This window comes from Limnohabitans sp. G3-2, assembly GCF_002778275.1.
In the GTDB taxonomy this organism is placed as follows: domain Bacteria; phylum Pseudomonadota; class Gammaproteobacteria; order Burkholderiales; family Burkholderiaceae_C; genus Limnohabitans_A.
This window is the reverse complement of sequence record NZ_NESG01000009.1, coordinates 57,250-114,369: the sequence shown is the minus strand read 5'-3', so window position 1 is coordinate 114,369 and position 57,120 is coordinate 57,250. Positions and strand designations below refer to the sequence as shown.

The window sequence follows — 57,120 nt, the reverse complement described above, 5'->3', positions numbered from 1 at the left end:
GGATGTCTTTGATGGTGATGGCACCGAACATGTCGTTCGCAAACAGCTCGGGCTTGAGGGTTTTCAAAACGTCCGAGCGGCCCATGATCTCTTGAATCGGCTTGGCGGTTTTGACGATGATTTGTTCGACCACCGGGTAGGTTTCGGGGTGCACGCCGGTCATGTCCAGCGGGTTGTCCCCGCCGCGGATGCGCAAAAAGCCCGCGCTTTGCTCGAAGGTCTTGGCACCCAGGCCCGTCACTTTGAGCAAATCCTGGCGCGTTTTGAACACACCGTGGGCATCGCGCCAGCGCACCACCGACTTGGCCACGCTGGCCGACAAGCCGGACACGCGGGTGAGCAAGGGGACGCTGGCGGTGTTCAGGTCCACGCCCACCGAGTTCACACAGTCTTCCACCACCGCATCCAGCGTTTTGGCCAGCTCGCTCTGGTTCACGTCGTGCTGGTACTGGCCCACGCCAATCGCTTTGGGGTCGATCTTGACGAGCTCAGACAAGGGGTCTTGCAGGCGGCGGGCAATGGAGGCCGCGCCGCGCAGGCTCACGTCCACCTCGGGCATTTCTTGCGAAGCAAATTCGCTGGCGCTGTAAACCGACGCGCCCGCCTCGCTGACCACGACCTTCTGGATCTCGGCGCCTTCGCGCAGCTTGGCCAATTGCTTGATCAGGTCAGCCGCCAGCTTGTCGGTCTCTCGGCTGGCGGTGCCGTTGCCAATCGCAATCAGATCCACATGGTGCTTTTCGCACAGCTTGGCCAGGGTGAAGAGCGAGCCTTCCCAGTCCTTGCGCGGCTCATGCGGGTACACCGTGGCGGTGTCGACCAGTTTGCCGGTGGCGTCCACCACGGCCACTTTCACACCCGTGCGGATGCCCGGATCCAGCCCCATGACCACACGGGGGCCTGCAGGTGCGGCCAAGAGCAAATCACGCAGGTTGTCACTGAACACCTTGATGGCGACTTTTTCGGCCTCTTCGCGCAGACGGGTGAACAGATCGCGCTCGGTGGACAGGCTCAGTTTCACGCGCCAAGTCCAGGCCACGCATTTGCGGATCAGGTCGTCTGAAGGGCGCGCTGCATGGCTCCAGCCCAGATGGATGGCGATCTTGCCTTCGGCCATGCTGGGTTTGCCGGGTTCAGGTTCGACGGGCAGGACCAATTTGGCGTCCAGCATTTCCAGCGCCCGGCCCCGGAACACCGCCAGTGCCCGGTGGCTGGGCACGCGGCCAATGGGTTCGTCGTAGTCAAAGTAATCGCGGAACTTGGCCACGTCGGGGTGGTTTTCGTCCTTGCCATCGGCCAGCTTGCTTTTGAACAAACCTTCGTTCCACAGCCATTCGCGCAGGCCTTGCACCAGCGATGCGTCTTCGGCCCAGCGTTCGCTCAGGAGGTCGCGCACGCCATCCAAAACAGCGGCCGTGGTGCTGAAGTCGGCGCCTTCGATCGCGCCTGCCGCCAGCACAAAAGCGGCGGCTTCGGCATGCGGCTCCAGCGTGGGGTCGGCAAACAGCTTGTCGGCCAGCGGCTCCAGACCGGCTTCACGGGCGATCATGCCCTTGGTGCGGCGCTTGGGCTTGAAAGGCAGGTACAGGTCTTCCAGTTCTTGCTTGGTGGGCGCGGCATCGATGGCGGCCAGCAAGTCTGGCGTCATCTTGCCCTGCTCGGTGATGCTTTTGATGACGGCAGCACGGCGGTCTTCCAGTTCGCGCAAATAGCCCAGCCGTGCTTCCAGCTCTCGCAGCTGGATGTCGTCCAAGCCATCGGTCACTTCTTTGCGGTAACGGGCGATGAAAGGAACTGTGGCGCCGCCGTCCAGCAGTTCCACAGCGGTTTTGACCTGCTCAGGGCGGATACGGATTTCTGCGGCCAGTTGGGCCAGGATTTTCTGCATGTCTGAGGTCACATATGGGGAGGGAAAGCGGGCGAGTTTGCCACAAGGCGCGCCAGCCACGGCCGCTTGAGCGCAGCCAGGGCGGGCGCCTTCGCTGAGACGTGCGAGAAGATGCGGACAGCGCGGCCTGCGATGTTGCCGCGCATCCATGCGGGGTGATCAAGGCCCACGGCCCTGGGCCAGGGCGCACGGCACGGCACAGCACCGCGCAAAGGCGCGGTTGCTGCCCGTCTTTATGCGTTGGCGTCGCGCAAGGCTTTGCGCAATCCCTCTCCCACTTCGGGTTTGGCCGCAAACGGGTCGGGTGGGTTGTTGCCCATCACAATGGCTTCCATGCGGCTTTGCACATTGCCCAGCGCCTGCGGGTGGCTGTAGATGTAGAACTGGTCACTCGCGACCGCATCAAACACCTTTTGCGCCACATCGGCGGCCGACACTTTGCCGCTGCCCACCGCTTTGTCGCTTTGGGCTTGCCCGATCAACTGGCTGGCCGTGGGCTTGTCAGCGGCCAAGTCGGCTGGACGGTTGCGCTGGCTCTGGCTGATGCCCGTGGGCACAAAGTAGGGGCACAGCACGCTGGCGCTGATCTGGTCTGAGACCAGGTGCAGGTCTTGGTAAAGGGTTTCGGTCAGTGACACCACCGCGTGCTTGCTCACGTTGTAGATGCCCATGTTGGGGGGCGTGAGCAAACCGGCCATGCTGGCGGTGTTGACGATGTGGCCTTGGTAGGCCGGATCGGCCTTGGCGGCTTCCAGCATCATGGGGGTGAACAGGCGTACGCCGTGCACCACGCCCCACAGGTTGACGCCCAGCACCCATTCCCAGTCGGCGACCGAGTTTTCCCAAACCAAGCCCCCTGCCCCCACGCCCGCGTTGTTGAACACCAAGTGCGGCGCACCAAAACGGGCTTTGACCTCAGCGGCCAGTTGTTCCATGGCCTGGGCATTGGACACGTCGACTTGGCGGGCCAGAACCTGTGCACCTTGGGCGCTCATTTCCGCGGCGGCTTTGTCCAAGGCATCTTGTTGCACATCCACCAGCACGAGGTTCATGCCCAGCTTGGCACCGATGCGGGCACATTCCAAGCCGAAGCCGGAGCCTGCGCCAGTCAGGACGGCGGTTTTGCCTTTGAAATTCTCGATCATGGGGAAACCTTTTTCAATGTGAACCCGACACGCGGGAAATGGACATGGACGGTGCCTGCACGTTCATCGGTGCGGCGCAAGGTGTAGCGGGTGCGGGTCGCGGCCACCAGCTCGCCTTCGGTCGGCTCTAGGCCAAAGTTGTCGGCGGCAATCAGCACTTGGCTGCCCAGCGCGATGCCGTGTTCGTCCTGGAACACCTCGTCCTGCAGCCATGTGGGCGTTGAACTGCGTGCGACTTGCAAGGCTTGTTCGCTGTGGCATTGGCCGGGAGCGCCATGACCGATCGCCTTGATGCGCGCCATCCAGGTTTTGACTTCGGGTGTGGCGTCCAAAATGCCCGCCAAAACAGGCGTGCGCTCCTGGGTGAACCAAAGCGGGTGATACGCCGCGAAATCGGCCACGCAAGGCTGCTCACCCAACAAAAAGTCTTGCCCATGCAGCATGTTGGCCAAGCGCCGCAGGTAGCTTTTGTACGTGGCTGCCGCGTCGGTGGACGACATGCGGGCGGCGCCGCTGCGCATGGCGGTGCGATCGGCCACAAAGGCTTGCACGCCTTCAGCAGGCGCGCCGGCAAAGACTTGCGCCACGCCCGCAGGCTGGAAGTTGTAGGCCATGGCCGTGGTGAACAATGCGGTGTCCGCCCATTGCGTCACGATCCGGGCCACACCTTTGACCGCGTCCGGGAAAAGCGGGGGCGTGGGGGCCCATTGCTCCAGCACATCGCAGATCAAAGCGGTGTCGCAGTAAATGTCCGCGCCGATTTGCAGCACGGGGGTTTTGCGGTACCCGCCCGTGAGCGCTGTCAAATCAGGCTTGGGCATGATCATCGGAATGAACACGCTGTCCCAAGCCAATTGCTTGTAGCCCAATATCAAGCGAATTTTTTCAGCAAACGGCGATGTGGGGTAATGGTGCAGGATCAGAGAGGACATGCGCTGAGCCTCAGACCAGCTTGACCAACTGTTTGCCGAAATTCTTGCCCTTGAGCAAACCCAAAAAGGCCTCAGGCGCAGCCGCCAAGCCTTGGGCCACCGATTCGCGGGGGCGCAACTTGCCCGTGCCCACCAGGGTGCCCAGCTCTTGCAAGGCTTCGGGCCACACTTCCATGTGCTCGCTGACGATGAAGCCCTCGATCTTCATGCGGTTGACCAAAATCAGCGCGGGGTTGGCCATGGGCAAGGGTGCGCCGTCGTAGCCGGCGATCATGCCGCACACGGCAATGCGGGCGAAAGCGTTGGTGCGCAGCATCACCGCGTCCAGCACCATGCCGCCCACGTTCTCAAAGTGGCCATCAATGCCGTTGGGGCAGGCTTCGCGCAGGGCCTTGGACAGGCTCAGGTAGTCCTTGTGGTCCTTGTAGTCAATGCAGGCGTCAAAGCCTAACTCCTTGACCACGTAGTCGCATTTGTCTTTGCCGCCTGCAATGCCCACCACGCGGCAACCGCGGGCTTTGGCCAGGGCGCCATAAGCACTGCCCACCGCGCCACTGGCCGCGCTCACCGTGACGGTCTCGCCGGCTTTGGGGTTGATGATTTTGACCAAACCATACCAAGCGGTCACGCCGGGCATGCCCACGGCGCCCAGGTAATGCGAGAGCGGCACATGGGTGGTGTCGACCTTGCGCAGAGCGCCCACCACATTCGCATCGACCACGCTGTATTCTTGCCAGCCGCCCATGCCGACCACCTGGTCACCGGCTTTGAATTTGGGGTGCTGGCTGTCAACCACCTCCCCCACCGTGCCACCGATCATGACTTGGCCCAGGGGCTGCGGGACGGCGTAGCTTTTGCTCTCGTTCATGCGGCCGCGCATGTAGGGGTCCAGGCTCATGAAGTGGTGCTTGACCAACACCTGACCGTCTTGCAATGCGGGGATGGGCGCTTCGATCAACTTGAAGTTGGCCACAGTGGCTTCGCCTTGCGGGCGGTTGTCGAGCACGATTTGGTGGTTCAGTGTCATGAAATATCTCCAGTGGGTGATGTGTGAATGAATCGGGTGGTCTAAGGTTAATCTGTGGACGGGCTTTGCGCCACGCGCCGGGCCACGTATTTGAAGGTGCCCGTGGCCATGGCGCACAGCTGTCCTGCGCTGTCATAGATTCGGCCTTCGGTAAAGGCCATGCTGCGGGTTCGGTGCTGAAGCAGACCACGGCCCACCAGCTTGTCGCCTGGCGCCACTTTGGCGGGCCGCATGAAGCTGGTTTTCATCTCAATGGTGACCACGCCCATGTCCTGCTCGACGCTGCGTGCGGCCGTGGCCATGACCACGTCCAGCAGCGTCATGACCGCGCCACCATGGGTGACATCGAATGAATTGTGATGCTCTGCACGGGGTGCGTACAAGAGCTCGGACTCGCCGCCTTCAAATTTTTCAAGCGTGAACCCCAGGTGATGCACAAAGGGAATGTGGGCGCCAAAAGGAATGCTCATGGACAGCCTGGCTCCGGGGCTCAACCGCCAATGATGGCGCTGACGCCACCATCGACCGCCATCCACTGACCCGTGATGTGCTTGCCCGCGTCCGACGCGAACAACAGCGCCAGTCCCTTGAGGTCTTCATCATCGCCCAGGCGGCGCAAAGGCGCGCCTTGGGCCATCTTGTCGGCACCCAGCTTTTCGAGCAAGCCGTAGGTCATCTTGCTGGGGAAAAAACCTGGGCAAATCGCGTTGACGGTGATGCCGTGCTCGCCCCACTCGCCCGCCAATGCACGCGTGAAGTTGACGACCGCACCTTTGGAGGTGTTGTAGGCGATGGTCTTCATCTCTGAAGGGTTACCCGCCAAGCCCGCGATGGACGCCACGTTCAAGATGCGCCCTTTTCCTCGGGGAATCATGCTGAGCTTGGCGACTTCCTGTGACAGGATGAAGTAGCCACGCACGTTCAGGTTCATCACCTTGTCCCAGGCCTCGACCGGGTGGTCTTCGGCGGGCGCCCCCCAGGTCGCGCCGGCGTTGTTAACCAAAATGTCGATGTGCCCCATGCGCTCCATCGTTTCAGTTGCCAAACGGCGAATGTCTTCTTCCTTGCCGCAGTCGGCAGCGATCCAGCGGGCGTCGATCCCGGCAGCCTGCAGTTCTGCCGCCGCTTGCTCCAGGTCAGCGGCTTTGCGCGAGCTGAGCATGATCTTGGCACCGGCTTCGCCCAGAGCGTGGGCCATTTGCAAACCCAAGCCGCGAGAGCCGCCAGTGACCAAAGCGACCTGACCCGTCAGGTCAAAAAGTTGTTGTGTGGTGCGTGCCATGAAAAAAATCCTTGATCGCTGAATGTTTGGGGATGGCTGAGGGTCAAACCATGAAATCCATGCAGCAGCGCTCTCGCACCACCGCTTTCATGAAGGGCTTGATGGCCACATGTTGCGGGTGATTTTGGTAAGCCGCTAGCACCTGCGCGTCATCGACCAGCATGTGAAGCACCACATCGTGGGTGCAGTCCATGCCGGGCGTCGCGGTGGCCACTTCGAACGCGCGGATACCTGGCACGACGTGTGCGCACGACAGCAACAGGGCTTTGGCTTTTTCGATGTTGACCCCTTTTTCGGCCCCTTCGGCCTGCTCGTGGAATCGCCACATGACGGTATGTCGGAGCATCAAAAAGCGTCCTCTGGCAAATCGGCGCAAGTCGGGTCGCGCGTGCTCACCACTTGGAGCCATGCGCCAATTTTGGGGAGTTCATAGCGGAAAAAGTAGCGGCAAGCGGCGCGCCGCCCTGCCGCTGCCGGACTGGGGTCGTCGCCCAAACTGGCAGCCACGTCCAGCCATATCCAGGCGATCACCGTATGGCCAAAGGCTTGCAAATACGGGACCGCATTGGCCAAAGCTTGTGCCGGCTCGGCACCGGCCCAAGCTTGCTGGGTGGCTTGGCCGATTTGGGTGAGCGCTTCGCGCAAGGCGGCGGCTTCGGGCGCCCAGCCCTTTTCGGCTTGGGCGGCCGTGGCCATCATGCGCTCGCCCAGCAACTGCAGGCCACGGCCGTTTTCCATCAGGACCTTGCGGCCCAACAGGTCCATGGCCTGGATGCCGTGCGTGCCCTCATGGATCATGTTCAAGCGGTTGTCGCGCCAGAACTGCTCGACCGGGAAGTCACGGGTATAGCCATAGCCGCCGTGGATCTGGATGGCCAGGCTGTTGGCCTCCAAACACCACTCGCTGGGAAAGCTCTTGACGATGGGCGTGAGCACTTCCAGCAACAGCCGCGCCACATCCGCATCGTCGGCCGTGCCCGTGTGCTGCTCGTCCACCAAGCGCGCGCAGTACAGGGCGAGCGCCAGTGCACCTTCGCTGTAGGCTTTTTGGGCCAGCAGCATGCGCTTGATGTCGGCGTGCTCGATGATGCGCACCTGTGGGCGGCTGGCGTCCTTGCCACCGGCCCCGGTGGGACGGCCTTGTGGTCGGTTCTTCGCGTAGTCCAGGCTCGCGTAATAACCGGCCATGCCCAGCATGGTGGCGGCCATGCCCACACCGATGCGGGCTTCGTTCATCATGTGGAACATGCAGCGCAGGCCTTCGCCGGGCTTGCCCACCAAATACCCCACGGCGCCGATATCCCCTCTGATGGGGTATTTGCCCTCGCCAAAATTCAGCAAGGTGTTGGTCGTTCCGCGCCAGCCGCATTTGTGGTTCAGGCCTGCCAGCGCCACATCGTTGCGCTCGCCCGTCAATTGGCCATCGGTGCCCACCAGTTTCTTGGGCACGATGAAGAGCGAAATGCCTTTGACACCCGGCACCAATTGGCCATTCGCATCCGGAATTTTGGCCAACACCAGGTGGATGATGTTCTCGGACAGCTCGTGCTCGCCCGACGAGATCCACATCTTGTTGCCTTTGAGGCGGTAGCGTGCACCCAAGGCATCGGATGCAAAGTCTTCCCCATCGGGCGTGGCGCGGGTGGTGACGTCGCTGAGCGAAGAGCCCGCTTGCGGCTCAGACAGGCACATGGTGCCCGAAAAGCGCCCGCTGAATTCGTTCAGGGCAAATACCTTTTTTTGCAATTCGGTGCCGTGCACCATCAGCAAGTTGGCGTTGCCGCTGGTGAGCATGCCCGAGCCAATGCTGACCGAGGCCATGGCAAAAAAGGCGTTGGCAGCCGCTTCCACCGTGTAAGGCAGCTGCATGCCACCGACTTCGTAGTCTTGCGCGGCGCTGAGCATGCCCGATTCGGCGTAGGCTTTGTAGGCGTCGTGTGTGGCCTGCGGCAAGATGACTTTCTCCCCATCAAACCGGGGTTCTTGCGTGTCCACCAAGCGGTTGAACGGGGCGTATTTTTCACGCGCAATGCGCTCGCAGGTGTCGAGCACCGCGTCGAATGTTTCACGCGAGTGGTCGGCAAAACGCGCACGGCTTTGCAGGCTTTCGACCTTCAGCCAGTCGTGCAGCAAAAAATCAACGGTGGGGCGCAGGCTCATCGGTTCGTTCTTTCATGACTGTGCGCTGTGGGCGCGAGCCCCTGCTCGCGATGGATTCGGCCAGAAGGGCGGCCTCCCACACAAAAAAGGGCAGAAGACATCCTGCCTTCTGCCCTGAATCACGTCAGCCATCCAAGTGACAGCCATCGCGTGGGGTGATCACAGCACCTCGAAAATGCCACAAGCGCCCATGCCGCCGCCAATGCACATGGTCACCGCCACACGCTTGGCACCGCGGCGTTTGCCTTCGATCAGGGCGTGGCCTGTCAAGCGCTGGCCCGACACGCCATAGGGGTGACCCACCGCAATCGCGCCGCCGTTGACGTTCAAACGGTCGGCCGGGATGCCCAATTTGTCGCGGCAGTACAGCACCTGCACCGCAAACGCCTCGTTCAGCTCCCAAAGGTCGATGTCATTGACCGTCAGGCCCAGACGCGCCAGCGCTTTGGGCACCGCGTACACCGGGCCAATGCCCATTTCGTCGGGCTCGCAACCGGCCACGGCAAAACCCAGGAAACGGCCCAGAGGTTTCATGCCCCGCTGCTCGGCCAGTTTTTCGTCCATCAACACACAAGCGCCAGCGCCGTCGGAAAACTGGCTGGCGTTACCGGCGGTGACCAAGCCGCCAGGCAGCGCCGAGCGCAGGCCACTGATGGCTTCCACCGTGGTGCCTTCACGCAGACCTTCGTCCACGCTCACGGTCACTTGCTTGGTGGTCATGCCCATGACCTTGTCGATCACGCCTTGGGTCACGGTGATGGGGGCAATTTCGTCGTTGAACAAGCCCGCCGCTTGCGCAGCACAGGCTTTTTGCTGGCTGGCCGCACCATAGGCGTCCATCACATCGCGGCCAATCTTGTAGCGCTTGGCCACTTGCTCGGCCGTTTGCAACATGTTCCAGTAAATCTCTGGCTTTTGCTTGGCCAGTGCCAAGTCTTGCAGCATGTGGGTGTTCATTTCCTGTTGCACGCAGGAGATGCTTTCCACACCGCCAGCCACATAGACTTGGCCTTCGCCCGCGATGATGCGCTGAGCCGCCAAGGCAATGGTTTGCAAGCCTGATGAACAAAACCGGTTGACCGTCATGCCCGAGACAGAGATCGGCAGTCCGGCTTTGAGCGCGACTTGGCGGGCGATGTTGGCACCTGTGGCGCCCTCAGGGGTGGCACAACCCATGATCACATCTTCGACCTCTGCGGCGTCAATGCCAGCGCGGGCCACGGCGTGCTGCACCGCGTGACCGCCCAGCGTTGCGCCGTGCGTCATGTTGAAAGCGCCCTTCCAGCTCTTGGCCAGGGGTGTGCGTGCGGTCGATACGATGACTACATTCGTCATGATGAAATCCTTTCATGGGAGAGACGAAGCTCAGCTTCGTCCGCTCGAAAATTAAAAAATCAGTTGAATGTTTTGCCTTCGGCCACCAAACGCGCCAACAGGGGCGCGGGTTGCCAGAATTGCGCGTCGTCATGGGGGTTCTTGGCAAAGCGCTTCATGGCTTGCGCCACGTTGAACAGGCCCAAGGTGTCCGCATAAACCATGGGGCCGCCGCGCCAGAGCGGGAAACCGTAACCGGTCAGGTACACCATGTCGATGTCGCTGGCCTTGCTGGCAATGCCCTCTTCCAGGATGTGCGCGGCCTCGTTGACCAAGGAGAACACCAAACGCTGCACGATTTCTTCGTCAGAAATTTTGCGCGGTGTCATGCCGATGGCGGCACGGTGCTTTTCGATCATCTCGACCACCACCGCACTGGGGATCGCGTCGCGCTTGCCGGTTTGGTAGTCGTACCAGCCAGCGCCGGTCTTCTGACCGTAACGGCCCATGTCACACAACAAGTCAGCGGTTTTGCTGTACTTGAGGTTGGGCTTTTCGGTGTAGCGGCGCTTGCGGATGGCCCAGCCAATGTCGTTGCCGGCCAGGTCACCCATGCGGAATGGGCCCATGGCAAAACCAAATTTCTCGACCGCCTTGTCCACTTGCGCGGGGGTGCAACCCTCTTCGATCAGGAAACCGGCCTGGCGGCTGTACTGCTCGATCATGCGGTTGCCGATGAAACCATCGCACACGCCCGACACCACGGAGGTCTTCTTGATCTTCTTGCCAATGGCCATCACCGTGGCCAGCACATCTTTGCCGGTTTGAGCGCCGCGCACGACTTCCAGCAGCTTCATCACATTGGCGGGGCTGAAGAAGTGCATGCCCACCACGTCTTGTGGTCGCTGGGTAAAACTGGCGATTTTGTTCACATCCAATGTGGAGGTGTTGGAAGCCAAAATGGCGCCGGGCTTCATCACACGGTCCAGCTCTTTGAAAACGGCCTCTTTCACGCCCATTTCTTCAAAAACCGCTTCGATCACCAGATCGGCCTGACCGATGTCGTCGTAGCTCAGTGTGGTGCTGAGCAAGGCCATGCGCTCTTCGTACTTCTCTGGCTTGAGCTTGCCTTTTTTGACCTGGGCTTCGTAGTTCTTGCGGATGGTGGCCACGCCACGGTCCAGCGCTTCTTGCTTCATCTCCAGCATCTTGACGGGGATGCCAGCGTTCAAGAAGTTCATCGAGATACCACCGCCCATGGTGCCGGCACCGATCACGGCAATGCTCTTGATCTCGCGCTTGGGGGTGTCTTCTGGCACGTCCGGAATCTTGCTGGCTGCACGATCCGCCATGAAGATGTGACGCAGTGCACGGCTTTCTGGCGTCAACATGAGGTTCATGAAGATGTCACGTTCAAAAACCATGCCGTCTTCGAATTTCATCTTGGTGGCCGCTTCTACCGCATCCACGCATTTGGCGGGTGCAGGCAGGTTTTTGGCCATGCCCTTGACCATGTTGCGTGCAAACTGGAAGTAGGCATGGCCTTGCGCGTGTTTGCAAGGCAGGTTGCGCACCAAGGGCAATGCGCTGCCGTCGGCGTGTGCAGCGGCCACTTTGCGGGCCAAGGCCAGCGCTTCTTCGGGCAAAGTTTCAGCCGATTGCGCCATGGCATCGAACAATTTTTGACCCGGCAACATGGCCAGCATGTCGCTCTTGATGGCTTCACCGCTGACGATCATGTTCAGCGCGGCTTCCACCCCGATCACGCGCGGCAGACGCTGCGTGCCGCCGGCACCCGGGATCAAGCCCAGCTTGACTTCTGGCAAGGCGATCGACGTGCCAGGCGCGGCGATCCGGTAATGGCAACCCAAAGCCAGCTCCAAACCACCGCCCATGGCGACAGAGTGGATGGCGGCCACAACGGGTTTGCCCGAGTTTTCGCAAGCGCGGATGACGCTCAGCAAATTGGGCTCCTGGATCGCTTTGGGCGAGCCAAATTCACGGATGTCCGCACCGCCAGAAAAGGCTTTGCCACCACCGGTGATGACGATGGCTTTGACGGCCGAATCGTTGTTGGCTTTTTCCAGCCCATCGGTGATCCCGACGCGGGTGGACAGCCCCAAACCGTTGACCGGCGGGTTCGTCATCGTGATGACCGCGACATCGCCGTGGACTTTGTATTCAGCTGTCATGCTGGACTTCCTTTGCGTGAAAAGTTAAAAAAGAACGACCGTTCGTTTTTTGGCATTGTAGACACAAAAAACGCAGTCAAATGAAAATTTTTGTCGCCCTTGGGACGGTGAACAAGGCCAGCCATTTCTATCGAAAAACAGGCCAGGCTCAAACCTCGAGCCACTCCTTGCGGATGTAGGTGTTGGCGCGCAATTCGTCGGGGGTGCCCTGGAAAACAATCGAGCCGTGGCCCATGACCAAAGCCCTGTCGGAGATGCTCATGGCGATCGTCAACTTTTGTTCAATCAGCAAAACCGAGACCCCTTTGGATTTCAAGCTTTGCAGGTACTGACCGACCAACTCCACAATTTTGGGGGCCAAGCCCTCGGTCGGCTCATCGATGATGATGAGGTCGGGGTCGCCCATCAGGGTGCGGCAAAGCGTGAGCATTTGCTGCTCGCCACCCGACAAAACACCCGCCTCGGTGTGCTCACGCTCTTTGAGTCGAGGGAACATGGCGAACATGTCGTCAAAGGACCAGCGGCCATTTTTCCCACTGCGCTTTTGACCCAGCTGCAGGTTTTGGTGCACGGTCAATTTCGGAAAAATGTCCCGGTTTTCAGGCACATAGCCCAAACCCAGGTGGGCGATCTCATAGGCTTTTTTGCCCTGAATCGGCTGGCCTTTCCAATCAATGCGCCCTTGGCACTCCACCAAACCCATGATGGCCTTGGCCGTCGTGGAGCGGCCCGAACCGTTGCGACCCAGCAAAGCCACAATCTCGCCCTGGCCGACTTCAAAACCGACACCATGCAAAACATGGCTTTTGCCGTAGTAAGCGTGAAGATTGTCTATCGTCAACATCAATGGCCTCCCGCTTGGCTGTCTGCAACCGATGAGCCCAGATAGGCTTCTTGAACTTTGGCGTTGGCCCGCACAGCCTCCGGGGTGTCAAACGCAATCACCTCGCCATAGACCACCACCGCGATCTTGTCGGCCAAGCCAAACACCACCCCCATGTCGTGCTCCACCGTCAGCAAAGTTTTGCCCACCGTGACTTCTTTGATCAACTGAATGAAACGCGATGTTTCGCTCTTGCTCATGCCCGCTGTGGGTTCGTCCAGCAAAATCACATCCGAGCCCCCGGCAATGGTCACACCGATTTCCAAAGCCCTTTGTTCGGCATAGGTGAGGTTCACCGCCAACACATCGCGCTTTTTGTCCAAGCGGATCATTTCCAGCAATTGGTCGGTGCGCTCATTGGCATCTTTCAGGCCCGACAAAAACTTGAAGAAGGTGTACTTGTAGCCCAGGCTCCAGAGCACAGCGCAACGCAAATTTTCAAACACACTCAACTTGGGGAAGATGTTTGTGATCTGAAAGCTGCGCGAGAGCCCCATGCGGTTGATCTCGTAGGGCGTTTTGTGCTGGATGGCTTGGCCATTCAACAAAATGTCGCCACTGGTCGGGCCAAAGCGGCCACTGATCAGATTGAACAGGGTGGATTTACCCGCGCCATTGGGGCCAATCACCGCCACCCGTTCACCGGGAGACACGGCGAGGTTCACACCCCGGATGATTTCTGTTTTGCCAAAGTTCTTACGAACGTCTTTCAGCTCAAGTGCGTAGGTGCTCATACTGCGGTCTCCCGGCGCTTGATTTCTTTTTCAATGTCGGTCTGAATCTCGCCCCAGTCACGGGCGAACTGACGGCGCGCCAATTCAAACAAGCCAAGGCCCGTCAACATCACAAATGCCGAGCCAAACCAGCTGTCCAAACTCTTGGCGTTCAAGGTGGCGCCCATGAATTTGACCGTGTCACCCAAGGCGGTGTTGAGCTGCAGGTGGTAGACCATCTCGATCATGGCCCCTGCGCCCGCCAGCATGACGATGGCGGTCAGACCCAGCCCCAGATAACTGGTCCAGATCTGGCGCAATTTGCCAAACTTGGCCACCCGCAGGTTCATCATGATCAAACTGGCGATGCCACCAGGCGCATACATGACCATGAAGAGGAACACCAAACCAAGGTACAGCAGCCAGGCCTTGGTCAACTCGGACAACAGCACAAAGGCGATGATCATCAAAATCGCGCCGATGATGGGGCCAAAGAAAAAGGTGGCGCCGCCCAAGAAGGTGAACAACAAATAAGCGCCCGAGCGCCCTGCCCCCACCACCTCGGCGGTCACGATTTCAAAGTTCAGGGCGCCCAAGCCTCCCGCGATACCGGCAAAAAAGCCCGCGATGATGAAAGCCATGTAGCGCACACGCTGCGTGTTGTAGCCGATGAACTCCACGCGTTCAGGGTTGTCGCGCACCGCATTCAAAATGCGGCCCAGTGGTGTTTGCGTGAAGGCGAACATCAAGGCAACACTCACAAACGTGTACACGGCAATCAGGTAATAGACCTGAATTTGGGGTCCATAGTTGATGCCGAAAAAGGCCTCGCCCGCCACGCGGTTGCCAGAAACGCCCGCCTCGCCCCCGAAAAACTCAGAGAACATGAGCGACATGGCAAACACCAACTCGGCCACGCCCAAGGTGATCATGGCAAATGGCGTTCCCGATTTGCGGGTGGTCACCCAGCCCAGCAACACGGCAAAGCCCATGCCCGCCACACCGCCCACGATGGGCAACAGGCTCACGGGAATGTGCAGCTTGCCGCCACTCACGGCATTGAGTGCATGGATCGCCATGTAAGAGCCGAGCCCGGTATAGACCGCATGGCCAAAGCTCAACATGCCGCCTTGCCCCAACAAAATGTTGTAGGACAGGCAGGCGATGATGGCAATGCCCATCTGCGCCAACATGGTCACCGACAGATTGCTGGTAAAAACCAACGGCGCAAGGACCAACACCAAGGCAAACAGGCCCCAAATGACCCAGCGGCCCACGTTGTAAGGTTTGAATTTGTAAACAGCAGCCATGTCTTAACCCTCGCGTGTGCCCAAAAGACCCTTGGGCCGGAAGATCAGGATGAGTACCAAAAACAGGTACGGCAAGATGGGCGCCACCTGAGACAGCGTGAGCTTGGCAAACGAGTTTTCCTGGGTAGCCGCGGACAAAGCCCAGCCCATGTCTTTGGCGAGTGTCAGGAACGAGTAGTCGATGGCCACCGCAAAGGTCTGGATGACACCAATCAGCACCGAAGCCAAAAATGCGCCAGAGAGCGAGCCCATGCCGCCGACCACCACCACCACAAAAATGACCGACCCCACGGTGGCCGCCATGGCGGGCTCCGTCACAAAGGTGCTGCCGCCAATCACGCCCGCCAAACCGGCCAAGCCCGTGCCTGCACCGAAGACCAGCATGAAGACGCGCGGAACGTTGTGGCCCAGGGACTCCACCATTTCAGGGTGGGTCAAGGCGGCCTGAATCACCAAGCCGATGCGGGTGCGGGTGAGCAAGAGCCACAAAGACAGCAGCATGAGGAGCGCCACCAGCATCATGAACCCGCGCGTGGCCGGAAACGGCGAACACACCACGCGGATGGCGGCATCGGCGGCGCTGCACAGGTCTGCAGGCGCAGCGCCCCAAACAAGCGACAGACCTTGCACCGAATGGTTGATCAATGTGAAGGCTGAGCTGCGCAAAATCTCGGGCGGCGGGAAGTCCACCGCAGTCCGTCCCCAGACCAGTTGGACCAACTCCAAGGCCACATAAGACAAGCCAAAAGTCACCAGCAGTTCAGGCACATGGCCAAAAGGGTGCACTTTGCGCAAAGTCACGCGCTCAAACACAGCACCGCACGCGCCCACCAACAAAGGAGCCACCACCAGTGCAGGCCAAAAACCGATCCACCCGGTCAGGGTGTACCCGAAATAGGCACCGACCATGTAAAAGCTGGCGTGTGCAAAGTTGAGCACGCCCATCATGCTGAAAATCAGCGTCAGCCCGGAGCTGAGCATGAACAGCAACAGCCCGTAACTGAGGCCGTTGAGCATGGAGATGATGAAAAACTCCATAAAAACTTTCCAGGCTGTATCTCAGCCTAACTGCGTTACCGAAAGCGGGTTGACGGTGTCAACGCCAAGACAAAAAATGCAACATTCAAAAAAAAGCCCGACAACAATTTGTCATCGGGCCTCTTTGCCCTCAGGCAAACCCCAGGATCAGCCTGGGCGCTTCATCTGGCAGCTGGTGGGCGTGCTGGAAACGTAGGAAGGGAACTCTTTGACAGGGGCCAAAGTCATGCCGGTGTTTTCAGGGCTGTAGGGGTACTTCTTGTCGGTTTTTTGCCAAACCGTCATGTACAAAGGCTGCTGCAACTGGTGGTCGGCCTTGCGGATCTCCACTTCACCGTTGAAGTTCTTGTACTTGAGGCCGCCCAAGGCAGCCGCGACCTTGGCAGGTTCTGTGGACTTGGCTTTGGCCATGGCCTCACCCAGTGCATTGAAGATGGAAATCACAGAGCCGGTGTAAAAGTCGTCGTTGAATTTGGTTTTGAACTCGCCCATCCACTTGCCGATGTCACCACCCATGTTGTAGTGGTTGTAGGCAATTTGGTAAACCCGGCCAGCGCCGCTGGTGCCGAGCGCTGTGGGGGTGCCCGTCACGCCGGTGTAGTAGGTGTAAAACTTACCGGTGTAGCCCGCTTCGTTGGCGGCCTTGACGAGCAAGGACAGGTCAGAACCCCAGTTGCCCGTGATCACCGTGTCAGCGCCGGAAGCCTTGATCTTGGCGATGTAGGGCGAAAAATCGCGCACTTGGGCCAAGGGGTGCAAGTCTTCCCCCACGATTTGGACATCGGAGCGTTTGCGCGCCAGGTTTTCCTTGGCAAATTTGGCCACTTGCTGGCCATGCGAGTAATTCTGGTTGAACAGGTAGACCTTCTTGACGTCTTTGTCGTCCTTCATGAAGGTGGTCATGGCTTCGATCTTCATCGAGGTGTCGGCATCAAAGCGGAAGTGCCAATAGCTGCACTTGCTGTTGGTGAAGTCCGGGTCCACCGCAGCGTAGTTCAGGAAAATGATTTCCTTGCCAGGATTGCGCTCGTTGTGTTTGTTGACCGCTTCGATCAAGGCCCCGGCCACTGAAGAGCCGTTGCCCTGAGCGATGTAGCGCACACCTTGGTCCATGGCGGCCTTGAGCGCGTTCAAACTTTCAGCGGGGCTGAGTTTGTTGTCAAAAGACACCATCTCGAACTTGACGCCAGCCGGATTGGTTTTGCTGAATTTTTCTGCAAAGAACTGGAAACTCTTGAGCTGATTACTGCCCACGGGACCCATCAAACCAGACAAAGGATCGATGTGGGCGATTTTGACGGTCTCGCCCTTTTGGGCAAAAGCACCCATGGAACAGGCGGCCAAAACGGCTGCGGTGATCAAACGTGTTGCGAATTTCATTCAAGGTCTCCAGCGTTGTAAAACAAAACAAGTTCAGGTTACCCGCAACGGTGCCTGGGGCTGCTCGGGGTTTGCCCCTAAGACGTATCGCCCACGCGACTCGGTCTGGTCGCAGGGGCCGAAACCGTCAAAGACCCGGCAACACGTAATCGGCCAATTGCTCGCGCAAACGGGTCTTGAGCATCTTGCCGGTGGCCCCCAAAGGAATGGCGTCAACAAAGACCGCGTCGTCAGGAATCTGCCATTTCGCGGTTTTTCCTTCGTAAAAAGCCAGCAGCGCATCCCGGCTGACCTCGGCGCCCGGTTTTTTGACGACACAGACAATGGGTCTTTCGTCCCACTTGGGGTGGCGCATGCCAATGCAAGCGGCCATGGCCACGGCGGGGTGGGCCATGGCGATGTTTTCGATGTCGATGGAACTGATCCACTCACCACCCGACTTGATGACGTCTTTGCTGCGGTCGGTGATCTGCATGAAACCATCGGCATCGATGGTGGCCACATCGCCCGTGGGAAACCAACCGTCCACCAAAGGACTTGCACCCTCTTGTTTGTAATAGGAGGCGATCACCCAAGGGCCTTTGACCAGCAAGTCACCCGCGGACTTGCCGTCATGCGGCAAAGCCGTGCCCTTGTCATCGACGATTTTCATGTCGATGCCAAAAATGCAGCGGCCTTGCTTGAGTCGCAACTTCATTTGCTGCTCGGCGGGCAAACTCAGGTGCTTGTTTTTCAAGGTGCAGACGGTTCCCAAGGGGCTCAACTCGGTCATGCCCCAAGCGTGCAGCACGTCCACCTGGTAGTCCTCACGGAACGCGTCGATCATGGCGGGTGGGCAAGCCGATCCGCCGATCACCGTGCGGTTGAGCTGGCTGAACTTCAAACCTGCGGGCTTCATGTGGCCCAGCAGCATTTGCCACACGGTGGGCACACCCGCGGCAAAGGTCACGCCTTCGGCCTCGATCAATTCGTAGACCGACTTGCCATCTAGGGCCGGGCCGGGGAACACCAGCTTGGCACCCGCGATGGCAGCGCTGTAGGGAATGCCCCAGGCGTTGACGTGGAACATGGGCACCACGGGCAAGATGGCATCGCGCGCCGAGATGCACATGGAGTCTGGCAAGGCGGCGGCATAAGCGTGCAGCACGGTAGATCGGTGGCTGTACAAAGCCCCTTTGGGGTTGCCCGTGGTGCCACTGGTGTAGCACAGGCTGCAGGCGGTGTTCTCGTCGAGCTGCGGCCAGGTGTAGGTGTCGGGCTGCTGGCCCATCCAGCTTTCATAGCTCATCAGGTTGGGGATACCCGTGTCGGCAGGCAATTGGTCTGCATCGCACAAAGCCACGTACTGAGTGATGGTTTTGCAATGCGCATGCAGGGCTTGGACCAAAGGCAAAAACGTCATGTCGAAGCACAAAATTTGGTCTTCGGCATGGTTGGCAATCCAGGCCATTTGCTCAGGGTGCAATCGGGGGTTGATGGTGTGCAAAACACGGCCCGAGCCGCTGACGCCGAAATACAACTCCAAGTGGCGGTAACCGTTCCAGGCCAGGGTGGCGATGCGTGCCCCCTGGGGGACCTGTTGGCCATCGAGGGCATTGGCCACTTGGCGTGAGCGCCGGGCCACCTGGGCCCAGTCGCTGCGGTGGATGTCGCCTTCCACCCGGCGCGAAACCACTTCGCTGTCGCCGTGGTGTTTTTCGGCAAAATCAATCAAAGAAGAAATCAGCAGTGAACGCTCTTGCATCAATCCCAGCATGGTTTGGTCTCCAGTTTGTGAGGGGGGGCTCAATCGCTTCATTGTGCACCCCAGCCCCTGCCGAACCGCGCTGACAAAGCACTCCAAAACCCGCAAAACCCCGGGTCCTTGTCAAGGACGTGACAATCAAGCCATGTCTCTTGCCAACTCCGAAACCCCTTCCCACGAAAACCTGGATCGTCCATGGTTGGAATGGACGCACCGCCTGACGCAATTGGGATCGCGTTTTTTCACGGCTTTGCAACCCACGCCCGTGGCAGCGCCCCGCTGGGCGGCTTGCAATGAAACTTTGCGAACGGAACTGGGCTGGCCCGCCGCCCTATTTGACAACGCCCACCTGCAAGCTTTCGCGGGCAACGCACTCATGCGGGGCTCCCGGCCCTTGGCCACGGTGTACAGCGGGCACCAGTTTGGACAGTGGGCTGGGCAACTGGGCGACGGACGGGCCATTTGGCTGGGTGAGGCCCAATCGGCCCAGGGACCGCAAGAAATTCAACTCAAAGGTGCGGGCCGCACACCCTACTCCAGGGGCGGCGACGGGCGAGCCGTGCTGCGCTCCAGCATCCGTGAGTATTTGTGCAGCGAAGCCATGCAGGGCCTGGGCATTCCCACCACCCGCGCCCTGTGCCTGGTGGCCTCACCCGAACCGGTGCGCCGCGAAGAAGTAGAAAGCGCCGCCATCGTGGCCCGCGTCGCCCCCAGCTTTTTACGCTTTGGCCACTTTGAACATTTTTCGGCGCAAGGCGACACCGACAGCCTGCGGACATTGGCCGACCACGCCATCGCCCACCATCTGCCCGAATGCCACGATCGGGCGGCCTTGTGGCAAGGCAATGTTCACGCGGCTTTGCTCGATGTGGTGCAAGAGCGCACCGCCCAACTGCTGGCGCAGTGGCAGGCCGTGGGCTTTTGCCACGGCGTGATGAACACCGACAACATGAGCCTGCTGGGTCTGACGATCGACTACGGCCCCTTCCAGTTCATGGACGCCTTCAACCCCGGCCACATCTGCAACCACTCGGACCACCAGGGGCGCTACGCCTACGGGCGGCAACCCAATGTGGCTTACTGGAATCTGTATTGTTTGGCCCAGGCCTTGGCCCCTTTGATCGACGACCAGGACATGACCCTTCAGGTGCTGGAGGGCTACAAAACACTGTTCCCTCGCTTCCTGGGCGATGCGATGCGGGCCAAGCTGGGGCTGACCGACGACTTGGCCCCCGAGTCCGAGCGGGAAGCCGACTGGACCTTGGTCGAGGATTTGATGCAGCTCATGGCGGCCGAAAAGGTGGATTTCACCTTGTTTTGGCGGCAACTGAGCCAAGCGGTGGTGCGCCAATCGCAGGCCGCCACACTGACCGATGCGGGCTGGAGCCCCGTGACCGATGGGGTGCTGGACCGCCCTCGCCTGCTGGCTTGGTTGGAACGCTACACAGCCCGGGCTGGGCACGCGAACTTGGCGCGCATGGGATCGCACATGCTGCGCACCAACCCCAAGTTTGTGCTGCGCAACCACTTGGCCGAGGTGGCGATCCGTCAAGCCAAGGCGGGTGACTTTTCAGAAATCGACCGCTTGCACAACTTGCTACAGTCTCCCTTCGACGAGCATCCCGGCTTCGAAGCCTATGCCGATCTGCCGCCCGACTGGGCGGGTCAACTGGAAATCAGCTGTTCATCATGACCTCCATCCAAAAAACAGACGCGCAGTGGCGCGAACTTCTGGCCGCCAAGGGCGCCGAGCCGGTGGCTTTTGCCGTGACGCGACAAGCGGCCACCGAGCGCCCATTCACAGGCAAATACGAAGGCCATTGGGCCAATGGCATTTACCGCTGCATCTGTTGCGATGCCGAGCTCTTCAAATCCGACACCAAGTTCGACGCGGGCTGCGGCTGGCCAAGCTTCTCGCAGGCCTCGGCAGACGGCGCCATCGAGGAGCGCGTGGACACCAGCCACGGCATGCGCCGGGTGGAAACCGTGTGCGCCCAATGCGGCGCGCACTTGGGCCATGTGTTCGAAGACGGCCCAGCGCCCACAGGCCTGCGTTATTGCATGAACTCCGCTTCGTTAGACTTCGAGGCTTCCTGACCGATCTTGGCGGGACCGCAGACGCCGCACTCAAAACCCATTCATGAAATTCCTCCTCGACTTTTTCCCCATCCTGCTGTTTTTTGGTGCGTACAAAATGGGCGACATCTACACCGCGACGGCGGTGCTGATGGCGGCCACGGTGCTGCAAACCGCCATCCTCTACAAAATGGAAGGCAAGCTGCAGACCATGCACAAAATCACTTTGGTGCTGGTGCTGGGCTTTGGCGCCTTGACGCTGGGCCTGCACGACGAACGCTTCATCAAATGGAAACCCACCCTGCTGTACTCGGGTTTGGCGATAGCCTTGGCCATAGCACATGGTGTTTTGAAGAAAAACTTCCTGCACATGCTGCTGGGGAATCAGTTGCAACTGCCTGAAGCCGTGTGGCACCGCCTGAACCTGTCTTGGATGCTCTACTGCGTCTTCATGGCCGCCATCAACGGCTATGTGGCGCACTATTTCAGCACCGAAGACTGGGTCAATTTCAAACTCTGGGGCTATGCTTTCCCGGTGGTGTTCATCCTGGGTCAAGGCCTGTACATCTCTCGCTATTTGCCCAAAGACGAGGACAAGCAGCCGTGAGCCCCACCCATTTGCCTTTGAGCGAACAAATCCATGCCCGACTGACCGAGCGCCTGCAGCCGAGCGCGCTGCGGGTGGTGGACGAAAGTGCCGCGCACGCCGGGCACATGGGTGCCAACGACAGCGGCCAAGGCACCCACATGCGGGTTTCGATCGCATCCCCTTTGTTCAACGGGATCTCTCGCGTGCAGCGCCATCGCCTTGTGTATGATGCGCTGCAAGATTTCATTGACCAAGGCCTGCATGCCTTGGCCATCGAGCTGATCTGAATCGGGTTGTCGCCCCTTGGTGACAACCCCTTTTTTTGAACCCTGACAAACCTTTCACTTGAACCTGACGCCCTGTCAATGAGGAAATAACGATGAAAAAGCAAATGCTCAGCGCCGCTTTGGTGGCCTTGCTGGCCGTCCCCGCACTCGCGCAAAACCTGGCCGTGGTCAATGGCAAGCCTGTGCCCTCTTCTCGCGTGAAAGCGCTGCAGCAGCAAGTCGAAGCATCCGGTCGTCCTGTCACGCCCGAAGTGTTGGACCAAATCAAGCAAGAGCTGATTGCCCGCGAAGTTTTCATGCAAGAAGCGCGCAAACGCGGTCTTGACGCCAGCGATGACTACAAAACCCAACTGGAATTGGCCCGCCAAACCATTTTGATTCGCCAGTTGTTTGCCGATTTCCAAAAGAAAAACCCAGTGACCGATGCCGACATCAAGGGCGAATACGACAAATTTGTCGCGGCCAACGGGGGCAAGGAATACCGTGCCCGCCACATCCTGGTCGAAACCGAGTCTGACGCCAAAGCGCTGATTGCCGAAATCAACAAAGGCGCCAAATTTGAAGACTTGGCCAAAAAAGCCTCCAAGGACCCAGGTTCGGGTGCCAACGGTGGCGATCTGGACTGGGCCGCTGCAGGCAGCTATGTGCCCGAGTTTTCTGGTGCCATGGTGAAATTGGCCAAAGGTCAGATGACCGATGCCCCGGTCAAGAGCCAGTTTGGCTTTCACATCATCCGTGTGGACGATGTGCGTGAAGCCCAGTTGCCCAAGCTGGAAGAAGTCAAACCCCAGATCACGCAGCAACTGCAACAGCAAAAGCTCGCCTCTTTCCAAGAAGGCCTGCGCGCCAAAGCCAAGATCCAGTGATCTGGTCTTTGCCCCGCTGAAAAACGCGACTTCGGTCGCGTTTTTTGTTTTCTGTGGTTCTGTGGTCAAAAGGCTTGGGCGCGGGCTGGGGTTCAGAACTGAGCCCCGGCCAGTGCCCGCCGCTTCAGGGCTACCCCCATGGCTCAAGGGCTACCCTATGGATCCAAAGACACAAGCTGGGATAATCCCAGCCCATGCAGCCCCACCACCTCGAACTCCTCGCCCCTGCCCGCAACTTGGACATCGGCATCGAAGCCATCCAACATGGCGCTGACGCGGTCTACATTGGCGGCCCGTCCTTCGGCGCGCGGTCCACGGCCGACAACTCGGTGCAAGACATTGCCAAGTTGGTGCAAGTCGCGCACCGCTTTCACAGCCGCATCTTTGTCACGCTCAACACCATCTTGCGTGACGACGAGCTCGAAGGTGCGCGCAAGCTGGCCTGGCAACTGTATGACGCTGGGGTGGACGCGCTCATCATCCAGGACATGGGCTTGCTGGAAATCGACATGCCCCCGATCCAGCTGCATGCCAGCACGCAGACCGACATCCGCACCCCTGAAAAAGCCAAGTTTTTGCAAGACGCGGGTTTGAGCCAGATCGTGCTCGCGCGCGAGCTGACGCTGCCGCAGATCGCGGCCATCCGGGACGCGGTGGACACCGAGCGCACGGTGATCGAGTTTTTTGTGCACGGCGCTTTGTGCGTTGCCTACAGCGGCCAGTGCTTCATCAGCCATGCCCACACCGGGCGCAGTGCCAACCGGGGCGACTGCTCGCAAGCCTGCCGCCTGCCCTACGAAGTCAAAGACGCACAAGGCCGCATCGTGGCGCACGACAAGCATGTGCTGAGCATGAAGGACAACAACCAAAGCGACAACGTGCGGGCCTTGGTTGACGCAGGCATCCGCAGCTTCAAGATCGAAGGCCGCTACAAAGACATGGCCTATGTCAAGAACATCACCGCCCACTACCGCAAGCTGTTTGACGACGTGCTGAACGAGCGACCCGAGTTGGCAGCATCCTCGCATGGGCGCAGCACGTTCAGTTTTGTGCCGGACCCGAACCAAAACTTCAACCGCGAATTCACCGACTACTTTGTGCAAGGCCGCAAAGAAGACATTGGCGCATTCGATACCCCCAAGAATCCGGGCCAGCCCATCGCTTGGGTCAGCAAAGTGGCCGCAGACCACATCGAAATCACCACCGACGACCCGGCCACCGAGCTGCACAACGGGGATGGCTTGTGCTACTACGACCTGCAAAAAGAGCTGGTGGGCTTGCAGATCAACCGTGCCGAGGCCGCCAAAGCCCAAGGGGTCTGGCGGCTGTTCCCGAAAGACCCCCTGGACGGTTTCAAGGACCTGCGCCAAGGCGTTCAGGTCAACCGCAACCGCGACATGAGCTGGGTGCGCACCCTGGACAAAAAGTCGGCTGAGCGCCGCATGGGCGTGTGGATGCAACTGGCCGAAAACAAGGAGGGGCTGGAACTGACCCTGACCGACGAAGCCGGCCACAGCGCCACGGCGCAGTTGGCCATCGCTTGGCAAGCCCCCAAAGATTCGGCCCAGGCCGAGGACAAGCTCAAAACCGCCTTGGGCAAGCTGGGGGAGACCCTGTTCGAGCCCCTGGACGTGCAGCTGGCCCTGTCCCGCCCCTGGTTTGTCCCACCGTCACAACTTAAAGCCTTGCGGCGAGACGCCGTGCAAGCGCTGGAGGCCGCCCGCGCTGCGGGTCTGCACCGCCTGCCGCGTGCTGTGCCCGTGCAGCCACCCGTGGCCTACCCTGAAGACACGCTGAGCTATCTGGCCAACGTGTTCAACCAAAAGGCCCGAGACTTTTATGCCAAGCACGGCGTCAAAGTCATCGATGCCGCCTATGAAAGCCAGGAAGAATTGGGGGAAGTCAGCCTGATGATCACCAAGCACTGCGTGCGCTTTAGCCTGAGCCTGTGCCCCAAACAAGCCAAAGGTGTGACGGGCGTGCAAGGCACGGTGAAAGCCGAGCCCATGCAACTCATCAACGGCAAAGAAAAACTCACGCTGCGCTTTGACTGCAAACCGTGCGAGATGCATGTGGTGGGCAAGATCAAAAAGGCGGTGCTGAACGCCGTCCCTGAAAGCCCCGTGCAGTTCTACAAATCAAGGCCTGTGGTGGGCCTGCACTGATCCACGCCAGCCATTGACCCAGGCTGGCCAATGGTCCATACGCGTGTCTAGCGCCAGTCAACAGGACGGTCCAGCTGCAGCCCGCAAGTCCAATGCCATCGCTCAGCCCAGCGGCTTGAACAACTCGTTCAGATCAGATTCGCCAAACAGCGGCTCTTTGCGCTGCACCGCACCCGCATACATGTCTTGCGCCAACTGCGCTTTGCGCTCTTGCAGGGCCAGCATGCGCTCCTCGATGGTGCCCTGAGCCACGAGTTTGAGCACCCAAACGCTTTGGGTTTGGCCAATGCGGTGGGCCCGGTCGGTGGCTTGGTTTTCGACCGCAGGGTTCCACCACGGGTCGTAATGGATCACCGTATCGGCCTGCGGCAAATTCAGCCCCACCCCACCCGCTTTGAGGCTGATCAGGAATAGCGGCACCTGGCCACTGGTGAACTGGTCGATGATGGCATCCCGGTTTTTGCTCTGGCCCGTGAGCTTGACCCAGGGGATGCCCAATCGGGGCAACTCTTGCTCGATCAGGCTGAGCATCTGGGTGAACTGAGAGAAGAGCAAAATTTTGCGCCCCTCGGCCACCATCTCGGGCAGCATCTCCAGCAGTTGCTCCAACTTGGCCGATGGCTGCACAGGGCTGGCCGCCCCCAGTTTGAGCAGGCGTGGGTCGCAACACACTTGGCGCAGCTTGAGCAGCGCATCCAAAATGGTGATTTGCGATTTGGCCAAGCCTTGCGCGTTCAGTGCGTCCCGCACGGTTTTTTCCATGCCCAAACGGATGGTTTCGTAGAGGTCCGCTTGCGTGCCTTGCAGGGGCACAGGCATGAGGGTTTCGATTTTGGGGGGCAGCTCGCTGGCCACCACGTCTTTGGTGCGGCGCAGCATGAAGGGCGTGATGCGCTTGCGCAGCTGGTCCATTTTCTCGCTGTGGCCCTGGCGCTCGATGGGGGTGCGAAACAACTCGCCAAAGCGCTTTTGGCTGCCCAAAAAGCCGGGCATCAAAAAGTGGAACAAGCTCCACAATTCACCCAAGTGGTTTTCCATGGGCGTGCCCGACAGACACAGGCGGTGCGCAGCGGGAATATCGCCCACGGTTTGTGCCGCGTGGGTGTTGGCGTTCTTGATGTTTTGCGCTTCGTCCAGGACCAGCATGTGCCAATCGATGGCCATCCACACATCGCGGTCGCGGTGCAGCAAAGAGTAAGGGGTGAGCACGATGTCGAAACCGCTCAAGTCTTGCGCCGTCTCATGCCGCGACAAACCATGGTGGATGTGCGAGCGCAGCGTGGGACAAAAGCGGGCCGCTTCGCGCTGCCAGTTGCCCAGCAAACTCACGGGCGCCACGATGAGCGCGGGCTGCGTGAGCCGTCCTGCTTCTTTTTCGGTCAGGATGTGCGCCAGTGTCTGCAGGGTTTTGCCCAAGCCCATGTCATCGGCCAAGATGCCGGCCAATTGGTGTGTGCGCAAAAATTGCAGCCAGTTCAGACCCTGCTGCTGGTAGGGGCGCAACGTGGCTTGCAAGCTGGCCGGCGCCGTCACTTCGGGCAAGCTGTCCAGCCCCCGCATTTGTTGCACCACATTCATCAGGCTTTGCGCACCGGCCCAAGCCACACCCTCTCCCAGCGATGCAGCGGTGCGCAAGGCTTCCAGTCGGGACAGGCGCAAGCCGTCACCGCCCCAGTCACGCCCGCGCTCCGACACCAATTCCATCAAGGTGCTCAGCCAGGGTTCGATCTTGGCGGTGGGCAACTTGACAAAACCATCGCCCTTCAAGTCAGGCAGGTACAAAAAGGGAGGCAAAGCGGGGGTTTCGCCCTCGGCGCTGGCGCTGGTGATCTGCGCCAAGGTGGTCAAAATCGAGGGCACCCAAGGCAAGATGTTGACCCTTTGGCCGTCGATGTCCATGCCCAAGGACAAGTCAAACCAGGCCGAGGTTTGCGGCGCTTGCGCGTCACCCGACAAGTCGATGTGCACATCGTCGGCTTGGCGCAACCAGGGGCTGGCGCCCGAGATGAAGTTCACGTCCAACCCGGCTCGGCGCAGCGGAGCAAAGTCGCTCTCGACCCATTGCAGCCAGCGCTGCTGCGACTGCTCGGGTGGCAAGACCAGCAGGTTGGCGTCCAAAGTGACCAGACCCAGTGCGGCGAGGGTGTCCCACGCTTTTTGTTCACAAGGCAAGTCGCGCAGCAACATGCGCGCTTGTGGGCCCTGCCCCACCAAGACGCGGTTTGAGGTGCCTGGCCAAAAGCCGCGGTGCCCACCGTAGTCAAACGTCAATTCGGCGATGAAGAGGCCTTGCACATCGCGCTCAGCGGGGTGCACAGGCGCAATGTCCAGCACAGCGCGGGGTGAGACGCCGCGGATCTCGGGCATCTTTTGAATGACCGGGGGCAAGGGCAAGGGCCCCAAGCGCTCGAGCAACTGGTTTTGAAACTTGAAGGCCACACTCTCAGGCATCACGGGGGCGTTGGACAAGACCTGCAGCTCATTGGCGCTCAGCCCTTGCGTGTCCAAGGGGCCGCACAAACCCAGCACCGTGTCCATGAAAAAAGGCGGTTGGTTCAGGCCATACACAACGCCAGCGCGCAGCGGCTGCATGGACAGTTGCCAGCCATCGGGCCCATGGTCTTGTCCCTTGACCTCACGCCATGTCCCCACCAAGGCTTCGGGGGTGTCTTGCCAGCGCAAGGGGGTGCCGTCGTCCGACACCAAACGGCCGGTTTGGCTGCACAACTGCAACAGCAACTGGCCTGGCATGCCGTGCAGCTTGACTTCGCTTTGGAAACCATAGGAGCTGAAACTGCTGGCGGGCGGACAGGCCTTGAGCAGGTCAAAAATATCGCGGTCCAGCGGACTGCTGGTTTGCCAGATCGGGTCGTGTGGCGAGGGCTCGTTGCTCAGCTTTTTGGCTTTGGCCCATTCACCATTGCGCTTTTGCGCCGCCCGTTTGACGGCCAAGTGGAACACCGGTTTGTAAGCGGTTTGAACCACGGACAAGTTGTAAACAAACTGATCGTGGGTGCTGCCGGGCAAGGTGTAGGCGGGCGGACCGTTGGCATTTTCCAGGCGGGTCAGCCAGTCGCGCACCAGGTATTCGGCTTGGCTCAGGGCGCGTTCTTTTTCCATTTGGGAGCGGCGCTCCAGAACTTCGGCGGAGGGGCCATCCGGCCCCCAATCGTTCAGCAGCGCCAAACCCTGCATCGAAGCCAAAATGCCCAGCGCCGCGCCATGCTTGCAGTAACGCCCCACAGGACAGGTGCAGCCGCTGCGCCACTCGCTCAGGTTCCCACCCGCACTCACACGCAGTTCGGCATTGACCGAAAAGGGTTGCGCATCGTTGCCCTGAACCAAGCCTTGCAGGCGCCAGCCATCGCCATCGGGCGACAACTGCGAAGACAAGACCTTGTCTTGCAAATACAAGGTGGTGCCGCGTGACCAGGCGCCCTGGTCAAAGTAAAAAGCCAGTTGCGAAGGGGGAAACCACTGCGCCGGGTTGGTGGACTTCATGCGATCAACAGATCAACCGACCCACCGGCGGGCGTTTTGCCACACGCGCAGCCAAGGGCTGGTGGCGTTGATGTCACCGCTCGTCCAACTCATCTGCACATTGCGGAACACGCGCTCGGGGTGGGGCATCATGGCCGTGAAGCGCCCGTCTGCCGTGGTCACCGCCGTGAGGCCGCCTGCGCTGCCGTTCGGGTTGAAGGGGTACTGTTCGGTGGCCTGGCCGTGGTTGTCCACAAAGCGCATCGCACCCAAGGCTTGGGCCGGGTTGCCCCGGTGTTTGAAGTTGGCAAAGCCTTCGCCATGCGCCACGGCAATCGGCAAGCGGCTGCCCGCCATGCCTTGCAAGAACAAGCTGGGCGACTCGAGCACCTCGACCATGGACAGGCGGGCCTCAAAGCGCTCGCTCTGGTTGGTGGTGAAGCGTGGCCAGTCTTGAGCGCCGGGGATGATGTCTGCGAGCTCGGCAAACATCTGGCAGCCGTTGCACACGCCGAGACCAAAGGTGTCGGTGCGCCCGAAAAAGCCCTTGAACTGCGCTGCCAAAGCCGGGTTGAAGGTGATGCTGCGGGCCCAGCCAATGCCTGCGCCCAGCGTGTCGCCATAACTGAAACCACCGCAGGCCACCAAACCTTTGAAATCGGCCAAGTGGGCGCGGCCCGCTTGCAGGTCGCTCATGTGCACGTCGTGCGACTCAAAGCCTGCTTTGTGGAAGGCGTAGGCCATTTCCACATGCGAATTGACGCCTTGCTCCCGCAGGATGGCCACTTTGGGGCGCGACAGGTTCAGATAAGGCGCGGCCACGTTGTCAGACGGGTCAAAACTCAGTGCCACCTGCATGCCGGGGTCGTCGGCGCGGCCAGCTGCAGCGTGCTCGGCATCGGCGCAAGCGGGGTTGTCGCGCTGCTGGCAAATCTTCCAGCTCACGCTGTCCCAAACCTGCTGCAGGTCTTCCAGTTTGGCGGCAAACACCTCTTGGGTGTCGCGCCAGATGCTCAGTTCGCCCACGCCTTTTTGGATGGTCGATTGCACGGGACGGGTCTTGCCGATCACATGGGTGTGCTTGGACAAGCCCAACTCGCGCAAAGTCTGCAGCACCGCGTTGCGCTCGGCCGTGCGCACCTGCAGCACCACGCCGAGCTCTTCGTTGAACAGGGCTTTGAGGGTGAGTTCTTCGCGACGGGCACTGACCTGACCCGCCCAGTTCTTGGCGTCGCCATGGTCGGCGCGGCTGTCGGTGATGCCGTCGCCCTCCGTCACCAGCATGTCCACATTCAGGGCCACGCCCACATGGCCGGCAAACGCCATTTCGGCCACGGCCGCCAACAAGCCGCCGTCGCTGCGGTCGTGGTAGGCCAGGATCTGGCCTTGAGCCCGCAAGGTGTTGATGGCTTTGACCAAATTCACCAGCGCTTGCGGCTCATCCAGATCGGGCACGCGGTCGCCAAACTGGCCCAGCACCTGCCCCAGCACGCTGCCGCCCATGCGGTTTTGGCCTTGGCCCAGGTCGATCAACAGCAAACTGGTGTCGGACTCTTGTGCGTCCAGCTGCGGCGTGAGGGTGCCGCGCACATCGCTCAGGCTGGCAAAGGCGGTGACGATCAGGCTGACGGGTGAGGTGACTTGGTGTTTTTGCCCATCGGCTTGCCACTGCGTGCGCATGGACAGGCTGTCTTTGCCCACCGGGATCGAGACACCCAGCGCGGGGCACAGTTCCATGCCCACCGCCTGAACGGTTTCGTACAGCGCGGCGTCTTCACCTGGCTCGCCGCAAGCGGCCATCCAGTTGGCCGACAGCTTGACGCGGGGCAGCTCGATGGGCGCGGCCAGCAAATTGGTGATGGCCTCGGCCACGGCCATGCGGCCAGACGCGGCGGCGTTGAGCGAGGCCAGCGGCGTGCGCTCGCCCATGCTCATCGCTTCGCCAGCAAAACCCGCGTAGTCGGCCAAGGTCACGGCCACATCGGCCACAGGGACTTGCCAGGGGCCGACCATCTGGTCGCGGTGCGTGAGACCGCCCACCGCGCGGTCGCCGATGGTGATCAAAAACCGCTTGGATGCCACCGTGGGGTGGCTGAGCACATCGATGACGGCTTGTTGCAAACGCACACCCGTCAAGTCCATGACGGGCGACTGGCGCACCACGGTCAACACATCGCGGTGCATTTTGGGTGGCTTGCCCAAGAGCACATCCATCGGCATGTCAACGGGGGTCTCCTGGCCTTTGTCTTCCAGCACCAGCTGGCGCTCGTCGGTGGCCACGCCGATCACCGCAAAGGGGCAGCGCTCGCGTTCGCAAAAAGCGGTGAACTGCGCCAAAGACTCGGGCGCAATCGCCATCACATAGCGCTCTTGGCTCTCGTTGGACCAGATTTCTTTGGGCGACAGGCCGGACTCTTCGAGTTGGACGGCGCGCAAATCAAAGCGTGCGCCCCGGCCCGCGTCATTCGTCAGCTCGGGGAAAGCGTTGGACAAACCGCCCGCACCCACATCGTGGATGGCGAGGATCGGGTTGTGGGCTCCCTGCGCCCAGCAGTGGTTGATGACTTCTTGCGCCCGGCGCTCGATCTCGGGGTTGCCGCGCTGCACCGAGTCAAAGTCCAGATTCGCGGCATTGGTGCCCGTGGCCATGGAGCTGGCCGCGCTGCCGCCCATGCCGATGCGCATGCCGGGGCCGCCGAGCTGAATCAGCAAACTGCCTGCCGGAAACTCGATCTTTTTCGTTTGCTCGGCGTCGATTTGACCCAGACCGCCCGCGATCATGATGGGCTTGTGGTAACCCCGCACGACGCCGTCCACGGTCTGCTCGTATTCACGGAAATAGCCCAGCAAATTGGGCCGTCCAAACTCGTTGTTGAAGGCCGCGCCGCCCAGTGGGCCTTCGGTCATGATTTGCAGCGGGCTGGCGATGTGCTCGGGTTTGCCGCTCGCTTGGTCCGACATGCCACCCCAAAGTTTGGACACGGTGAAACCGCTCAAACCGGCCTTGGGCTTAGAGCCGCGACCCGTGGCACCCTCGTCGCGGATTTCCCCGCCTGCGCCGGTCGATGCGCCGGGGAACGGCGAAATCGCGGTCGGGTGGTTGTGGGTCTCGACCTTCATGAGCACATGGTGCACGGCTTGTTCGCTCTGATAAGAAGCGCCCTTCCCTGACGCTCTGGCCACAAAACGCTCCACCGTGTGGCCTTCCATCACCGAAGCGTTGTCGGAATAGGCCACCACCGTGTGCTGGGGGCTCAACTGGTGCGTGTTGCGGATCATGCCGAACAGGCTCTTGGGCTGGGCCACGCCGTCGATGGTGAACTCGGCATTGAAAATCTTGTGACGGCAATGCTCGCTGTTGGCCTGTGCGAACATCATCAACTCCACATCGGTGGGGTTGCGCGCCAGGCCCGTGAAGGCTTGAACCAGGTAGTCGATTTCGTCTTCGGCCAGGGCCAGGCCCCAGGCTTTGTTGGCCGCTTCCAATGCAGAGCGGCCACCGCCCAGCACATCCACATGGTCCATGGGCGCGGGGTCCAGGGCCGTGAACAAAGCCGCCGCATCGCCTCGGCTGGGCATCGCCGACTCGGTCATGCGGTCGTGCAGCACAGCGGCCACTTGGCCCCATTGCGCTGGCGTCAATGGCGCTTTGCTGAGCCAACCCGATTTCAGGGTCAGGCGAAATTCGGTCAGGCGCTCCACCCGGCGCACGTCAAAACCGCAGTTGCGGGCAATGTCGGTGGCCTTGGATGCCCAGGGCGAAACAGTTCCGATGCGCGGGCTGACCACGATCACGGGCCCCTCAGTGGGGCCTGCATAGGGCTCGCCGTAGGTCAGCAGGGCTGCCAGGGTGTGTTGATCGGCGGCCTGCAAAGGCATTGGGGTGGCCACCAGGTGCACAAAACGGGCGGCAATGCCCACAATTTGCGGTGAAATTTCCACCAGTCGTGGCAAAAGCTGGGCAATGCGAAAGTCGCTGAGGGCGCTGGCGCCATCAAAAGTCGTGATGTGCAGGGACACAGGGTGGCCTTGTAAAGAGACGGAAAACCGCAACGCCGGGGCCGCTGACTGGGGCTGGCCGGCAAAGGCGGTATTTTAACGGGGGAAACCCTGATCTGAAGGCGAGAGGAACAGATACAGGCCCGGCCTTTTCCAAGAAGAAAGCCGTGCTGCGAACGCGGCACGGCTTGAAGGATCGGCCAAGGCCAGCCAACTCACCCCAGCAGCGAAGTCGCCTCCATCTCGCGCCGGATTTGGTAGGCGTGGGTGGTGGTGTCCATGGCCACGTCGTCCCAGGTCAGGCTTTGCCCCTTGGCCACCGGGCGCACGACCTTGACCCCATGCGCCAAGCCCAGCGGCACGCCGCCCATGCGCTTGGAGGTGGCGGCTGGCAGCAGCTTGCCCCAGACGGTGTAGCCGCCCTCGCCGTCCAGCATGTCACCGGGTTTCAAGTCGCGCTTGGCGGTGGCCACCACGTCGGCGTTCCAGCCGATGGCCACACCCGTGGGTTCGTTGCGCAGGGCCACGCTCGCCACGCTCACGCCCACTTCCAGGCCAATCAAGTGCCACCGTTTGTAAAGCGTGAAGTACCGGCCTGAAGGGTCGGTGTGGGCGTTGTACTCTTCAAAGCAGTTTTTGATGTAGTCCGTCTCGGCCTCCACCGTGACCCACACGCCCATGCGGATGTCGTAGGGAATTTTGCGGCCATCGGTCTCCAAACTGGAGATGACCTCGACCATGCCTTTGCGCTCGAGCACACCGCCTTCCGAGATGGGGCGGGTGACGTAGGGGATGTCTTCGACGCTGGCGGGTGGGTACAGCAAGCCATTGCTGGGCACGCCCAAACCCGTGGCGTTGGACACCGCCGTGCTTTCGATCGAGGGCTTGGAGCCGTCCAGAAAGCTGTTGAACATTTTGGGGTTCAGGCCTCCGCGTTCGGCCTGCTCGGGCGTGAGGCCGTAATAGCCCCACACCGTCTCGGGCGTGGATTCGCAAAAGTGCGGCAACCACTTGTGGCCCCGGCCCGCGGCCACGACCGGAAATCCGCAGGTGCGGGCCCAATCGACCAAATCACAGATGAGCGCAGGCTGGTCACCAAAGGCCAGGGAATACACCACGCCCGCCGTCTGGGCGCGGGTGGCGAGCAAGGGGCCACAAAAGGCGTCGGCCTCCACGGTCACATTGACCACGTGTTTGCGGTTCGCAAAGGCCTCCAGAATGTGGTCGACCGCATGCAGTGGGGAGCCGGTGCATTCCACGACCACGTCCACCGCGGGGTGACGGACCAAGCTTTGCCAATCGTCGCCCACATGGGTGGTGCCGTTTTTCACGGCCTCGTCCAGGCTGCTGGCCGTCAAGCGTTCAGCTTCCCAGCCCACGCGGGCCAGATTGGCGCGGGCGCCATCGGGCGAGAGATCGGCAATGCCCACCAAATGGACACCGGGCGTGCGCGGGATTTGCGCCAAGTACATGGAGCCGAATTTGCCCGCGCCAATCAGGCCGATGCGGATGGGGCGGTTCTCGGCGGCGCGTTGCAGGAGTTTGGCGTGCAGGTTCATGCGGCTTCTTTCAAGATATCCAGGGAGGTTTTCAGGGCGCTTTCGGGCATGCCCCCTTGCCAAGGCAGATCGACCGGGTAGCTGTTGACCAAGCAGTCATCGGGCAAGCAGCTGATGGGCGTGAAGTCGCGGTGGGCGATGTACTCGGGGCGTTTGTGGCGGCGGATGTGGTTGGACACCGCGCACAGGCTGAGGTACACGCTCACCCGGTTCCAAGGCGAGAGGTTGCTGGCCGATGCGTGCACCAAGCAACTGTGGAACAAGATCATTGAGCCTGCCGGGCCGGTGGGGCTGACGATGCCGCCCGCTTTGCCGCCCGCGCGCTCGACCAACTGGGCGATCAGGTCGTTGTCCACGGTCCACAGGGGGTAGCTGGTGGTGGAGAGGTCATGTTTGGCCTCGACCACCCCCTTTTTGTGACTGCCGGGAATGAACATCAGGGGGCCGTTGAAGGGGTTCACATCGTCCAGGAAAATCGCCACGTTCATGGCGCGTTCGGTCGGCATCATGTCGTCATTGAGCCATGTGCCGTAATCTTGGTGCCACTGCCACACATCGCCCTCAAAAGCCATCTTGCCGTTGATCTTGAACTGGTGCATGTAGAGCGCTTCGCCAAACAGGTCTTGCACGGGCTCGATCATGCGGGGGTGGCGTGCCAACTTCGCAAAGGGCTCGCTGTACATGTGGGCCGCAAAGTTGGTGCGCACGGCGTCGCTCCCTTTTTCCCGCACGTTGTAGGCCTCGCGGCGGCTGTACAACTCGGGCACCGCATCGGTCAGGTTTTTCGTCTCTTGCGGAGTGAAAAGGCCTGGGAAAAACAAATAGCCATCGCGGTCAAATTGCTCCAATTGTTCGGGGGTCAGTCTCATGCTTGTGCTCCTGTTGGAATGTTTGCCAATTGCTCGGAAAGTCGGGCCGTGAGTTGCACGCTGGCCTCATGGGCGTGCTCTTGAACCAGGCGCACGGCCCTCTCGGCGTCGCCTGCAGCCAATGCATTCGCAATGGCCTCGTGTTCGTCCCACACCGTCTGGCGCTGCTGCGTTGACTGCAGCACCGCGCCCATGACGCGCTTGAGGTGGTGCCAGTGCAGCTCAATGCTTTGGGCGATGAGGGGGTTGCCAGAGGCTTGGTAAATCGCGCGGTGAAAGGCCAAATCGGCCTCAATCATGGCCTGCACGTCACGCGTTTGGTGGACCTTTCTGCCTTGGCGCATGAGCGCCGGATCGATCTTCGCGCCCCGCTCCGCGGCCAATCGCACCGCCAGGGCATCGAGGCTGCCGCGCACTTGGTACACCTGGGCAATCCAATGCACATCGAGTTGGGTGACCTGCACGCCTCGGCCTGGAGCGTCTTCCACAAAGCCGTCTTTTTTGAGCAAGCGCAGGGCTTGCAACACCGGTTGGCGCGAGACGGCAAAGCGCTGCGCCAGGTCGTCTTGTGTCAAGCGTTCACCCGGCGACAGGGTGCCTTCGCTGATGGCATCGAGCAATCGGGCATAGATCTGCTCGACCAAATCGGGGGCTGTGCTCAGTTGCAGGGGTGGTGGGCTCATGTCTGTATACAGAATACAAAGATTCAAGCGCCCCATGCATGGGGGTAACCCTGAATACCCCTGGTCGCAGAACAAACGTCATCCCCTCACGGGGTTGTCGAAAGCGGGTGACAAGCCGTCAAAGAGCGCAATGGGATAATCTGGCCCTATGACGATCACCCTCAAAACCGCCCAAGACATCGAAGGCATGCGCGTGGCTTGCCGCCTGGCCTCCGAAGTTCTCGACTACATCGCGCCCTTCATCAAGCCGGGCATCACCACCAACGAGATTGACAAGCTCTGCCACGACTACATGGTCGATGTGCAAGGCTGTATTCCGGCCCCTCTGAACTACGCGCCGGGCGGCTACAAGCCTTACCCCAAATCGATCTGCACCTCGATCAACCACCAGGTCTGCCACGGCATTCCCAACGACAAGCCGCTCAAAAAAGGCGATTCGGTCAACATCGACATCACCACCATCAAGGACGGCTGGCACGGCGACACCAGCCGCATGTTCCATGTGGGGGAGGCCTCGATCGCCGCCAAGCGTTTGGCCACGGTGACCTATGAAGCCATGTGGAAAGGCATTGAGCAGGTCAAGCCTGGCGCCCATTTGGGCGACATTGGCCACGCCATCCAGAAATTTGCCGAAGGTCATGGCTTTTCGGTGGTGCGCGAGTTTTGCGGACACGGCATTGGCCGGGGCTTCCACGAAGAGCCGCAGGTCTTGCATTACGGCAAGCCTGGCACCTTGGTCGAGTTGGTGCCCGGCATGGTTTTCACCATCGAGCCCATGATCAATGCCGGCAAGCGCGACATCAAAGAAATGGGAGACGGTTGGACCATTGTCACCAAAGACCATTCGCTGTCGGCCCAATGGGAGCACACGGTGGTGGTGACAGAAACAGGCTACGAGGTGTTGACCTTGTCGGCGGGCAGCCCCGCCATTCCGGCTTTCATCACCGACAAAGTCGCCGCTTGAGATGAACCCACTGGCCCAACAGGAATACCCGGCCGACCTGGGCCAGCTGCGCGAGACCTACAAACACGACAAAGCCGCCGTTTTGAACAGTCTGGCGCACAGCGGTGCGGTGGCCCGTGGGCTCAAGCAAACGCTGCGGCAACTGTCCATCTTGGCCGATGGCCTCTTGATTGAGCTGTGGCAGCACGCTGGGTTTGCGCCCGATGTGTGCTTGGTGGCCGTGGGGGGCTTTGGGCGGGCCGAACTGTTTCCTTACTCCGATGTGGACGTCTTGGTGCTCTTGCCCGACGGCCAGTCGCCCGAAACCTCGCCTGAATTGCAGGCGCAGCTCGAGCGCTTCATTGGCAGTTGCTGGGACACGGGCCTGGAAATTGGGTCCAGCGTGCGCACGCTCGGTGAGTGTCTGGCCGAATCGGCCAAAGACATCACGGTGCAAACCTCACTCCTCGAATCGCGACGGGTGACGGGCAATACGCGCTTGTTCACAGAATTTCAAAAGCAATACCAAGCGGCCATGGACCCGCAGGCGTTCTTGGTGGCCAAGACGCTCGAGCTGCGCCAGCGTCACACCAAGTTCGAAGATACCCCCTACGCCCTGGAGCCCAACTGCAAGGAATCCCCAGGCGGCATGCGCGACTTGCAAGTGATTTTGTGGGTGGCGCGCGCCGCAGGCCTGGGCCACAGTTGGGATGAACTGGCTCGCAAAGGCTTGGCCACGCCGCTGGAAGCGCGCCAAATCAAGCGCAATGAGGCGCTGCTGGGCCTGATCCGCGCCCGCTTACATGTCCACGCCAGACGGCGCGAAGACCGCTTGGTCTTTGATTTGCAAACCATTGTTGCCGAGTCTTTCGGCTACGCGTCCGATGTGACGCCCGAGGGGCGCCTGGCCTTGCGTGCCAGTGAAAAGCTGATGCGCCAATACTATTGGGCCGCCAAAGCGGTGACCCAGCTCAACCAAATTTTGCTGCTCAACATCCAGGACCGCCTGCAAGCCGACCGGGGGGAGTCCATCAGCGACTTCCGTCCGCTGAACGAGCGCTTTTTTGAAAAAGCAGGCCTGATCGAAGTGGCCAGCGACGACCTGTACCAAAAGCACCCGCATGCGATTTTGGAGACTTTCCTGCTCTACCAAGCCACACCGGGCGTGAAAGGCTTGTCGGCCCGGACACTGCGCGCGCTGTACAACGTGCGATCCATCATGAACGGGCGCTTTCGTGCCGACCCGGTCAACCGTCAAACGTTTTTGCAGATCTTGCAGCAGCCCCAAGGCATCACGCACGCCATGCGCCTGATGAACGAAACATCGGTGCTCGGTCGCTATTTGTGGGTGTTCAGGCGCATCGTGGGCCAGATGCAGCACGACCTGTTTCACGCCTACACGGTGGACCAGCACATCTTGATGGTGCTGCGCAATGTGCGCCGGTTTTTCATGCCCGAGCACACGCACGAGTACCCGTTTTGCTCGCAAGTCGCAGGCGGCTGGGACAAGCCCTGGATCTTGTACACCGCAGCCTTGTTTCACGACATCGCCAAGGGCCGAGGCGGCGACCATTCCAAACTGGGCATTGCCGAAGTGCGCACCTTTGCACGCCAACACAAACTGGACAAAGAAGACGCCCAGCTCATCGAGTTTTTGGTCGGTGAACACCTGACCATGAGCCATGTGGCCCAAAAAGAAGACCTGAGCGACCCCGAAGTCATTGCCCGATTTGCCCAGCGTGTGGGCGACGAGCGCCGCCTGACCGCGCTGTATTTGCTCACCGTGGCCGACATTCGCGGCACCAGCCCCAAAGTCTGGAATGCCTGGAAGGGCAAGCTGCTCGAAGACCTGTACAAATCCACTTTGCGCGTGCTGGGTGGCCGCGCCCCAGACGCCAACGCGGAGGTCGAGTCCCGAAAACGCGACGCCCTGGTTGAATTGGCCCGCCACAGCGAACCCTTTGAGGGCCAAAAAGCGCTGTGGGACACCCTCGATGTCGGCTACTTCATGCGCCACGATGCCTCTGACATCGCTTGGCACGCACGCCAACTCTCGCGCCACGTGGCCAGGCCCGCCGAAGGACCCGCCAAACCCATTGTTCGTGCGCGCATTTCGCCCGTAGGAGAAGGCCTGCAGGTGTTGGTGTTCACGCCCGACCAAGCCGATTTGTTTGCCCGCATTTGCGGCCACTTTGACCAATCGGGCTTCAGCATCCAAGACGCCAAAATCCACACCACCCGCACGGGCTGGGCGCTGGACACCTTCCAGATCGTTACCCACATGTTGCCGGAGCACTACCGTGAGCTGCTCAGCATGGTCGAGTCGGGCCTGACCCAAACCTTGGAAAAACAAGGCCCCCTGCCCCCGCCCGCCCGAGGCCGAGTGTCACGCCGCGTGAAAAGTTTCCCCATCACCCCGCGTGTGAGCCTGGAGCCTGACGACAAAGCCCAAAGCTGGTTGCTCAGCATCTCGGCCAGCGACCGCATCGGCTTGCTCTACAGCATCGCCAGTGTGCTGGCCCACCACGGCCTGCACCTGCGCATGGCCAAAATCAGCACCTTGGGCGAGCGCGTCGAAGACAGCTTCCTCGTCAGCGGCGCCAAGTTGCAGCAAAACAAGGCGCAGATTGAGATCGAAACAGAGTTGTTGGCGGCGCTGCAGGCAGCTTGAGGGCCGTTATTGGCTCATTCGTGACGTGTATCGACACACCGCTGGATCAAACCAGGTTTTTGAAAACTCGGCTATCTCATTGTTGGATGTCCAAGACAAACGCTCGATGTAGCCTGCAGATTGATCCGGCAACAACCCTATTGGCGGCACAGACCAAGAAGGGGCTGTGGCGGCACTGATATGGTCCTCCACCCGGGAAATCCAGACGCCCAAGCGCTGCTGATAAAACAAGTACATGGAGTCACCCAAATCTTGGATTTCCAAATTGGGGCAGTGAGTGGCTGAAAACCAAATTTCTTCCAAAGCCGCAGGCCTTTGGTTCAGGAAACGCATCCGACGAACCCGCCAACAATCTTCGCCAATCTGGGCCTTGCCCTGAAGTTCATTGGGGTCGTGCTGCAGTGACAGATCCAATATATGCGCCGTTGGCAATCCTGGCCCCTCCATCAACTCCAGTCTAAAAAGCTCATAAATTTGCTGCGAATTTTGCGTTTGCCGAACGTAAGTGCCTGAGCCTTGAATACGCTCCAAAACCCCCTGCTCTTCCAGCAAACCCAAAGACTTGCGCAAAGTCCCAACAGCCACTGACAAAGTCTGCGCCAATTCGGCTTCGGTGGGCAAGCGCTCGCCGCTGTGCCAGTATCCCGCCTTGATTTGACGGGCCAGCAATTCAGCAATCTGAAGATAAACAGGCAACGGTTTGGCAGGTAGAGGTGAGTGCATGTTCCACAGTATGACAAATTAATGGCCAATTACGGGAAAACCCGAATGGGCCCTAGGGATAATTCATTTATTATTCATTCACTTAAATGAAGGAGCCATTCATGAGCATTGTTCCCGTCAAAGGTGAAGACGTCCAAGGTGCCGAGGTGGCCTGGTTCGCCCCTTTGTGTTCCGATGACTTTCGCCACCTGGGCGTGCCCGAAGGTGATTTGCGCAGCAACTGGGCGAACACCAGCCGCATTGTGGCGCGGGCTGACGAACTGGGGTATCGCAACATCTTGTGCCCCTCCTCCTACCAAGTGGGACAAGACACACTGACCTTTGCAGCGGCCGTTGCACACAAAACCAAAAACATGAATTTGCTGGCCGCCATCCGCTGCGGCGAAACCCACCCGGCCATGCTGGCACGCACCGTGGCCACGCTCGATCACATTCTGGAAGGCCGCTTGACACTCAACGTCATCTCGTCCGACTTTCCGGGTCAACAAGAAGACAGCGCGTACCGCTACCGCCGCTCGTGGGAAGTGGTTGAAATCCTCAAGCAAGCCTGGACCCAGGACGAAATCAACTACGACGGGGAGATCTACAAGCTCAAAGGACTGTCCACAGACCCGGTTCGCCCCTACCAGACCAACGGTGGCCCTTTGCTGTATTTCGGGGGTTACAGCCCGGATGCCCTGGCCCTGTGCGGTGCCCATTGCGACACCTATTTGATGTGGCCCGAGCCCAAGGACATGCTGGCCCAGCGCATGCGCGATGTGCATGCCCAAGCCGAAAAGCACGGCCGCTTGCTCGATTACGGCCTGCGCGTGCACATGATCGTGCGTGACACCGAAGCCGAAGCGCGCGAATACGCGGCCGAGCTGGTGTCACAGCTGGACGACGAAAAAGGCAGGGAAATCCGCCAACGCGCCCTGGACGCGGTCAGTTTGGGTGTGTCGCTGCAAAGCGCCAACCGTGAGCGCGCCGACGACGAAGGCTACATCGAGCCCCACCTGTGGACCGGCGTGGGCCGCGCGCGCAGCGGCTGTGGCGCAGCCTTGGTGGGCAGCGTGGACCAGGTGCTCAGCGAAATCGAGGCCTACCAGAAGATGGGCATTCGGGCCTTCATTTTTTCCGGCTACCCCCATCTGCAGGAATGCGAGATCTTCGGAACCAAAGTTTTGCCGCAACTCAAAACCGTGTCCCTCGCCCAAGAATATGGCCGTGTTCCGGCCCAAACACCGCCCACCCCTTTGGGCACAGGAGTCCGCAAATGAATTCAGACATCGGCCGCATCACATTCTCCAACGGGCGCAGCCTCAGCCGCATGGCCTATGGCGTGTGGCGTTTATCCGAGGCGCAAGACCATTCGGTCAGCGCCAACCTGGCCCGCATTGACGCCTGTCTGGACCAAGGCATCACCACCTTTGACCATGCCGACATTTATGGCGACTACCGCTGCGAAGCCCTTTTTGGCGAGGCCATCAAGGCCCGCCCCAGCCTGAAAAGCCAGATCGAAATCGTCACCAAGACCGACATCATGCTGTTGTCATCGCAGTGGCCCAGCACCCGGGTCAAGCACTACGACACCAGCGCTGCCCACGTCACGGCCAGCGTGGAGCGATCGCTCTCACGCATTGGCGTGGACGTGATCGACCTGCTGCTCATCCATCGGCCCGATCCGCTGATGGACGCCCAAGCCCTGGGTGCCTGCCTGGACGGCTTGATCGACAGCGGCAAGCTGCGCGGTGTGGGCGTGTCCAACTTCATGCCTTGGGACGTGGATTTGCTGCAGTCGTGCATGAAGCACAAGCTGCAAACCAACCAACTGGAGCTGAGCCTGTTGCACACGGCCCCCTTCATCAATGGGCAATTGGCGCACGCCCAGCAACACCGCATGCCGGTGATGGCCTGGTCGCCGCTCGGTGGTGGTCGTTTGCATGCGCAAGCGGGCACCCCCGGCACCGCCGCCGCCCGCCTCGCCCCCAAACTGGGGGCATTGGCCCGCGCTGCAGGCACCGACACCACCGCCGTGGCCATGGCCTGGCTAATGCACCACCCAGTGGGCGTTGTGCCGGTCATGGGCAGTAACCAGCTCGATCGCATCGCCCGCTTTGGCGACGCCGCGCGCGTGCCCATGGACCGCCAGACCTGGTATGAACTCTACGAGTTGGCCAACGGCCATGAAGTCCCCTGAAATGGCCGCTCGGCCGCAACACTGTTTTTGAAAGTTCGCCATGCGCACCCTGCACGATGCCCCGCCCGCTGTTCAGTCCGCTGCCCAGACCCATTTGGCGGCGCGGCCTGTCACTTCGGACCCAGCGGAGTACCGCAAAGCCTTGTCTTGCTTTGCCACCGGGGTGACGGTGGTCACCGCCCATTGGCAAGGCTGCGACTGGGGCATGACCTGCAATTCCTTTTCATCGGTCTCTTTGGAGCCCCGGCTGGTGTTGTGGAGCATCCGCAAAGCAGCCAGCAGCCTGGACGCCTTCACCCGCTCGGGCGGCTTCACGGTCAATGTTTTGTCCAGTGGTCAAGAAGCGGTGGCCAGGCAGTTCGCCGCGGGTGACATGGCCGCACGCTTCGCCGGTGTGCCAACCACGCGCCAAGCCAACCAACGCCAACGCCTGAACGCAGCCGTAGCCTGGTTTGACTGCGAACTCCACCAACTGGTGGATGCGGGCGACCACCACATCGTGATCGGTCAAGTTCATGACTTTGGCTGGCAAGATGACTCGAGCGCCCTGACCTTTTGGCGCAGCCGCTTTGGCCAATTTGAGGCGCTGCCTGCATGATTCCGTTGTGGTTATTGTTTGTGCTGGTCGGCGCCGCTGGCGGCTTCACCGCAGGCTTGTTCGGCGTGGGCGGGGGACTTGTCATCGTGCCCACACTTTACTTTCTTTGGCACACAGACCCTCTGCTAGGTCCAGAGGTCATGCACTATGCAGTGGCCACCTCGCTGGCCTGCATCGTGGTCACCTCGTTGACCAGCTCTTGGACACACTGGCGAGCCCAACGCCTGCAATTTGACCGTCTGCCATGGCTCGCATTGGCCGTGAGCTTAGGTTCGGTCTCGGCCGTCTTGCTGGCAAACTGGATCCCCACCCAATGGCTGAAGCTGGGTTTTGGCCTGTTTGCACTGAGCACTTGTCTGAGTTTGCTGCGCCCCAATAAACAGACGCCAGCCAAAACCGTGCCGCCTCGCAATGAACTGATGGGCGCAGGGGCCATCATCGGCCACTTGTCGACCCTGCTAGGCGTCAGCGGCGGCGCTATGACTGTGCCTTATTTGGTGCTGCGTGGTATCGATATGCGCCAAGCCGTTGTCGTCAGCTCGTCCGTTGCCATCCCTATCTCAATGATCGGTGCAGTGGGGCTGGCCCTGACTGGTCCCAATGGACCACAAACCTGGGGTTATGTTCACTGGCCCGCTTTTGTGGGCATCAGCCTTGTCAGCATCCTGTTTGCCAACTGGGGGGCACGCATGTCCCAGAGTATGGACAAACGTAAACTTCAAATGGCCTTTGCCGGGTTTTTGGCCTTGGTGGCGGCTCACATGCTGCTGTTTTAATCCTTCTGTTAAGTAACTGGTCCGAAGATACTCGAGCAGACACTGCTTGTTTTTTAGTCGGCCGACCTTATCGGCCATGAGAGTTTGAGCACAGCTCAAAATGCCATGCTGAGGAAGCTATCTGGGCAGCTAGACGCATACAACTCCCAGATCCCGAATCAACCCTTCAATCCGCCTTGGGTCAAGCCGCCAACCACTCGCTCCTGAAAGATAGCAATCAGAACGGCGACCGGCACAATGGCCACAATCAGTGCAGCCGAAATAATGGGCCAAGGGAAGCTGAACTCGCCTTGGTACAACGCGATGCCCACAGGCAAGGTGCGTGCGCCCGGGCTGGAGTTGAGCGACAAGGCCAGCAAAAACTCGTCCCATGAATTGACAAAGGCCAAGATGCCTGCGGTAAAGACGCCCGGCGCGGCCAAGGGCACCACTACATACCACAAAGCCCCCAAACGGGTGCAACCGTCGATCATGGCGGCGTTTTCCAGGTCTCGCGGAATGCTCTGGAAAAAGCTGACCAACACCAGTGTGCACACCGGCAGATTGAGGACCACGTAAGGCAAGATCAGCGCCATGTAGGTGTTGAGCCAGCCCAAAGCACGCATGGTTTCAAAAATCGGCACCAGCAAAGTCACCAGCGGGAACATGCTGGAGGCCACGATGCAAGTCAGGATCAGTTCGCGTCGCTTGAGATTCAGGCGGGCGATCGCATAGGCCGCAAAAGCTGCCACGGCCAATGACAAGATGGTGGCTCCCGTGGCGACGATGACGCTGTTTTTAAGGTAATGCAGCAAGGGTTGGTCGATGAAGGCGCGAACGTAGTTGTCCAGCATCGGATTCTCAGGCCACCAGGTGATGGGTTTTTGCACCAACTCGGTTTCGGTCTTGAGCGAGGTGAACAAGATCCAGACGGCCGGGAAAAAGCCGTTGAACACCACGATGGCCGCCGCTGCCCAGCGCAGCATGGGGGCGGACCAAAAAGACTGTTCTCTCATGACGCGTTCTTTCCAATGTGGCGCAAGTAAAAGCCAGTGACAAACATTGAGATGACAAACATGAACACCGCCAAGGTGGAGCCAAAGCTTATGCTGGAGTAATCGATGGTGTATTTGTGGATCAGCATGGCGAGGGTTTCGGTGGCTTCGCCTGGGCCACCCTTGGTCATGGTGTAGGGAATGTCAAAGGTCTGCAGCGCCGTGATGGTCCGAAAAATCAGCGCCACGATGATGCTGGGCATGAGCATGGGAATGGTGATTTCCCAAAACTGCTGCCAGCGGCTGGCGCCGTCCACCTCGGCCGCTTCGTAGAGGGACTTGGGGATCATTTGCAGGCCCGCCAACAAGATCAGGGCCATGAAGGACGAGGTCTTCCAGATGATGGTCAGGCAAATGGCGGCAAAGGCCCAGTTGGGCTTGAGCAGCCAGCTGGTGGGCTCGGTTTGCAGGCCCAGGCGATTCAGCACATCGTTAACCACCCCATATTCGGTGTGGAAAAACCAGGCAAAGATCAGCCCGGCAAAAGACAGGGGCAAGGCCCAGGGCAAGAGCAACGACAGACGCACCGGCCATTTGCGCTTGAACGGCAGATTGGCCAGCATGGCCAGGCCCAGGCCCACGATCAAGGCTCCGGGCACAGTGATCAGGGTGATCAGCAAGGTGTTTTTGGTGGCATTCCAGAACAAGGGGTCTTGCACCACGTCCACGTAGTTGGTCAGCCCCAGAAACAGGCCGGTCTTGTCCACGTCGAACAAGCTGTTGTAAACCAGTTTACCGATGGGGTAGACGACGATCAAAAGCAGCAGCAAAAAAGCGGGGGCCAGCAGCATCACGGCCAGCGTTTTTTCGGTCGGATCGCGGAGTTTGGACAACATGGTCAAGTACACAAGGCTCACAAAAAACCCCGGGCCCACCAAAGGCCCGAGGTCAGACAGGGTCAATAAGGCATCAGCGCATCAGCGCATCAAACGGCCCACACGGGCAGCGATCTCGTCCACACCGGCTTCAGGCGTCTTGGTACGGGCCAAGATGGCACTGGTGGTGGTGCGGATGATGTCTGACACCTGGCCGTAGTCCTCCACCATGGGGCGGCTTTGGGCGCCCAGAACCACAGGCAATGCATCCTTGAACCAAGGCACGACCTTGTTCACCGACGCATCGGAATAAACGCTCTGGAACACAGGCAGGATCGAGCCTTCGCGGGCGATGAAGGCGCTGGCCTCTTTGGACGACAGGAACTTGATCAAATTGCCTGCAGCGTCTTTGTTCTTGCCGTAAGCGTTCATGGCCCACTGCCAGCCGCCCATGCAGGTGGCCGACTTGCCGCCGGTCATGGCGGGCAGTGGCATCACGCCGACGTTGCCCTTGACTTTGGAGTCGGCGTCATCCTTGAAGCGGTCAAAGGCAAAGCCCCAGTTGATCGCAAACACGGCCTGACCGGCTTTGAATTCGTTCACCGTGACAGGCGTGGTGACCTCGGCCACGTTCTTCTTGATCACGCCTTGGTCGACCATGCCGAGCCAGCTTTGCAGGCCCTTGACGGCAGCGGCCTTGTCCAACGTCAGCTTGCCAGCTGCGTCGTTGAACTGCTTGCCCTGGCCCCAGTAAGGCAGCAAGAAGGTGCAGACCGCGCCTTCAATCGGTGCGCCCTGGATGGACAGGCCTTGCAGGTTGGGGGCGTTTTCTGCCGCCATGATTTTCTTGGCACCGGCTGCCAGTTCGTCCCAGGTCTTGGGCTCGGCCACGCCGTGCTTGGCCAGCAGGTCCTTGCGGTAGTACATGAACATCGCGTCGCCCTGGCTGGGCATGGCGTAGACCTTGCCGCCGATCACGTTGGCGTTTTGGTACACGGGCAAATAGTCGTTGCGCAATACAGCAGGGCCACCCACGTATTTGTCCAGCGGCTCGATCCAGCCCTTGGAGGCGTACTGGGCCGGGTTGACGATGTCGATCAAGAACAAATCGATGGCCGAGTCCTTGGCGTTGAGCACGGTGGACAGGTACTGGCGCTGCAGCTCGGAGGTGGCGCCGCCCGTTTCGATCTCGACCTTCACCCCGGGGTTGGCTTTGTTGTACTGCTCAAACAACTTGGCTTGCAAGTCGGGGCGCTGGTTGGGGCCGACAAACACACGCAAAGTGGTTTGCTGCGCCCACACGGCACCCGCCGCCATCGAGCTGGCCAGGGCCACCACGGCCAGTTTCAATGCATAACGCTTCTTCATGGATGTCTCCTTGGGGTTGAAATCAAATGGACTGACAAAAAATGGCTTCAAATCGCCTGACCGCTGTCCTGGCTGAACAGGTGCATGGCGGCCGGGTCAAGGTAAAGGTTTTGGGGCGTTCCCGCTGAGGCCCTGAAGCTGGCGGCGCAGCGTGCGATCAGCTCAACATTTCCCACCTGGAAGGTCACCAGGGTCTCGGCGCCCAAAGGCTCGCTGATGACCACGCGGGCTTGCACCTCTACCTCGCCTGGCACATGGCGCGGGGCCAGGGACAGGTTTTCTGGGCGGATGCCAAACACATGGCTGGGCGCGGCCGCTGCGCGCTCGCGCAGGTCGGCCGGCAATGCGATCAGCACGCCGCCGCCCAGGTCTGCCCCACCCGCTTGCAGCTGGCAGCTCACCAGGTTCATGGGCGGGCTGCCGGTGAAGCCCGCGACAAACTGCGCGGCCGGGCGGTTGTAGACCTCATCGGGGCTGGCGTATTGCATCTTGTGCCCGCCGCTCATGACAGCAATGCGGTCGGCCAGCGTCATGGCCTCGACCTGGTCGTGCGTGACATAAATGATGGTCGCGCCCAGACGCTGGTGCAATTTTTTGATTTCGCTGCGCATTTCGTTGCGCAGCTGCGCGTCCAGGTTGGACAAGGGCTCGTCAAACAAAAACACCTTGGGCTGTCGCACGATGGCCCGGCCAATGGCCACGCGCTGGCGCTGGCCGCCCGACAAGGCGGCAGGCTTGCGCTCGAGCATGTGGTCAATGCGCAGCAAACGCGCAGCGTCCATCACGCGGCGCTTGATCTCGTCTTCCGGGGTTTTGCGCAGGCGCAGGCCAAAGGCCATGTTGTCGTACAGGCTCTTGTGCGGGTAGAGCGCGTAATCCTGGAACACCATGGCGATGTCGCGGTTGCGTGGCGGCTCGTCGTTGACGCGCTTGCCGTCGATCAACACATCACCGCCAGTAATGCTCTCCAAACCCGCGATCATGCGCAGCAGTGTTGATTTACCGCAGCCAGAAGGCCCGACGAAGACAACAAACTCCCCATGCTCGATGTCAAGGTCAATGCCGTGTATGACCTTGTTTACCCCATCATAGGATTTCTGAACTTGCCGAAGTTGAACCGATGCCATGGACGTTGATCTTTTTCAAAAATGATTCACAGCCGTCATTACGGCATGAATGAATAATAAATGACTTGAATCAAAAAAGATGTTGGGGTTATCGCGAACATACACCCCAGAATGCCACCTCAAAACATCAAAAATCGACAATATTCAGGGTTAATCCCAAAAAAGTTAGCGATCGCCGAGTTTGAAACGCTCACCCTTTGCGACGCGGCGGCAGCCCCGTGTGCTGCGTGAGCAGCTGACCCTTTCTAGGCTGACCTGAGCGCTTGGGTGTTGTCGAGAGAGAGACCGACGATTTGGCACCTGCACCCGTGCTGTTTTTGCGACGGGCGCTTTGGTAGCCTTCTTCGGCCAGCGGCTGCCAGCTCGGGATCAGGTGGTGTTTGCCGTTGCCAATCAGATCTGAGCGGCCCATGGCTTTGAGTGCTTCGCGCAGCAGGGGCCAGTTGGTGGCGTCGTGGTAGCGCAAAAACGCCTTGTGCAAGCGGCGGCGTCTGTCGCCTTTGACCACGTCCACCTTTTCGCTGTCGCGGGTGATTTTGCGCAGCGGGTTGCGGGTGGAGTGGTACATGGCCGTGGCCGTGGCCATGGGGCTGGGGTAGAAGGTTTGCACCTGGTCGGCCCTGAACCCGTTCTTTTTCAGCCAAACCGCCAAATTCATCATGTCTTCGTCGCTGGTGCCGGGGTGGGCCGCAATGAAGTAAGGGATGAGGAACTGTTTTTTGCCCACTTCTTCGCTGTACTTGTCAAACATTGACTTGAAGCGGTCGTAAGTGCCGATGCCGGGCTTCATCATCTTGGACAGCGGGCCGCCCTCGGTGTGTTCGGGCGCAATTTTCAGGTAGCCGCCCACATGGTGCTGGACCAGCTCTTTTACGTATTCGGGCGACTGCACAGCCAGGTCGTAACGCAGACCGGAGCCGATCAGGATTTTCTTGATGCCCTTCAAATTCCGCGCCCGGCGGTACATGTTGATCAGCGGGCCGTGGTCGGTGGTCAGGTTCTGGCAGATGCCAGGGAACACGCAGCTGGGTTTGCGGCAGGCCGATTCGATTTCGGGGCTCTTGCAGCCCAGTCGGTACATATTGGCCGTGGGGCCGCCCAGGTCAGAGATGACACCGGTGAAGCCTTTGACCTTGTCGCGGATCTCTTCCACCTCGCGGATGACCGACTCCTCGGAGCGACTTTGGATGATGCGGCCTTCGTGCTCGGTGATGGAGCAAAAGGTGCAGCCACCAAAGCAGCCGCGCATGATGTTCACACTGAAGCGGATCATCTCCCACGCGGGGATTTTGGTGGCGTGGTCATGGCTGCCGTTTTCGTCGGCGTAGCGCGGGTGCGGGCTGCGGGCGTACGGCAGGTCGAACACATGGTCCATCTCGGCCGTGGTCAGCGGGATAGGGGGTGGCGTGATCCAAACGTCGCGGGCGGTGTGGCCTTCGCCATGCGCCTGCACCAGGCAACGGGCGTTGCCGGGGTTGGTTTCCAGGTGCAGCACGCGGTTGGCGTGGGCATACAGCACAGCGTCTTGCTTGACTTGCTCGTAGCTGGGCAGGCGGATCACGCTTTTGTCGCGGGGAGGCACTTTGTGGGTGCCTTTACCGCGCAGTTCTGGGTCGGCCGAGAGTCCTTCGCGAGCAGGGGCTCGCTCCCACGAAGAACTGACTGTCTGCTCTGCGGGGGCTTGCTCCCGCGAAGAACTGACTGTTTGTTCTGCGGGGGCTTGCTCACGCGAAGAATTGAGTGTCTGTTCGGCGGGGGCTTGCTCCCGCGAAGAACTGCCCGGAGCCCCCGCGGCCGCACTTTGGGGCTCCCCTGTGGGAGCTTGCCCCTGCAAGCGAATGCCTGAACGGGCCGCCACAGCCGCCACAGCGGTCGCACCCGCCGATGCATTCGGCACAAACTTCAAAGGTTGAACTTTGCGGTTTTCACCATCGGCCACCGCCTTGGCTTCTTCTTCACGCGCGCAGGTCGCGCCCTGCTCCCGCGCTTGGTCAGAAATCATCAAATAGGGGTTGATGTGCGCCTCCACATGCCCGGGCGTGTCCACGCTGGTGGAGTCGATCTCATACCAGCCCTCTGGCGTTTCGCGGCGCACAAAAGCGGTGCCGCGCACATCGGTGATGTGGTGCACCGGTTCACGGGCCGCCAGGCGGTGGGCAATCTCCACGATCGCCCGCTCAGCGTTGCCATACAAGAGCAAGTCGCATTTGCTGTCCACCACCACCGAGCGGCGAACCTTGTCAGACCAGTAGTCGTAATGGGCGATGCGGCGCAAGCTGCCTTCGATGCCGCCCAGCACAATGGGCGTTTCGGGAAAGGCTTCGCGGCAACGCTGGCTGTAGACGATGGCCGCGCGGTCAGGCCGCTTGCCGCCGACGTCGCCCGGGGTGTAGGCGTCATCGGTGCGGATTTTGCGGTCCGCCGTGTAGCGGTTGATCATGGAGTCCATGTTGCCGCTGGTCACGCCCCAGAACAGATTGGGTTGGCCCAGGGCCTTGAAGGCCTCAGCGCTGGTCCAGTCGGGTTGGGCAATGATGCCGACCCGAAAACCCTGGTTTTCCAGCATGCGGCCAATGACCGCCATGCCGAAGCTGGGGTGGTCCACATAAGCGTCGCCCGTCACCAGCACGATGTCACAGCTGTCCCAGCCCAGTTGGGTCATTTCCTCACGGCTCATCGGCAAAAACGGGGCCGTGCCAAAGCGCTGCGCCCAGAACTTGCGGTAGCTGGTCAGCGGTTTGGCGTCACGCGGAAAAAAAGAGACGTCGACAAAGGCGTTCATAGGCGGGCACTCGGGATAACCCGCTAGTGTAGGGGTTTGGGGGTGGGCTTGAACAAGCAGCGGGTATTGCATGCGGCAGGTCTGCCCGACAATGGCGGTATGCCTTTTGCCCTTGCCCGCCCTGCCCACCACGAACTGGTGGTCAAAAAAAGCCGCTTCATCGCCTGCGTCGAATCGGTCTCGGGCCGAGAGGCGGCGGTGGCGCGGGTGACGCAACTCAAAGCAGAACACCCCGATGCGGCCCATGTCTGCTGGGCCTTGATGGCCGGTGGCCAGTCGGCGGCCAACGACGATGGCGAGCCCGGTGGCACCGCCGGTCGCCCCATGCTGGAAGTGCTTCGGCATCAAGACTTGGAGGGCGTGATGGCCTCGGTGGTCCGCTACTTTGGTGGGGTCAAGTTGGGCGCGGGTGGCTTGGTGCGTGCCTACACTGATGCGGTCGCGCAGGCTTTGCTCACGGCGCAGAAGGTGGCGCTGATCCCACAGGCGCATTTGGCCTGCAGCCTCCCGTATGCGCTGGAAGGTTGGGTGCGACGGGAACTGGAACAGGCGCAAGCCCAATTGACAGGGGTGACGCATGGCCACTTGGTGGGCATGGCATTTGAATTACCCGAGGCGCAAGTTGCCGCCTTGAAGGAACGGTTGAACGAAGGTGGGCGCGGTCAGTTGCTTTGGCTGGACGAAGACCACCGGGCGTGAGCGGGGCTGACGCCATGGCTGAAATCCCAAAGGGATAATGGGGGCATGCCCGATGACATCCCCTTGAACCAACCCAAGTCCAAAACCGACCTGTTTGTCTCTTTCACCGTGTTGGCTTTGCAGGGCTTTGGGGGGGTCTTGGCTGTGGCCCAACGCGAGTTGGTCGAGCGCAAGCGCTGGATGACGCCCGCCCAATTTGTTGAAGAATGGGCTGTGGCCCAAATTTTGCCCGGCCCCAATGTGATCAACCTGTGTTTGATGGTCGGCGGACGGCATTTTGGTTTGCCCGGCGCACTGGCCGCGATGGCGGGCATGCTGGCGGCCCCCACAGCCGTTTTGTTGCTGCTGGCGCTGGCATTTGGCAGCGTGTCGGATCAGGCCTGGGCACAAGGGGCTTTGCGCGGAATGGGCGCCGTGGCCGCTGGCATGATTGCGGCCACGGGCATCAAATTGATCTCCGCTTTGAAACGCAACCCCTTGGGCTTGCCACTTTGCACCGCCGTGATGCTGACCACCTTCACGGGCGTGGGTTTGTTTCGCTGGCCCTTGCTGTGGGTCTTGTTGGGCATCGGCAGTCTGGCTTGTGCATGGGCTTATGTCCAGCTGTCACGCCAAGAAGCCCTGAACAGGACAGCGCCATGAGTTTGACGCTTCAATTGGACCTTGGCGATTGGTTGGCGCTGTTCAACCATTTCATGTCACTGTCCTTGTTGGCGGTCGGCGGGGCCATCATCACCGCACCCGACATGCACCGGTTTTTGGTCGATGAAAACCAGTGGCTGACCGAACAACAATTCAGCTCCTCCATCGCATTGGCACAGTCGGCACCCGGCCCCAATGTGCTGTTTGTGGGCTTGATGGGTTGGAACGTGGGCTTGAACGCCGCGGCAGGCTTGGGCGGGGGCTGGATCAGCGTGGCCTTGTCAGCGCTGGGCATGTTCCTAAGCCTCTTGGGCATCATGCTGCCCTCTTCCGTGTTGACGTACACCGCCACGCGCTGGGCCCACAAGCACCGTGACTACCTGGGCGTGAGAGCCTTCAAGCTGGGCATGGCGCCGGTGGTCATTGCCCTGCTCGTGTCTACCGGCTGGTTGCTCACGGCCAGCCACAACCAAGCTGCACGCGACTGGCCCCTGTGGTTGTTGACGCTGGCGGCCATGGGCCTGGTCTGGCGCACCAAAATCCACCTGCTTTGGCTGATTGGCGCTGGCGCCATCATCGGGGCTTTGGGCTGGGTTTGAGCCCGTCCTGGCGGATCAGCGCGGGTTCTCGAAAAACACCGAGTTCGTGAAGTCGCTGACCTCAAAGTAGACCTTTTTCTCGCCCGGGTCTGCCTGCATGTTCAGGTTCTCGTCCAGGACACCGTAGCCATAACGGTAGGCACGGGGTTTGCCATCTTCGGTGCCCAATGCGGTGCTGATCTTGTCCACCTTCAAAAAGCGACGCACCACTTTATCGCCGGCATAGACTTCCATCACGCCATCGGTGCCGGTCCAATTCTGGAGGTCTCGGCTGATCTTGTTTTGTTGCTCTTGGGTGCAAGCACCAAGCCACAACAAGGACATGAGGGCTGCGGCAAGGGCCGTGCGGGTCAAAAAGGAGTTCATGGGAGGGTCCTGGGGGTTCAGCTGCGTTGGCGCAAAGCTTCGTACAAACACACACCGCTGGCGACCGACACGTTCAGGCTCTCGACAGCGCCACGCATGGGGATGCTGACCAGCTCATCGCAGTTCTTTCGGGTCAACTGGCGCATGCCGTCGCCCTCTGCGCCCAACACCAAGGCGGTGGGCACTTTCAGGTCCGCTTGGTAAATGCTGCGTGGCGCGTCGCCGCTGGTGCCAATGACCCAGATGCTGCGCTCCTTGAGCTCGCCCAAGGTCCGTGCCAGGTTGGTGACCATGAAATAGGGCATGGTTTCGGACGCGCCGCTGGCCACTTTGGCCACGGTCGCGTTGATGCCGGCGGCATGGTCTTTGGGGGCGATCACGGCGTGTGCGCCCGCACCATCGGCCACCCGCAAACACGCGCCCAAATTGTGCGGATCGGTCACACCGTCCAGCACCAAAAGCAAAGGCGGCCCTTCGACGGTGTCGAGCAAATCGTCCAGCGAGTGGTTTTGGGGAATGGGCGAAACCAAGGCCACCACACCTTGGTGGCCATGCCCCCCGGCAAGCTTGGCCAAACGCTCGCCATCGGACTCGACCATCCGCATGCCCGAATCGCGGGCCTTGTCGATGAATTGCCGCATGCGGGCGTCGCGGCGGCTGACCTCGTAGTGGATTTCAACAACGGATTGGGGGGCGATCTTGAGGCGAACGCCCACGGCATGAAAGCCGAACAGCACTTTGTGGGATGACATCCCGAGATTATCGTTGGTCCGCCGAAGGGCCGGGGGCCTCGGTCAGCCGCCCGGCTTGAATCACCAAGCTGCGTTCGCACTTCGCGGCCAACTGGCGGTCGTGCGTGACCAAGACCAAGGTCGTGCCCTGCTCGCGGTTGAGCGCGAACATCAGGTCCATGATGGCCCCGCCGGTGGCGTGGTCCAAACTGCCTGTGGGCTCATCGGCCAACAGCAGATCGGGTTGGACCACAAATGCGCGCGCCAAGGCCACGCGCTGCTGCTCACCGCCCGACAAGACTTTGGGCAGGTGCTTCAGGCGCGCGCCCAGGCCCACGCGCTCGAGCATGGCTGTGGCCTGGTGGCGGGCATCCGGCCGATTGGCCAGCTCCAAGGGCAGCATCACATTCTCGAGTGCGGTGAGGTTGGGCATGAGCTGAAAACTCTGGAACACAAAGCCCACATGTTGGGCCCGCACGGCGGCTCTTTCATCTTCAGACAAATCGAAGAGCGACTGCCCGGCCAGCACCACCTGCCCGCGGCTGGGCGTGTCCAGACCCGCCAAAATCGCCAACAAGGTGCTTTTGCCCGAGCCAGAAGCACCGACAATGGCAGCAGTTTCCCCGGCGTTCAACGAAAAATCGATATCGCGCAAAATGTCCAGCTGTCCGCTGGCATCTTGCACACTTTTGGAGACGCCACGCACGGCGATGATGGATTCAGGCATGCACACACCTTTGTTGAGACGACGCCACTTTAACTGGACCCTGCTGGCCCTGGTTGGCTGGGGCTTTGCCGCGGCGCTTCAAGCCGCTTCAGAGCAGCGCATATTGGTGCTGGGCGACTCTTTGAGCGCCGAATATGGCTTGTCCCGTGGCACGGGCTGGGTGGCCTTGCTGCAAAAACAAGTGGCCCAAGAAAAACCAGGCACGCAAGTCATCAATGCCAGCATCAGCGGAGACACCACCTCAGGCGGACGCTCGCGCCTGCCCGCCTTGCTCAAGAAACACCAGCCCAGCCATGTGGTCATTGAGCTGGGGGGCAACGATGCTTTGCGCGGCCTGCCCATGACCATGACGCAAGGCAACTTGTTGAACATGGCCCAACAAGCCCAAGCTGCTGGCGCCAAGGTGCTGCTGCTGGGCATGCACATGCCGCCCAATTACGGCCCCGACATGGCGCGCCAGTTTGAGGCGGCCTACGCCCAAGTGGCCCAAAGTCAAAAGGCGGCCCTGGTTCCCTTCTTTTTGAAAGGGGTGGGCGATGACCCCGAGCCGCTCAAATGGTTCCAAGCCGATCGCATCCACCCCAATGAGGCGGCCCAAGCCCGTCTTCTGGCCAACGTTTGGCCCACTTTGAAGAAACAATTGAAATGAGCGTTCACCTGATTTCGGCCGAACAGGCCATGGCCCAACTCCAGCAGTTCGACGCCATCCTCGATGCCCGCTCAGAGGGCGAACACGACGAAGACCACCTGCCAGGTGCCCAAAGCTGGCCTTCGCTGAACAACGAAGAGCGCATCCGGGTGGGCACGCTGTACAAGCAAGTCAACCCTTTTGAAGCGCAGAAAGTGGGCGCGGCCCTGGTGGCCAAAAACATCGCCCGCCACATCGAAACCCATGTGATGGACAAGCCCAAAAACTGGCAGCCCTTGGTGTACTGCTGGCGCGGCGGCAAGCGCAGCAACTCGCTGGCGTTGATCTTGGGCCAAATTGGCTTCAAAGTCCATTTGATCGAAGGCGGCTACAAGGCCTTTCGCAAGGCGGTGATGGCTGACACCCCATTGCAAGCACAAAGGCTGCAATTCAAGGTGCTGTGTGGCCCCACCGGTTCAGGCAAAACACGGCTTCTGCAGGCTTTGGCCCAAGAGGGTGCCCAGGTGCTGGACTTGGAAGCCATCGCCTGCCACCGCAGTTCGGTGCTGGGCCTGATCCCCGGCACAGCGCAGCCCACACAAAAAGCTTTTGACACCCAGGTTTGGGATGCTTTGCGCCATTTCAGCGCAGACAAGCCAGTTTTTGTGGAGGCCGAAAGCAAAAAGGTGGGCAACTTGACGGTGCCCGCCGAGTTGATGGTGGCCATGCGGGCCAGCCCCTGTCTGCGCGTGGACTTGACGCTGGACAACCGGGTGAATTTGCTGCTCGAAGACTATGCTTTTTTCACGGAAGACCGTGCCCTGTTTGCCGACCGACTGGAGCGCCTGACAGCATTGCGGGGCAAGGCCGTGGTCCAAGGCTGGCAAGAACGCATTGAGCGGGGTGAAATGCGCGAGGTGGTGACCGAGTTGCTGTCCGGTCATTACGATCCAGGCTATGAGACGTCCACGGGCAACAACTTTGTGCATTACGCCCAAGCCCCGCAGGTCACCCCTGCCAGCCACAGCATGGCCGACATGCTGTTAATGGCCAAAACCTTGGTGCAAACCCAATAGGGGCAAGACTTTTTGGCAGCCCCCCTCAGGGCGATCGGTCTGCAAGGGGTCTGCGAGTGGGTTTCGCGTCGAGGGCACCGCCCCCTCAAGGCCCATGGCTGGCGGCGACAGCTCAGGTGGCCGGCGTGGGTGACTCGGCCGCACCCGTCGCTGCCGTGTCGGCATCCACCTCTTCGCTCACAATTTCCGAGCCGTCTTCCGCCAACAGGCCCGATTTGCGGTCGGACTTGGCTTTGAGCTTGTCTTCTTTTTTGCGTTTCTTGGCCAGTTCTTTCTGGCGTTTTTCGAATCCGTAGTTGGGTGTGGCCAAGATGGCTCCTTTAATTTGAGCTGCCCAATGTAACAGCTTCTTCAGGGTTTTCTTCCCACTCGACGCAGCCCCGGTACGCATGCCAGCTGGCGTGACCGAGCCACGGCCCCACCACCACGATGCCCAAAGCCCAAGGCCACAGGGCCGCGAGCACCAGCACGCTCAGCAGCAGGCCCCAAAGCAGCATCACACCGGGGTGCGAAAAAACCACGCGCATGCTGGTGATCACCGCCGAGATGGCATCGGTATCGCGGTCCAAAATCATGGGAATGGACACCACCGACAGGCCATAAACAAGCCCCGCAAACACACCGCCCACAGCCAAGTACACCATCAAAAATTCGACGTTTTGAGGGTTGAAAACCGCCTCGATCACCCCCGTCGTGGAAGGCATGCCGGTGTTGAAGAACACCGCAAACACGACCAAGGACGCCCTGCCCCACAGCAACTCCAGCACCATCAGCACCAACACCAACATGGCCATGCTGCGGATGTGTTGGTCCCAGCACATGAGCGAGGTCGACATTTCAGGCTGCTCGCCGCGTTCTCGTTTGCGGCTGACCTCGTACAAGCCCATGGCCAGGAAGGGCCCGACCAAGAGGCAACCCGATACCAGGGACAGGGTGTACTCGGGCTTGTGCTTGAACACCATGGCCAGCACCTGCGCCATACCCCAAAAGCACAGGCCATAAAACAGCGCAATGCCCGGGTGATGGTGCAAGTCCTTCAGGCCCCGTGCCAGCCA

General features: G+C 60.4%; 49 protein-coding genes (2 of these 49 cut by a window edge). 17 read left to right on the top strand and 32 right to left on the bottom strand.

Annotation, left to right across the window (positions count from 1 at the left end; all coding sequences use genetic code 11):
• The 16 genes from B9Z31_RS14705 to B9Z31_RS14630 form a co-directional block, all read right to left on the bottom strand.
• Nucleotides 1-1,888, bottom strand: the 5' portion of a protein-coding gene (locus B9Z31_RS14705; RefSeq protein WP_100120302.1) for a Tex family protein. 476 nt of this gene lie to the left of the window's left edge; only the first 1,888 of its 2,364 coding nucleotides appear in the window; it begins with the start codon at nt 1,886-1,888; the stop codon falls past the left edge of the window.
• 233 nt (nt 1,889-2,121) lie between these two features.
• Entirely contained in the window at nt 2,122-3,033 is a 912-nt protein-coding gene (locus tag B9Z31_RS14700) for an SDR family oxidoreductase (protein ID WP_100120301.1), read from the bottom strand.
• Nucleotides 3,030-3,965 (bottom strand): glutathione S-transferase family protein, encoded by a 936-nt coding sequence (locus B9Z31_RS14695; RefSeq protein WP_100120300.1) that lies wholly within the window; start codon nt 3,963-3,965, stop codon nt 3,030-3,032. Before B9Z31_RS14695 ends, B9Z31_RS14700 begins: the two co-directional genes overlap by 4 nt.
• A 10-nt stretch (nt 3,966-3,975) precedes the next feature.
• A complete protein-coding gene (locus B9Z31_RS14690) occupies nt 3,976-4,992 on the bottom strand; it encodes an NADP-dependent oxidoreductase (RefSeq protein ID WP_100120299.1) in 1,017 nt (338 codons plus the stop codon).
• Between the two features lie 47 nt (nt 4,993-5,039).
• Nucleotides 5,040-5,462 carry a PaaI family thioesterase gene (locus B9Z31_RS14685; protein WP_100120298.1) on the bottom strand — a complete coding sequence of 141 codons (423 nt, stop codon included), beginning with the start codon at nt 5,460-5,462 and terminating at the stop codon, nt 5,040-5,042.
• Nucleotides 5,463-5,482: 20 nt separating this feature from the next.
• Complete coding sequence (locus tag B9Z31_RS14680) at nt 5,483-6,274, bottom strand: SDR family oxidoreductase (protein ID WP_100120297.1); 792 nt, start codon at nt 6,272-6,274, stop codon at nt 5,483-5,485.
• A gap of 43 nt (nt 6,275-6,317) precedes the next feature.
• The gene (locus B9Z31_RS14675) at nt 6,318-6,620 is read right to left on the bottom strand and encodes a Dabb family protein (RefSeq protein WP_100120296.1); all 303 of its coding nucleotides are present in this window, start codon (nt 6,618-6,620) and stop codon (nt 6,318-6,320) included.
• Entirely contained in the window at nt 6,620-8,434 is a 1,815-nt protein-coding gene (locus B9Z31_RS14670) for an acyl-CoA dehydrogenase (protein ID WP_100120295.1), read from the bottom strand. The genes B9Z31_RS14675 and B9Z31_RS14670 overlap by 1 nt, the downstream gene beginning before the upstream one ends.
• A gap of 159 nt (nt 8,435-8,593) precedes the next feature.
• Nucleotides 8,594-9,769 carry an acetyl-CoA C-acyltransferase gene (locus B9Z31_RS14665; RefSeq protein ID WP_100120294.1) on the bottom strand — a complete coding sequence of 392 codons (1,176 nt, stop codon included), beginning with the start codon at nt 9,767-9,769 and terminating at the stop codon, nt 8,594-8,596.
• 59 nt (nt 9,770-9,828) lie between these two features.
• Nucleotides 9,829-11,940 carry a 3-hydroxyacyl-CoA dehydrogenase NAD-binding domain-containing protein gene (locus B9Z31_RS14660; protein ID WP_100120293.1) on the bottom strand — a complete coding sequence of 704 codons (2,112 nt, stop codon included), beginning with the start codon at nt 11,938-11,940 and terminating at the stop codon, nt 9,829-9,831.
• Between the two features lie 148 nt (nt 11,941-12,088).
• On the bottom strand, nt 12,089-12,784 hold the full coding sequence (locus tag B9Z31_RS14655; RefSeq protein WP_100120292.1) for an ABC transporter ATP-binding protein: 696 nt from the start codon (nt 12,782-12,784) through the stop codon (nt 12,089-12,091).
• Nucleotides 12,784-13,557 (bottom strand): ABC transporter ATP-binding protein, encoded by a 774-nt coding sequence (locus B9Z31_RS14650; protein ID WP_100120291.1) that lies wholly within the window; start codon nt 13,555-13,557, stop codon nt 12,784-12,786. Before B9Z31_RS14650 ends, B9Z31_RS14655 begins: the two co-directional genes overlap by 1 nt.
• Entirely contained in the window at nt 13,554-14,846 is a 1,293-nt protein-coding gene (locus B9Z31_RS14645; protein WP_100120290.1) for a branched-chain amino acid ABC transporter permease, read from the bottom strand. Before B9Z31_RS14645 ends, B9Z31_RS14650 begins: the two co-directional genes overlap by 4 nt.
• 3 nt (nt 14,847-14,849) lie before the next feature.
• The gene (locus B9Z31_RS14640) at nt 14,850-15,884 is read right to left on the bottom strand and encodes a branched-chain amino acid ABC transporter permease (protein WP_100120289.1); all 1,035 of its coding nucleotides are present in this window, start codon (nt 15,882-15,884) and stop codon (nt 14,850-14,852) included.
• A gap of 147 nt (nt 15,885-16,031) precedes the next feature.
• Complete coding sequence (locus tag B9Z31_RS14635; protein WP_100120288.1) at nt 16,032-17,264, bottom strand: branched-chain amino acid ABC transporter substrate-binding protein; 1,233 nt, start codon at nt 17,262-17,264, stop codon at nt 16,032-16,034.
• Nucleotides 17,265-17,391: 127 nt separating this feature from the next.
• Nucleotides 17,392-19,020, bottom strand: coding sequence for a 3-(methylthio)propionyl-CoA ligase (locus tag B9Z31_RS14630; protein WP_100120330.1), 1,629 nt, complete (start codon nt 19,018-19,020; stop codon nt 17,392-17,394).
• A gap of 133 nt (nt 19,021-19,153) precedes the next feature.
• Here B9Z31_RS14630 and B9Z31_RS14625 point away from each other — a divergent pair, with 133 nt between their 5' ends.
• The 6 genes from B9Z31_RS14625 to B9Z31_RS14600 all read left to right on the top strand — a co-directional run bounded on the left by B9Z31_RS14625 (nt 19,154) and on the right by B9Z31_RS14600 (nt 24,991).
• Complete coding sequence (locus B9Z31_RS14625) at nt 19,154-20,701, top strand: YdiU family protein (protein ID WP_100120329.1); 1,548 nt, start codon at nt 19,154-19,156, stop codon at nt 20,699-20,701.
• A complete protein-coding gene (gene msrB, locus B9Z31_RS14620) occupies nt 20,698-21,105 on the top strand; it encodes a peptide-methionine (R)-S-oxide reductase MsrB (protein WP_100120287.1) in 408 nt (135 codons plus the stop codon). Before B9Z31_RS14625 ends, msrB begins: the two co-directional genes overlap by 4 nt.
• A gap of 43 nt (nt 21,106-21,148) precedes the next feature.
• Entirely contained in the window at nt 21,149-21,691 is a 543-nt protein-coding gene (locus B9Z31_RS14615; protein WP_100120286.1) for a septation protein A, read from the top strand.
• On the top strand, nt 21,688-21,960 hold the full coding sequence (locus B9Z31_RS14610; protein WP_100120285.1) for a BolA family transcriptional regulator: 273 nt from the start codon (nt 21,688-21,690) through the stop codon (nt 21,958-21,960). Before B9Z31_RS14615 ends, B9Z31_RS14610 begins: the two co-directional genes overlap by 4 nt.
• A 92-nt stretch (nt 21,961-22,052) precedes the next feature.
• Nucleotides 22,053-22,826, top strand: a complete 774-nt coding sequence (locus B9Z31_RS14605) for a peptidylprolyl isomerase (RefSeq protein ID WP_100120284.1) — start codon at nt 22,053-22,055, stop codon at nt 22,824-22,826.
• Between the two features lie 194 nt (nt 22,827-23,020).
• Nucleotides 23,021-24,991, top strand: coding sequence for a U32 family peptidase (locus B9Z31_RS14600; protein WP_100120283.1), 1,971 nt, complete (start codon nt 23,021-23,023; stop codon nt 24,989-24,991).
• A gap of 102 nt (nt 24,992-25,093) precedes the next feature.
• Here the strand turns inward: B9Z31_RS14600 and B9Z31_RS14595 are convergent, their stop codons facing one another.
• From B9Z31_RS14595 to B9Z31_RS14575, 5 genes are all read right to left on the bottom strand, one after another.
• Nucleotides 25,094-28,492: a DEAD/DEAH box helicase gene (locus B9Z31_RS14595; RefSeq protein WP_100120282.1), complete on the bottom strand. Its 3,399-nt coding sequence runs from the start codon at nt 28,490-28,492 to the stop codon at nt 25,094-25,096.
• Between the two features lie 12 nt (nt 28,493-28,504).
• Nucleotides 28,505-32,491 carry a phosphoribosylformylglycinamidine synthase gene (gene purL, locus B9Z31_RS14590; RefSeq protein ID WP_100120281.1) on the bottom strand — a complete coding sequence of 1,329 codons (3,987 nt, stop codon included), beginning with the start codon at nt 32,489-32,491 and terminating at the stop codon, nt 28,505-28,507.
• A gap of 194 nt (nt 32,492-32,685) precedes the next feature.
• Nucleotides 32,686-34,029 carry an NAD(P)H-dependent oxidoreductase gene (locus B9Z31_RS14585; protein ID WP_100120280.1) on the bottom strand — a complete coding sequence of 448 codons (1,344 nt, stop codon included), beginning with the start codon at nt 34,027-34,029 and terminating at the stop codon, nt 32,686-32,688.
• The gene (locus tag B9Z31_RS14580) at nt 34,026-34,898 is read right to left on the bottom strand and encodes a phytanoyl-CoA dioxygenase family protein (protein WP_100120279.1); all 873 of its coding nucleotides are present in this window, start codon (nt 34,896-34,898) and stop codon (nt 34,026-34,028) included. Before B9Z31_RS14580 ends, B9Z31_RS14585 begins: the two co-directional genes overlap by 4 nt.
• Nucleotides 34,895-35,581 carry a GntR family transcriptional regulator gene (locus B9Z31_RS14575; protein ID WP_100120278.1) on the bottom strand — a complete coding sequence of 229 codons (687 nt, stop codon included), beginning with the start codon at nt 35,579-35,581 and terminating at the stop codon, nt 34,895-34,897. The genes B9Z31_RS14580 and B9Z31_RS14575 overlap by 4 nt, the downstream gene beginning before the upstream one ends.
• Nucleotides 35,582-35,729: 148 nt before the next feature.
• Between B9Z31_RS14575 and map the strand changes: the two genes are divergently transcribed.
• Nucleotides 35,730-36,545, top strand: a complete 816-nt coding sequence (gene map, locus B9Z31_RS14570; protein ID WP_100120277.1) for a type I methionyl aminopeptidase — start codon at nt 35,730-35,732, stop codon at nt 36,543-36,545.
• Between the two features lies 1 nt (nt 36,546).
• Nucleotides 36,547-39,195 (top strand): [protein-PII] uridylyltransferase, encoded by a 2,649-nt coding sequence (locus tag B9Z31_RS14565; RefSeq protein ID WP_100120276.1) that lies wholly within the window; start codon nt 36,547-36,549, stop codon nt 39,193-39,195.
• Between the two features lie 6 nt (nt 39,196-39,201).
• Here the strand turns inward: B9Z31_RS14565 and B9Z31_RS14560 are convergent, their stop codons facing one another.
• On the bottom strand, nt 39,202-39,918 hold the full coding sequence (locus B9Z31_RS14560; protein WP_100120275.1) for a GntR family transcriptional regulator: 717 nt from the start codon (nt 39,916-39,918) through the stop codon (nt 39,202-39,204).
• 101 nt (nt 39,919-40,019) lie between these two features.
• On the opposite strand from B9Z31_RS14560, the gene B9Z31_RS14555 reads away from it, so the two are divergent.
• The 4 genes from B9Z31_RS14555 to B9Z31_RS14540 are packed head-to-tail and all read left to right on the top strand — an operon-like array spanning nt 40,020 to nt 43,471.
• On the top strand, nt 40,020-41,177 hold the full coding sequence (locus tag B9Z31_RS14555; protein ID WP_100120328.1) for an LLM class flavin-dependent oxidoreductase: 1,158 nt from the start codon (nt 40,020-40,022) through the stop codon (nt 41,175-41,177).
• The gene (locus B9Z31_RS14550; RefSeq protein ID WP_100120274.1) at nt 41,174-42,097 is read left to right on the top strand and encodes an aldo/keto reductase family oxidoreductase; all 924 of its coding nucleotides are present in this window, start codon (nt 41,174-41,176) and stop codon (nt 42,095-42,097) included. The genes B9Z31_RS14555 and B9Z31_RS14550 overlap by 4 nt, the downstream gene beginning before the upstream one ends.
• A 40-nt stretch (nt 42,098-42,137) precedes the next feature.
• Nucleotides 42,138-42,695 carry a flavin reductase family protein gene (locus B9Z31_RS14545; protein WP_100120273.1) on the top strand — a complete coding sequence of 186 codons (558 nt, stop codon included), beginning with the start codon at nt 42,138-42,140 and terminating at the stop codon, nt 42,693-42,695.
• Nucleotides 42,692-43,471, top strand: a complete 780-nt coding sequence (locus B9Z31_RS14540) for a sulfite exporter TauE/SafE family protein (RefSeq protein WP_100120272.1) — start codon at nt 42,692-42,694, stop codon at nt 43,469-43,471. The genes B9Z31_RS14545 and B9Z31_RS14540 overlap by 4 nt, the downstream gene beginning before the upstream one ends.
• A gap of 158 nt (nt 43,472-43,629) precedes the next feature.
• Here B9Z31_RS14540 and B9Z31_RS14535 read toward each other — a convergent pair whose 3' ends face one another.
• From B9Z31_RS14535 to B9Z31_RS14515, 5 genes are all read right to left on the bottom strand, one after another.
• Nucleotides 43,630-44,466: a carbohydrate ABC transporter permease gene (locus B9Z31_RS14535; RefSeq protein WP_100120271.1), complete on the bottom strand. Its 837-nt coding sequence runs from the start codon at nt 44,464-44,466 to the stop codon at nt 43,630-43,632.
• On the bottom strand, nt 44,463-45,341 hold the full coding sequence (locus B9Z31_RS14530) for a carbohydrate ABC transporter permease (protein WP_100120327.1): 879 nt from the start codon (nt 45,339-45,341) through the stop codon (nt 44,463-44,465). The genes B9Z31_RS14535 and B9Z31_RS14530 overlap by 4 nt, the downstream gene beginning before the upstream one ends.
• 81 nt (nt 45,342-45,422) lie before the next feature.
• Nucleotides 45,423-46,688, bottom strand: a complete 1,266-nt coding sequence (locus B9Z31_RS14525; RefSeq protein ID WP_199174517.1) for an ABC transporter substrate-binding protein — start codon at nt 46,686-46,688, stop codon at nt 45,423-45,425.
• Between the two features lie 47 nt (nt 46,689-46,735).
• The gene (locus B9Z31_RS14520; RefSeq protein ID WP_100120270.1) at nt 46,736-47,815 is read right to left on the bottom strand and encodes an ABC transporter ATP-binding protein; all 1,080 of its coding nucleotides are present in this window, start codon (nt 47,813-47,815) and stop codon (nt 46,736-46,738) included.
• A gap of 190 nt (nt 47,816-48,005) precedes the next feature.
• Nucleotides 48,006-50,597: a YgiQ family radical SAM protein gene (locus tag B9Z31_RS14515; protein WP_100120269.1), complete on the bottom strand. Its 2,592-nt coding sequence runs from the start codon at nt 50,595-50,597 to the stop codon at nt 48,006-48,008.
• A gap of 99 nt (nt 50,598-50,696) precedes the next feature.
• On the opposite strand from B9Z31_RS14515, the gene B9Z31_RS14510 reads away from it, so the two are divergent.
• The 3 genes from B9Z31_RS14510 to B9Z31_RS14500 are packed head-to-tail and all read left to right on the top strand — an operon-like array spanning nt 50,697 to nt 52,537.
• A complete protein-coding gene (locus tag B9Z31_RS14510; RefSeq protein ID WP_100120325.1) occupies nt 50,697-51,296 on the top strand; it encodes a YigZ family protein in 600 nt (199 codons plus the stop codon).
• A 45-nt stretch (nt 51,297-51,341) separates the two neighbouring features.
• Entirely contained in the window at nt 51,342-51,938 is a 597-nt protein-coding gene (locus B9Z31_RS14505; protein WP_100120268.1) for a chromate transporter, read from the top strand.
• Complete coding sequence (locus B9Z31_RS14500) at nt 51,935-52,537, top strand: chromate transporter (protein WP_100120267.1); 603 nt, start codon at nt 51,935-51,937, stop codon at nt 52,535-52,537. The genes B9Z31_RS14505 and B9Z31_RS14500 overlap by 4 nt, the downstream gene beginning before the upstream one ends.
• Nucleotides 52,538-52,552: 15 nt before the next feature.
• Here the strand turns inward: B9Z31_RS14500 and B9Z31_RS14495 are convergent, their stop codons facing one another.
• Genes B9Z31_RS14495 through B9Z31_RS14485 form a run of 3 tightly spaced genes read right to left on the bottom strand, consistent with a single transcriptional unit; the run spans nt 52,553 to nt 54,361 of the window.
• Nucleotides 52,553-52,903: a hypothetical protein gene (locus B9Z31_RS14495; RefSeq protein WP_369804714.1), complete on the bottom strand. Its 351-nt coding sequence runs from the start codon at nt 52,901-52,903 to the stop codon at nt 52,553-52,555.
• Nucleotides 52,904-52,920: 17 nt separating this feature from the next.
• Nucleotides 52,921-53,655 (bottom strand): 23S rRNA (guanosine(2251)-2'-O)-methyltransferase RlmB, encoded by a 735-nt coding sequence (gene rlmB / locus B9Z31_RS14490; protein WP_100120266.1) that lies wholly within the window; start codon nt 53,653-53,655, stop codon nt 52,921-52,923.
• Nucleotides 53,656-53,662: 7 nt separating this feature from the next.
• Nucleotides 53,663-54,361: an ABC transporter ATP-binding protein gene (locus B9Z31_RS14485; protein ID WP_100120265.1), complete on the bottom strand. Its 699-nt coding sequence runs from the start codon at nt 54,359-54,361 to the stop codon at nt 53,663-53,665.
• Between B9Z31_RS14485 and B9Z31_RS14480 the strand changes: the two genes are divergently transcribed.
• Nucleotides 54,360-55,010: an arylesterase gene (locus B9Z31_RS14480; protein WP_100120264.1), complete on the top strand. Its 651-nt coding sequence runs from the start codon at nt 54,360-54,362 to the stop codon at nt 55,008-55,010. The two genes, B9Z31_RS14485 and B9Z31_RS14480, sit on opposite strands and share 2 nt — an antisense overlap.
• Nucleotides 55,007-56,065, top strand: coding sequence for a tRNA 2-selenouridine(34) synthase MnmH (gene mnmH, locus B9Z31_RS14475; RefSeq protein WP_100120263.1), 1,059 nt, complete (start codon nt 55,007-55,009; stop codon nt 56,063-56,065). Before B9Z31_RS14480 ends, mnmH begins: the two co-directional genes overlap by 4 nt.
• A 112-nt stretch (nt 56,066-56,177) precedes the next feature.
• Here the strand turns inward: mnmH and B9Z31_RS14470 are convergent, their stop codons facing one another.
• Both B9Z31_RS14470 and B9Z31_RS14465 read right to left on the bottom strand, forming a co-directional pair.
• Complete coding sequence (locus B9Z31_RS14470) at nt 56,178-56,375, bottom strand: hypothetical protein (RefSeq protein WP_100120262.1); 198 nt, start codon at nt 56,373-56,375, stop codon at nt 56,178-56,180.
• Nucleotides 56,376-56,385: 10 nt separating this feature from the next.
• Nucleotides 56,386-57,120, bottom strand: the 3' portion of a protein-coding gene (locus B9Z31_RS14465) for a DUF2189 domain-containing protein (protein WP_199174516.1). Its footprint extends 135 nt past the window's final position; 735 of the gene's 870 nt are visible here — the last part of the coding sequence; its start codon lies off the right edge, out of view; its stop codon occupies nt 56,386-56,388.

What these genes read in the sequence shown, in the direction of transcription:
- B9Z31_RS14700 (WP_100120301.1), bottom strand. Translation starts at nt 3,033, where the DNA reads ATGATCGAGAATTTCAAAGGCAAAACCGCCGTCCTGACTGGCGCAGGC.
- B9Z31_RS14695 (WP_100120300.1), bottom strand. Translation starts at nt 3,965, where the DNA reads ATGTCCTCTCTGATCCTGCACCATTACCCCACATCGCCGTTTGCTGAA.
- B9Z31_RS14690 (WP_100120299.1), bottom strand. Translation starts at nt 4,992, where the DNA reads ATGACACTGAACCACCAAATCGTGCTCGACAACCGCCCGCAAGGCGAA.
- B9Z31_RS14685 (WP_100120298.1), bottom strand. Translation starts at nt 5,462, where the DNA reads ATGAGCATTCCTTTTGGCGCCCACATTCCCTTTGTGCATCACCTGGGG.
- B9Z31_RS14680 (WP_100120297.1), bottom strand. Translation starts at nt 6,274, where the DNA reads ATGGCACGCACCACACAACAACTTTTTGACCTGACGGGTCAGGTCGCT.
- B9Z31_RS14675 (WP_100120296.1), bottom strand. Translation starts at nt 6,620, where the DNA reads ATGCTCCGACATACCGTCATGTGGCGATTCCACGAGCAGGCCGAAGGG.
- B9Z31_RS14670 (WP_100120295.1), bottom strand. Translation starts at nt 8,434, where the DNA reads ATGAGCCTGCGCCCCACCGTTGATTTTTTGCTGCACGACTGGCTGAAG.
- B9Z31_RS14665 (WP_100120294.1), bottom strand. Translation starts at nt 9,769, where the DNA reads ATGACGAATGTAGTCATCGTATCGACCGCACGCACACCCCTGGCCAAG.
- B9Z31_RS14660 (WP_100120293.1), bottom strand. Translation starts at nt 11,940, where the DNA reads ATGACAGCTGAATACAAAGTCCACGGCGATGTCGCGGTCATCACGATG.
- B9Z31_RS14655 (WP_100120292.1), bottom strand. Translation starts at nt 12,784, where the DNA reads ATGTTGACGATAGACAATCTTCACGCTTACTACGGCAAAAGCCATGTT.
- B9Z31_RS14650 (WP_100120291.1), bottom strand. Translation starts at nt 13,557, where the DNA reads ATGAGCACCTACGCACTTGAGCTGAAAGACGTTCGTAAGAACTTTGGC.
- B9Z31_RS14645 (WP_100120290.1), bottom strand. Translation starts at nt 14,846, where the DNA reads ATGGCTGCTGTTTACAAATTCAAACCTTACAACGTGGGCCGCTGGGTC.
- B9Z31_RS14640 (WP_100120289.1), bottom strand. Translation starts at nt 15,884, where the DNA reads ATGGAGTTTTTCATCATCTCCATGCTCAACGGCCTCAGTTACGGGCTG.
- B9Z31_RS14635 (WP_100120288.1), bottom strand. Translation starts at nt 17,264, where the DNA reads ATGAAATTCGCAACACGTTTGATCACCGCAGCCGTTTTGGCCGCCTGT.
- B9Z31_RS14630 (WP_100120330.1), bottom strand. Translation starts at nt 19,020, where the DNA reads ATGCTGGGATTGATGCAAGAGCGTTCACTGCTGATTTCTTCTTTGATT.
- B9Z31_RS14625 (WP_100120329.1), top strand. Translation starts at nt 19,154, where the DNA reads ATGTCTCTTGCCAACTCCGAAACCCCTTCCCACGAAAACCTGGATCGT.
- msrB (WP_100120287.1), top strand. Translation starts at nt 20,698, where the DNA reads ATGACCTCCATCCAAAAAACAGACGCGCAGTGGCGCGAACTTCTGGCC.
- B9Z31_RS14615 (WP_100120286.1), top strand. Translation starts at nt 21,149, where the DNA reads ATGAAATTCCTCCTCGACTTTTTCCCCATCCTGCTGTTTTTTGGTGCG.
- B9Z31_RS14605 (WP_100120284.1), top strand. Translation starts at nt 22,053, where the DNA reads ATGAAAAAGCAAATGCTCAGCGCCGCTTTGGTGGCCTTGCTGGCCGTC.
- B9Z31_RS14600 (WP_100120283.1), top strand. Translation starts at nt 23,021, where the DNA reads ATGCAGCCCCACCACCTCGAACTCCTCGCCCCTGCCCGCAACTTGGAC.
- B9Z31_RS14595 (WP_100120282.1), bottom strand. Translation starts at nt 28,492, where the DNA reads ATGAAGTCCACCAACCCGGCGCAGTGGTTTCCCCCTTCGCAACTGGCT.
- B9Z31_RS14585 (WP_100120280.1), bottom strand. Translation starts at nt 34,029, where the DNA reads ATGAACCTGCACGCCAAACTCCTGCAACGCGCCGCCGAGAACCGCCCC.
- B9Z31_RS14580 (WP_100120279.1), bottom strand. Translation starts at nt 34,898, where the DNA reads ATGAGACTGACCCCCGAACAATTGGAGCAATTTGACCGCGATGGCTAT.
- B9Z31_RS14575 (WP_100120278.1), bottom strand. Translation starts at nt 35,581, where the DNA reads ATGAGCCCACCACCCCTGCAACTGAGCACAGCCCCCGATTTGGTCGAG.
- map (WP_100120277.1), top strand. Translation starts at nt 35,730, where the DNA reads ATGACGATCACCCTCAAAACCGCCCAAGACATCGAAGGCATGCGCGTG.
- B9Z31_RS14565 (WP_100120276.1), top strand. Translation starts at nt 36,547, where the DNA reads ATGAACCCACTGGCCCAACAGGAATACCCGGCCGACCTGGGCCAGCTG.
- B9Z31_RS14560 (WP_100120275.1), bottom strand. Translation starts at nt 39,918, where the DNA reads ATGCACTCACCTCTACCTGCCAAACCGTTGCCTGTTTATCTTCAGATT.
- B9Z31_RS14555 (WP_100120328.1), top strand. Translation starts at nt 40,020, where the DNA reads ATGAGCATTGTTCCCGTCAAAGGTGAAGACGTCCAAGGTGCCGAGGTG.
- B9Z31_RS14550 (WP_100120274.1), top strand. Translation starts at nt 41,174, where the DNA reads ATGAATTCAGACATCGGCCGCATCACATTCTCCAACGGGCGCAGCCTC.
- B9Z31_RS14545 (WP_100120273.1), top strand. Translation starts at nt 42,138, where the DNA reads ATGCGCACCCTGCACGATGCCCCGCCCGCTGTTCAGTCCGCTGCCCAG.
- B9Z31_RS14540 (WP_100120272.1), top strand. Translation starts at nt 42,692, where the DNA reads ATGATTCCGTTGTGGTTATTGTTTGTGCTGGTCGGCGCCGCTGGCGGC.
- B9Z31_RS14535 (WP_100120271.1), bottom strand. Translation starts at nt 44,466, where the DNA reads ATGAGAGAACAGTCTTTTTGGTCCGCCCCCATGCTGCGCTGGGCAGCG.
- B9Z31_RS14530 (WP_100120327.1), bottom strand. Translation starts at nt 45,341, where the DNA reads ATGTTGTCCAAACTCCGCGATCCGACCGAAAAAACGCTGGCCGTGATG.
- B9Z31_RS14525 (WP_199174517.1), bottom strand. Translation starts at nt 46,688, where the DNA reads ATGAAGAAGCGTTATGCATTGAAACTGGCCGTGGTGGCCCTGGCCAGC.
- B9Z31_RS14520 (WP_100120270.1), bottom strand. Translation starts at nt 47,815, where the DNA reads ATGGCATCGGTTCAACTTCGGCAAGTTCAGAAATCCTATGATGGGGTA.
- B9Z31_RS14515 (WP_100120269.1), bottom strand. Translation starts at nt 50,597, where the DNA reads ATGAACGCCTTTGTCGACGTCTCTTTTTTTCCGCGTGACGCCAAACCG.
- B9Z31_RS14510 (WP_100120325.1), top strand. Translation starts at nt 50,697, where the DNA reads ATGCCTTTTGCCCTTGCCCGCCCTGCCCACCACGAACTGGTGGTCAAA.
- B9Z31_RS14505 (WP_100120268.1), top strand. Translation starts at nt 51,342, where the DNA reads ATGCCCGATGACATCCCCTTGAACCAACCCAAGTCCAAAACCGACCTG.
- B9Z31_RS14500 (WP_100120267.1), top strand. Translation starts at nt 51,935, where the DNA reads ATGAGTTTGACGCTTCAATTGGACCTTGGCGATTGGTTGGCGCTGTTC.
- B9Z31_RS14495 (WP_369804714.1), bottom strand. Translation starts at nt 52,903, where the DNA reads ATGAACTCCTTTTTGACCCGCACGGCCCTTGCCGCAGCCCTCATGTCC.
- rlmB (WP_100120266.1), bottom strand. Translation starts at nt 53,655, where the DNA reads ATGTCATCCCACAAAGTGCTGTTCGGCTTTCATGCCGTGGGCGTTCGC.
- B9Z31_RS14480 (WP_100120264.1), top strand. Translation starts at nt 54,360, where the DNA reads ATGCACACACCTTTGTTGAGACGACGCCACTTTAACTGGACCCTGCTG.
- B9Z31_RS14485 (WP_100120265.1), bottom strand. Translation starts at nt 54,361, where the DNA reads ATGCCTGAATCCATCATCGCCGTGCGTGGCGTCTCCAAAAGTGTGCAA.
- mnmH (WP_100120263.1), top strand. Translation starts at nt 55,007, where the DNA reads ATGAGCGTTCACCTGATTTCGGCCGAACAGGCCATGGCCCAACTCCAG.